The sequence below is a fragment of the Gemmatimonadaceae bacterium genome (assembly GCA_020846935.1).
In the GTDB taxonomy this organism is placed as follows: Bacteria; Gemmatimonadota; Gemmatimonadetes; order Gemmatimonadales; family Gemmatimonadaceae; genus RBC101.
Map to the genome: position 1 here is coordinate 1 of JADLCY010000005.1, position 57671 is coordinate 57671.

40 protein-coding genes (1 of these 40 running past the window's edge) are annotated in these 57671 nt (G+C 67.3%); 28 read left to right on the plus strand and 12 right to left on the minus strand.

Annotated elements, in window-relative coordinates; all coding sequences use genetic code 11:
* Together IT361_06825 and IT361_06830 are read left to right on the plus strand one after the other, a co-directional pair.
* Nucleotides 1-6306, plus strand: a 6306-nt coding sequence (locus IT361_06825; protein ID MCC6317393.1) for a DUF11 domain-containing protein, incomplete at its 5' end; no start/stop codon positions are given.
* A complete protein-coding gene (locus IT361_06830) occupies nt 6303-7418 on the plus strand; it encodes an OmpA family protein (protein MCC6317394.1) in 1116 nt (371 codons plus the stop codon). The genes IT361_06825 and IT361_06830, both read left to right, overlap by 4 nt.
* A 171-nt stretch (nt 7419-7589) precedes the next feature.
* Here IT361_06830 and IT361_06835 read toward each other — a convergent pair whose 3' ends face one another.
* From IT361_06835 to IT361_06850, 4 genes are all read right to left on the minus strand, one after another.
* On the minus strand, nt 7590-8432 hold the full coding sequence (locus IT361_06835; protein MCC6317395.1) for a methylated-DNA--[protein]-cysteine S-methyltransferase: 843 nt from the start codon (nt 8430-8432) through the stop codon (nt 7590-7592).
* Between the two features lie 127 nt (nt 8433-8559).
* Entirely contained in the window at nt 8560-8958 is a 399-nt protein-coding gene (locus IT361_06840; protein MCC6317396.1) for a hypothetical protein, read from the minus strand.
* A 131-nt stretch (nt 8959-9089) separates the two neighbouring features.
* The gene (locus tag IT361_06845; protein MCC6317397.1) at nt 9090-9434 is read right to left on the minus strand and encodes a hypothetical protein; all 345 of its coding nucleotides are present in this window, start codon (nt 9432-9434) and stop codon (nt 9090-9092) included.
* Between the two features lie 4 nt (nt 9435-9438).
* A complete protein-coding gene (locus IT361_06850) occupies nt 9439-11307 on the minus strand; it encodes an NAD+ synthase (protein MCC6317398.1) in 1869 nt (622 codons plus the stop codon).
* A 96-nt stretch (nt 11308-11403) separates the two neighbouring features.
* On the opposite strand from IT361_06850, the gene IT361_06855 reads away from it, so the two are divergent.
* Nucleotides 11404-13488: a PBP1A family penicillin-binding protein gene (locus IT361_06855; GenBank protein ID MCC6317399.1), complete on the plus strand. Its 2085-nt coding sequence runs from the start codon at nt 11404-11406 to the stop codon at nt 13486-13488.
* Between the two features lie 30 nt (nt 13489-13518).
* On the opposite strand, the gene lon is transcribed toward IT361_06855, so the two are convergent.
* Entirely contained in the window at nt 13519-16062 is a 2544-nt protein-coding gene (gene lon, locus IT361_06860; protein MCC6317400.1) for an endopeptidase La, read from the minus strand.
* Between the two features lie 219 nt (nt 16063-16281).
* Here lon and IT361_06865 point away from each other — a divergent pair, with 219 nt between their 5' ends.
* Complete coding sequence (locus IT361_06865; GenBank protein ID MCC6317401.1) at nt 16282-18231, plus strand: protein kinase; 1950 nt, start codon at nt 16282-16284, stop codon at nt 18229-18231.
* A 25-nt stretch (nt 18232-18256) separates the two neighbouring features.
* On the plus strand, nt 18257-20296 hold the full coding sequence (locus IT361_06870) for a protein kinase (protein ID MCC6317402.1): 2040 nt from the start codon (nt 18257-18259) through the stop codon (nt 20294-20296).
* 175 nt (nt 20297-20471) lie between these two features.
* Here IT361_06870 and IT361_06875 read toward each other — a convergent pair whose 3' ends face one another.
* The 4 genes from IT361_06875 to IT361_06890 form a co-directional block, all read right to left on the minus strand.
* Nucleotides 20472-21638 carry a Fic family protein gene (locus IT361_06875; protein MCC6317403.1) on the minus strand — a complete coding sequence of 389 codons (1167 nt, stop codon included), beginning with the start codon at nt 21636-21638 and terminating at the stop codon, nt 20472-20474.
* 167 nt (nt 21639-21805) lie between these two features.
* A complete protein-coding gene (locus tag IT361_06880) occupies nt 21806-22333 on the minus strand; it encodes a hypothetical protein (GenBank protein MCC6317404.1) in 528 nt (175 codons plus the stop codon).
* The gene (locus tag IT361_06885; GenBank protein MCC6317405.1) at nt 22330-22653 is read right to left on the minus strand and encodes a hypothetical protein; all 324 of its coding nucleotides are present in this window, start codon (nt 22651-22653) and stop codon (nt 22330-22332) included. Before IT361_06885 ends, IT361_06880 begins: the two co-directional genes overlap by 4 nt.
* Complete coding sequence (locus tag IT361_06890; protein ID MCC6317406.1) at nt 22650-23474, minus strand: alpha/beta hydrolase; 825 nt, start codon at nt 23472-23474, stop codon at nt 22650-22652. Before IT361_06890 ends, IT361_06885 begins: the two co-directional genes overlap by 4 nt.
* A 495-nt stretch (nt 23475-23969) precedes the next feature.
* Between IT361_06890 and IT361_06895 the strand changes: the two genes are divergently transcribed.
* Together IT361_06895 and IT361_06900 are read left to right on the plus strand one after the other, a co-directional pair.
* Nucleotides 23970-24782, plus strand: coding sequence for a hypothetical protein (locus IT361_06895; protein ID MCC6317407.1), 813 nt, complete (start codon nt 23970-23972; stop codon nt 24780-24782).
* Nucleotides 24783-24935: 153 nt separating this feature from the next.
* Nucleotides 24936-26222: a DEAD/DEAH box helicase gene (locus tag IT361_06900; protein ID MCC6317408.1), complete on the plus strand. Its 1287-nt coding sequence runs from the start codon at nt 24936-24938 to the stop codon at nt 26220-26222.
* 6 nt (nt 26223-26228) lie between these two features.
* Here IT361_06900 and IT361_06905 read toward each other — a convergent pair whose 3' ends face one another.
* Complete coding sequence (locus IT361_06905; protein MCC6317409.1) at nt 26229-26672, minus strand: prepilin-type N-terminal cleavage/methylation domain-containing protein; 444 nt, start codon at nt 26670-26672, stop codon at nt 26229-26231.
* 121 nt (nt 26673-26793) lie between these two features.
* Between IT361_06905 and IT361_06910 the strand changes: the two genes are divergently transcribed.
* The 5 genes from IT361_06910 to IT361_06930 all read left to right on the plus strand — a co-directional run bounded on the left by IT361_06910 (nt 26794) and on the right by IT361_06930 (nt 30950).
* On the plus strand, nt 26794-27057 hold the full coding sequence (locus tag IT361_06910) for a hypothetical protein (GenBank protein MCC6317410.1): 264 nt from the start codon (nt 26794-26796) through the stop codon (nt 27055-27057).
* Nucleotides 27058-27121: 64 nt separating this feature from the next.
* Entirely contained in the window at nt 27122-27625 is a 504-nt protein-coding gene (locus tag IT361_06915) for a DUF1801 domain-containing protein (protein ID MCC6317411.1), read from the plus strand.
* A gap of 46 nt (nt 27626-27671) precedes the next feature.
* Nucleotides 27672-28460, plus strand: coding sequence for a dienelactone hydrolase family protein (locus IT361_06920; GenBank protein ID MCC6317412.1), 789 nt, complete (start codon nt 27672-27674; stop codon nt 28458-28460).
* 457 nt (nt 28461-28917) lie between these two features.
* Complete coding sequence (locus IT361_06925; GenBank protein ID MCC6317413.1) at nt 28918-29163, plus strand: carboxymuconolactone decarboxylase family protein; 246 nt, start codon at nt 28918-28920, stop codon at nt 29161-29163.
* A complete protein-coding gene (locus tag IT361_06930; GenBank protein MCC6317414.1) occupies nt 29160-30950 on the plus strand; it encodes a GAF domain-containing protein in 1791 nt (596 codons plus the stop codon). The genes IT361_06925 and IT361_06930 overlap by 4 nt, the downstream gene beginning before the upstream one ends.
* 75 nt (nt 30951-31025) lie before the next feature.
* Here the strand turns inward: IT361_06930 and IT361_06935 are convergent, their stop codons facing one another.
* Nucleotides 31026-34169, minus strand: coding sequence for a glycoside hydrolase (locus tag IT361_06935; protein ID MCC6317415.1), 3144 nt, complete (start codon nt 34167-34169; stop codon nt 31026-31028).
* 798 nt (nt 34170-34967) lie between these two features.
* Between IT361_06935 and IT361_06940 the strand changes: the two genes are divergently transcribed.
* The 16 genes from IT361_06940 (at nt 34968) to IT361_07015 (ending at nt 57106) form a co-directional block, all read left to right on the plus strand.
* Nucleotides 34968-38033 (plus strand): SusC/RagA family TonB-linked outer membrane protein, encoded by a 3066-nt coding sequence (locus IT361_06940; protein ID MCC6317416.1) that lies wholly within the window; start codon nt 34968-34970, stop codon nt 38031-38033.
* Between the two features lie 7 nt (nt 38034-38040).
* Entirely contained in the window at nt 38041-39372 is a 1332-nt protein-coding gene (locus tag IT361_06945; protein MCC6317417.1) for a RagB/SusD family nutrient uptake outer membrane protein, read from the plus strand.
* Between the two features lie 375 nt (nt 39373-39747).
* On the plus strand, nt 39748-40254 hold the full coding sequence (locus IT361_06950) for a cytochrome c (protein ID MCC6317418.1): 507 nt from the start codon (nt 39748-39750) through the stop codon (nt 40252-40254).
* Entirely contained in the window at nt 40251-44006 is a 3756-nt protein-coding gene (locus IT361_06955) for a nitrate reductase subunit alpha (GenBank protein MCC6317419.1), read from the plus strand. The genes IT361_06950 and IT361_06955 overlap by 4 nt, the downstream gene beginning before the upstream one ends.
* An 11-nt stretch (nt 44007-44017) precedes the next feature.
* Complete coding sequence (gene narH / locus IT361_06960; GenBank protein MCC6317420.1) at nt 44018-45580, plus strand: nitrate reductase subunit beta; 1563 nt, start codon at nt 44018-44020, stop codon at nt 45578-45580.
* Nucleotides 45573-46157: a nitrate reductase molybdenum cofactor assembly chaperone gene (gene narJ, locus IT361_06965; protein MCC6317421.1), complete on the plus strand. Its 585-nt coding sequence runs from the start codon at nt 45573-45575 to the stop codon at nt 46155-46157. The genes narH and narJ overlap by 8 nt, the downstream gene beginning before the upstream one ends.
* Nucleotides 46150-46848 carry a respiratory nitrate reductase subunit gamma gene (locus IT361_06970; GenBank protein MCC6317422.1) on the plus strand — a complete coding sequence of 233 codons (699 nt, stop codon included), beginning with the start codon at nt 46150-46152 and terminating at the stop codon, nt 46846-46848. The genes narJ and IT361_06970 overlap by 8 nt, the downstream gene beginning before the upstream one ends.
* A gap of 142 nt (nt 46849-46990) precedes the next feature.
* The gene (locus IT361_06975) at nt 46991-48073 is read left to right on the plus strand and encodes a tellurite resistance/C4-dicarboxylate transporter family protein (GenBank protein MCC6317423.1); all 1083 of its coding nucleotides are present in this window, start codon (nt 46991-46993) and stop codon (nt 48071-48073) included.
* 215 nt (nt 48074-48288) lie between these two features.
* The gene (locus IT361_06980; protein ID MCC6317424.1) at nt 48289-48468 is read left to right on the plus strand and encodes an Rdx family protein; all 180 of its coding nucleotides are present in this window, start codon (nt 48289-48291) and stop codon (nt 48466-48468) included.
* A 98-nt stretch (nt 48469-48566) separates the two neighbouring features.
* A complete protein-coding gene (locus tag IT361_06985) occupies nt 48567-49646 on the plus strand; it encodes a 6-phosphofructokinase (GenBank protein MCC6317425.1) in 1080 nt (359 codons plus the stop codon).
* 231 nt (nt 49647-49877) lie between these two features.
* The gene (locus IT361_06990; protein ID MCC6317426.1) at nt 49878-50216 is read left to right on the plus strand and encodes a hypothetical protein; all 339 of its coding nucleotides are present in this window, start codon (nt 49878-49880) and stop codon (nt 50214-50216) included.
* 49 nt (nt 50217-50265) lie between these two features.
* A complete protein-coding gene (locus tag IT361_06995; protein ID MCC6317427.1) occupies nt 50266-52947 on the plus strand; it encodes a DEAD/DEAH box helicase in 2682 nt (893 codons plus the stop codon).
* Between the two features lie 328 nt (nt 52948-53275).
* On the plus strand, nt 53276-54373 hold the full coding sequence (locus tag IT361_07000) for a hypothetical protein (protein MCC6317428.1): 1098 nt from the start codon (nt 53276-53278) through the stop codon (nt 54371-54373).
* 17 nt (nt 54374-54390) lie between these two features.
* Nucleotides 54391-55023: a redoxin domain-containing protein gene (locus IT361_07005; GenBank protein ID MCC6317429.1), complete on the plus strand. Its 633-nt coding sequence runs from the start codon at nt 54391-54393 to the stop codon at nt 55021-55023.
* A gap of 233 nt (nt 55024-55256) precedes the next feature.
* Entirely contained in the window at nt 55257-56423 is a 1167-nt protein-coding gene (locus IT361_07010; GenBank protein ID MCC6317430.1) for an ATP-binding protein, read from the plus strand.
* Between the two features lie 212 nt (nt 56424-56635).
* Entirely contained in the window at nt 56636-57106 is a 471-nt protein-coding gene (locus IT361_07015; protein MCC6317431.1) for an SRPBCC family protein, read from the plus strand.
* Between the two features lie 543 nt (nt 57107-57649).
* Here IT361_07015 and IT361_07020 read toward each other — a convergent pair.
* Nucleotides 57650-57671: the end of a GNAT family N-acetyltransferase gene (locus IT361_07020; GenBank protein MCC6317432.1), read on the minus strand. The gene runs 503 nt beyond the window's last position; 22 of the gene's 525 nt are visible here — the last part of the coding sequence; its start codon lies off the right edge, out of view; it ends in the stop codon at nt 57650-57652.

Genomic DNA, 57671 nt, shown 5'->3' on the forward strand with positions numbered 1-57671 from the left:
GCGAACCCGACCACCGGGCCCACCACGGTCACCGACCTGCTGCCCGCGGGTCTGGCGTTCGTGTCCGCGACGGGGCCGGGCTGGTCGTGCAGCGCGGCGGGGCAGCAAGTGACGTGTACCCACGCGGGCGTCATCGCGCCCGCCACGAGCACGGCGATCACGCTGACGGTCGCGGTCAGCGCGCCCGCCGCGCCCGCAGTCACCAACTCGGCAAGCGTAACGACGCCCGGCGACGGCAACGCCGGCAACAACACGTCCACCGTTACCACGAACGTCAACAGTTCCCCGCTCGACCTCGCCGTCACCAAGACACCGGCGTCGGCGTTCACCGCGGGTCGCAATGCCTCATACCAGATCGCGATCGCGAACCTCTCATCGAGGCCGACCACGTCGACGGTCAGCGTGAACGACGTGCTGCCGGCTGGCCTCACGTTCGTGTCGGCAGCCGGCACGGGATTCACGTGCAGCGCCACCGGGCAAACGGTCTCTTGCACCTACTCTCCGGTCCTCGCACCCGGCCAGGTCGTGTCGCTCACGCTCACGGTGGCCGTGGACCCCAACCTTGCCGGGACCGTCTCGAACACGGCGACGATCAGCACGGCGGGCGACAGCAATCCGTCCAACAACAGCTCGACAACGTCCGTCAACGTCGGCAGCGCCCTCGACCTCGCGCTGACCAAGGCCGCCGGGCCACTGGTCATCGGCAGCAACGGCACGTTCACGCTCACCGTGCGCAACGTCGGCGCGTCCACCACGCGCGGCACGATCACCATCACGGACAACCTCGCGACCGGCCTGACCTTCGTCTCCGGCGGCGGCAGCGGCTTCACCTGTACGGCGTCCGGAGCGCTCGTCACGTGCGTGCGCACCACCCCTATGGTGGCCGGTGACGTCGCCACGGTGACGCTGGTGGTGGCCGTCGGCACCGGTGCCGCGCCGTCCGTGGTCAACACGGCGACGGTATCCACGCCGGGCGACGTGAACCCGGTCAACGATACGAGCACGACGGGATCGATCCCGGTGTCGACGCCGGTCACGGTACCGCCGCCAGACCTCAGCGTCACGAAGGCGCTCATCACGCCGGCGGTCAGCGGATCCAACGTCACGTTCCGCGTCACCGTGAAGAACGTCGGTGCGGGAGCCACGACAGGCCCGATCACCATCGTCGACCAGTTGCAGCCGGGCCTCACCTACATCGGCAGTGCTGGCGCAGGCTGGTCATGTACGGTGGCGGGCACCGTGGTCACGTGTGTGTATCCGGCGCCGCTGGCGCCCGGGGCGACCACCACGCTCGACCTGACGCTTGCCCTCGCCTCGAACGTCACGCTCCTCGGCAACACCGCGGTCGGCTCGACGCCCGGTGACGACGACGACGACAACAACACCGGGACGGTCCTGCCGGTGCCCACGGTCGAGCCGCCCGATCTGGCGCTCACCAAGACCGCCAGCGGCCCGTTTGTCGTCGGCAAGCCGTCGACGTATTCCATCGTGGTTCGCAACGTGGGCAACGGTGCGACCGTCGGCGCCATCACGGTCACGGACACCGTTCCCGCGGGTCTGACGATCACCGGCGCCAGTGGATCGGGCTGGACGTGCACCGTGACCGGACGAGTCGTCACGTGTACGCATCCGGGCCCGCTGGCCGGCGGCGCCTCGCTTCCGCCGATCACCGTCAACGTGATCCCCACGGCGAGCGCGATGCCGTCCGTCACCAACACGGCGCGTGTGACCACGCCAGGCGATGGGAACGGCACCAACGACGGCGACACCGTAACCACGCCGGTCAGCGGCCAGCCGGATCTGGCGCTCGACAAGCAGGGACCGGATTCGCTGACGGTGGGCGGTACCGCGCCGTGGACCCTCACCGTGCGCAACACGGGCACGACCGCCACCACGGGACCGATCATCGTCACCGACACCCTCCCGGCCGGCCTCACGTTCGTCAGCGGTTCGGGCCCCGGCTTCACCTGCACCGCGAGCGGTCAGGTGGTGACGTGTACGCGGACGGCGCCCCCGTTAGGCGCCGGCGAGTCGGTCGTCATCGACCTGGTGACGCAGGTGGCCACCACGCTCAGCGGACCGGTGCGCAACGTCGCGTGTGTGCGCACGACCGGCGACACGAACGCCGCCAACGATTGCGATACGCATACGGCGACGCCCGCCGGGCTGGTGGATCTCGTCGCGTTCAAGGATCTGACCGGTCCGCTCGTGGTGGGCCAGCAGGCCACCTTTACGCTCGCGGCGCGCAACGTGGGCGCGGGGCCGGCGCTGCCGCCAATCGTCCTCGTCGACACGCTCCCGCCGGGCCTCACGTTCGTTTCCGCCTCGGGCCCCGGCACCACCTGCGCAGTGCTCGGCGCCATCGTGACGTGTACCCGTACGACGCCGCTTGCGCCGGGTGAGACGGTAACGGTCACACTCGTGGTGAACGTGGGCGCGGCGGCCGGTCCGCGCGTGACCAACTGCGTCGACGTGCGCGCGGCCAACGAGCAGGGCTCGAAGGCCAACAACCGCGCGTGCGCCGAGGCACCGGTCGAAGGCACGGGCCGCCTCGAGATCAGCAAGGTCGTCTCGCGCGCCGAGGTGCAGGTCGGCGATGTGGTTGACTACACGATCGAAGTGCGCAACACCGGCACCGGTGCCGTCACCGGGGTCGTCGTGCGCGACGTGCTTCCGCTCGGCTTCCTCCTCGAAAGCCAGAGCGTCCGCCTCGACGGCGTTGCCGGCACTCCCGTGACGGGCGCGCCCGGCCCGGAGCTCGTCTTTGATGTGGGAAGCATTCCGGCGGGTGGTCGACGCGTCATCACGTATCGCGTACGCGTTGGCCCGGGAGCGCGTCTGGGGCAGAACGTGAACGTGGCGGTGGCACGCGCCCGCGGTACCGAGACTCCTCCGGCGCGCGCCCGCGTGCAGGTGAGTGGCGGCGTGTTCGACGAACGCGGCGCCATCGTCGGCAAGGTCTACGTGCAGTGCGACTGCGAGCGCAACGCCATGCAGGACGCCGGTGAAGTCGGTATCCCGGGCGTTCGCGTCTACCTCGAGGACGGCACGAGCGCGATCACCGACGTCGAGGGCAAGTACAGCTTCTACGATGTGGCCTCGCGGCTGCACGTCGTGAAGGTGGATCGGACGACGCTGCCGGTTGGCGCGGTGCTGGTCCCACTCGTGAACCGCAACGCCGGTGACGGCTACTCCCGCCTGGCCGACGTGAAGGCCGGCGAGCTGCATCGCGCCGACTTCGCCGACGGATCGCGGAGTGCCGAGGTCCTCGAGCGCGTACTGGAGCGCCGCCGTGCCGGAGAGGTGAGTGCGGCGGGTGAGCCGACCGCATCGTCACTCACGGGACTGCCCCTGTCGGCGCGCGCCGACCGTCAGCCCCCAACGAGCGCCTACGTACCGCCGCCGATCGCTCCGCTGACCGAGTCCAACTCGCAACTGCCGGTGACGCCACTGCGCGCCGCCGCACAGCAGGCGCGCGCCACGCCGTCCGTGGGGAGCATGGTGAGTCTGGAAGCCCTGCTCGACGGTGCGGCGACCCACCAGGCGCCGGCGGACGGTCGCACGCAGGTCCGCGTCCGCGTGCGCGCGCTCGATCCGGGAGGAAGCCCGCGCGCGGGTACGCTCCGGGTCACCCTGGAGTCGTCGCTCGGGCGCTGGCTTGACGCCGACCGCAATGCCACGCAGGAGGGCACACAGGTGGACCTGGTGGATGGCGAGGGCACCTTCACGCTCGTGACCGCGGCGAGGCCGGGTCACGGCGAGGTGCGCGTGACCACCGACGACGCGTCGACGACGATCCCCATGACGTTCGTGCCGGTCAACCGGCCGATGCTGGTGAGCGGACTCCTCAACGCTCGCGTCGACTTCCTTGATCTCGTGCGCGGCGGACTTGCCGTGGGTGCGAGCGAGCGCTTCGAAGACGAACTGCGCGACGGACGACTGACCGACGACAGCGCGAGGACGCGCGCCGGTGCGCGTGCTGCGCTCCTGATGAAGGGCACCGTGCTCGACGATCGGCTGCTCACGCTCTCCTATGACAGCGAACGCGACCGTGGCCGCACCTTCTTCCGCGACATCCGGCCCGACGACGCGTACCCGATCCACGGTGACGCCTCGATGCGCGAATACGATGCCCAGTCGCGCCGCCGCTTCTACGCACGGCTCGACAAGGGCACCAGCTACACGATGTACGGTGACTTCCAGACGACGCGCGCGGATGATCGCCGAATCCTGTCGGCGTACGACCGCAGCCTGACCGGCGCCGTCCAACACCTCGAAGGCCGTGCCGGCAGCGCCACGCTGTTCGCCAGCCGAGGTCGCATCCGCCAATCGGTCGTCGAACTGCCAGGGCGGGGCATCTCCGGCCCCTACGCGATCGACGCGACCGGCCTCGTGAACAGCGAGCGCGTGGAGATCATCGTGCGCGATCGCAACCAGCCATCGCTCATCCTCCGTCGGACGCCGATGGTGCGCTTTGCCGACTACACACTCGAAACCGGCACCGGGCGCATCATCTTCCGCGCGCCGGTGCCGAGCGCTGACGCGAACCTCAACCCGACGTCGGTCCGTGTCACGTTCGAGACCGAAGACGGCGCCAGTGAGGCCTTCTGGGTCTACGGGTTCGATGCATCGGTCCGCGCCGGAACGCGCGCAGAGATCGGTGGCACGTTCGCGCGGGACGAGGGCCCGGCCACGAGTCACGACATCCTCGGGCTGAACGCGTCGGCGCGGCTGGGCGCCGGCACCACGCTCCTCGGCGAGTATGCACGTACGAAGGACGCCGTCGGAGCGACCGGTGACGCTCAGCGGGTGGAGTTGCGCCACCAGTCGGCGAGTCTCGAAGCCAGGGTGTTTGCCGTGCGCAGTGACGCCGGGTTTGCCAACCGGTCGTCGGTATTCGCCGGCGGTCGCACCGAAATCGGCGGGCGATTCACCAGGCAACTGACCGAGGGAACCCGGCTTGTCGGCGAAGCGCTGCGATCCGAGACCTCGGCGCTGGCCGATGCGCGTCGCGAAGGCGCGCTCCTGGCCATCGAGCGGCAGTTCACACCGGCGGTGCGAGGTGAACTGGGCTACCGTTACGCCCGGGACGACACACCGTCCGCCGGATCCGGAATGATTACGGATGCCACCGATCGCGACGTGAGCGCGGTGCGGGCGCGTGTGCATGTGGCGCTGCCCCGCGAGACCAGAACCTCGCTCTTTGGCGAAATCGAACAGGACGTGCGCGAGTCGGATCAGCGGCGAGTGGCACTGGGCGGCGAGTACATCCTGGCCAATCGCGCGCGCCTCTATGGGCGCCACGAGATCCTCTCCGGCCTCACCGATCCCTATGCGCCGAATGCTGGCGCCGATCGCAACGTGACGGTCTTCGGCATCGACGCCGACTACCTGCGCAACACGCACATGTTCAGCGAGTACCGGGCGCGTGACGCATTCGCCGGTCGCGATGCCGAGGCCTCGATCGGCCTCCGGAATCGCGCGACGCTTGCGCCGGGCCTCGTGCTCAACACGTCCTTCGAACGCGTGTCGCCGCTCGCAACCACCGGCACCGAACGCGACAAGGCGCTGGCCGTCACGGGCGCCATCGAGTGGACGCGGCCCGATCTCTGGAAGACCACCGCTCGCCTCGAGCGTCGCGACGCGTCCACGGGTGACAACACCCTGGCCTCGTTCGGCTACGCGAGAAAGCTGTCGCGTGACTGGACGCTGATCGCCCGCACGCTCTGGGACGACTTCGATGCCACCGTCGATCAGACGCGCAGCTTCTCGCAGTTCGGGCTCGCGTGGCGCGAGACGGACCGCAATCGCTGGAACGCGCTTGCACGCTACGAGCAGCGTTTCGAGCGGTACTCGGAAGCCCTCGGTGCAAGCCGACGCGACCTGGCGCACATCGTCGCCGCGGCCGTCAACTACCAGCCGGTCCAGCGGTTCACGCTTTCCGGTCGCTACGCCGCAAAGGCGGCGACCAACAGCATCAACGGCGTGGGGACGCACAGCACCGCGCAGCTGTTCATGGGCCGCGGCGTGCTCGACCTCTCCAGCCGGTTCGACCTCGGCGCCATCGGGAGCCTCCTCACGAGCGATGGATTCGCTGACCGTCGCTACGGCCTTGGCGGGGAACTCGGCCTGATCCTCATGAAGAACCTCCGCGTCGCCGGCGGCTACAACCTGTTCGGCTTCACGGACCGTGACCTGAACTCATTCGGCACGACGCGCCGCGGTCCGTACGTGGAGCTCGGATTCAAGTTCGACGAGGCGCTCTTTGGTGCGGGTGCAACCAGGGATGGAGGATCAAGGCAATGATGACGCTGCCTGTTCGGGCACTTTCGCTCGGCCTGCTCGCTGTGCTCGTGGGCTGTGCCAGCGGTGCGCCGCCCTCGGGCGCACGACTGACACCGGTGTCGCGACGGATCACGGACGCCGCGATCGCGCGGGACCTCGCGGTGTTTGGTGAGCTGCGACAGCGTGCGGTGCGCGCTGCGGATGGCGCGTCCGGGGGGCGCCGTTATCTGGCGGCGCGCGCGGCGGCCTGGCTCGCCCTCGCGCAGCACGCATACGAACGCAACGATCGCTCGGCGTTTCCCGAGGACATGATCGTGCTCGCGGAGCGTGACCTCATTGCGCTCGAATCGCGCACGGACTCGGCGGTCACCGCCGTCGGGACCGCCGTGCTCTTTCCGAACGACGTGCGGCTGTTTGACGACGATGCCTGGGGACGCGCGCTCGCACTGCGGAGCGCGGCCGGAGAGGTCGGCGCGCCGGACGAGATCGCTCGTGCCGAGGCGCTGCTCGTCCGGCAGGGGAATCGCATCCTTGCTGGCCCCGCCTGCCTCGGTGACGCGGAGGCGTCGCGGCACGCGGCGGCCATTCTTGCGGCGGTCGAGCGCACGCGCGTAGCGCCGACGCCCGTCCTGCCGGATCCTCCCCGCGTGGTGGAAGAGCGCCCGGCGCCGGTGCCGCAACCCGATAGCGCACGGCTCCCCCGCCTCTGCGCCGCACCTGAGCGACTCACCGGCGTGCCGGCCGCGGTGCACTTCGCCCTCGATCGGAACAATCTGACGGATGCCAGCCGCACGGTGCTCGATCGGACGGTTGCTGCTTTGCGCGAGTTCCCCGGCGTGCGCATCCGGCTCTCGGGACACACCGATCCGCGGCACAACGACGCCTACAACGACGCGCTTTCGCAGCGCCGAGTGGATGCGGTGACGGACTATCTGCGCCAGCAGGGTGTCGATCCGTCGCGCGTCATCCGCGCCGAAGCGCTTGGCGAGCGACAACTGCTGACCCGGGGGACCACCGCACGCGAGCAGGCACGCAATCGTCGTGTAGACATCGTGTACGTGCGCTGCGACGGTTCCGAGCTCGTGCCCGAGGAGACCCTGGACGACCTGCAACTCGAGCGGCGCGATCGCTGAGCGGACCGGGATGGTCCCGATCCACGCGAGGTGTTCCAGGGCTTTTTCGACGAGCCTGGCTGGTGCCTCCGGGGCTTCCGGGCTATCGAGCGTCCTGAGCAGAGTGGAACCTCGGCGGCCTGGGCGACACCCGGCGCTGGGGCGTCGCCTGCGTGGGTGCCGGTGCGCTGCTTACGACGCCCGGCGACCAGCCTCCCACGCGATCATCGCTCGCTTGCGTGGCAGGCCCCAGCGGTAGCCGCCGATAGCGCCGCTGGCCCGGATCACCCGATGGCACGGGATGAGAAAGGCCACCGGGTTGCGGCCGACGGCCGTGCCCACGGCCCGAACGGCTCGCGGCGCGCTGATCGCGTGGGCGATGTCCTCGTACGCGGCAAACCGTCCCGGCGGAATGCGCAGCAGCGCACTCCACACCTGCACCTGAAAGTTTGTTCCTCGGACCAGCAGGGCCAGCGGACGTCTCGCGCGGCCGCGCAGCGGTTCGAAGATCGCGGAGACGAGGCCCGACGTCCGGGCCCGCGACTCCGTGACGACCGCCGCCGGCCATCGCTGCTCGAGATCGGCCCAGCCCGCGTCGCGGTCGCCCTCCACGAAGCTCAGGCCGCAGATCCCGCGCTCCGTCACGGCCACCAGGCACTCGCCGAACGGCGTGTCGTGGAATCCGGCGTCGATGCGCACGCCCTGACCCCCGCTGCGGTACTCGCCCGGCGTGACGGCCTCGAGGTTCACGAACAGGTCGTGCAGCCGGCCGGCGCTCGAGAGGCCCGCCGTGTAGGTGCCATCGAGCACGCTGCGTGCACCGTCAAGCGCTTCCTTGGCGTGGTGCAGGGTCTGCACCTGCATGAAGCGCTTTGGGCTGATGCCCGCCCACCGCGTGAACAGGCGCTGCACGTGGAATTCGCTCAGGCCCACGTGCGCCGCCAGCTCGTGGAGACTCGGCTGATGCGGCGACGCGCCCTCCAGGTACCGGATGGCCGCCGTCACGCGCTCGTAGTCCTGAGTTGCACGACTCATGAAATCACCTCGCTTGCCCGAGTCTACCCCAGCGAGGCGCCGCCACCAACCCGAAACTTGCCTTCAGCGACACACGGAGGGCGGCCGACGCGGGCGCGTCTCCCCCGGTGTCGCATTCCGGCGAGTCTCAGCCGCGCTTCACCAAAGTCACCTGGGCCAGGACGGCCGACCGCTCGGCGCACGGGTCCTCGACCGGGGTGAAGCGCACGCCCTTGGCGCTGATGGCAACCTTGTATGTCGCGGGCGAAGGGCACGTCAGCTGGCCCTCGACGTCGGTGAGGGTGATCACGTCGCCGTTCATCTTCGTCGTGCTCTTCACCAGCACCGTACCGGCCTGGATCGCCGTCATCGTCGACTCGGTGAACTCGACCACGATGCCCGAGACGTCAAAGCCCGCCGCGTAGTTCGCGTCGGGCACCAGTTCGTAGTTGCCTGCCGGAATCTTCACCTGAGCGGCCGCGCTCGACGGAGCGACGACGGCCAACAGCGCGAGTGTGACGAACAGGGCACGCAGGAGGTTCTTCATCGTGGGTCCTCGTCCGTGGAAGCGTTTGGGTGTGCGCGGGCCCTCAGGCCCGCGTGTGCGGATTGTACCCGCGCCGGGCGCGAAGTGGCAGTGCGCCGGGGCGAGCGGTGCGCGGCTGTCTGTTTCGTCAACTACACCTGACGCCAGAACGCGCGATCGACGATCGAGACCTCGAGCGTGAGGCCGGTCGTGCTCTGGTCGTCTCCGACGATGTCGATGCGGGCCGTGTCGACCTCGGCGCCATCGCTGCCGTGCAGCGACAGGTCGAGCGTGTCCCGCGCACGACGGTAGCGCGATTCGCGCTCGAGCGCATCGGGGCTGGCCGGGTCCGGGGGGCGCAAGACAAAGATCGGCTCGACCAGCTCGTAGCCGAGTCCGCGTCGGAACTCGCCGCGCGCGAGGCGCGTCGACGGGTCGCGCGATTCGAGGTCGCACCAGCCGATGGTGATGTCCTTGAGCCGGAGCGTGTACGTCATGTGCTCAGTAGTCCACGGGCCGCAGGTACGATTCGCCGATGGCCGTGCCGGTGAGCATGGCCACGGTCGGCAATTTTCGCTTCCAGTGGGTGCCGTCGAGTCGGCGCCTGACGAGCTCGATCTCGTGGCGTGCGAAGCCGCGGTCCTCGAGTTCGCGTGCAGTGTAGCCGGCGACGAGCCAACTCAGGATAGCATCCGCCGTCGCGTAGCTCACGCCAAAGTCCCCTTCGTCGGTCTGCCCGGTGATCAGGTCCGCGGAAGCGGGCTTGTCAACGATCACGTCAGGGACGCCGAGGTGGCGGGCCAGCGACCAGACCTGCGTCTTGAAGAGGTCGCCGAGCGGATTGATCGGCGGCGAATCGTCGGCGTGCCAGGTGAAGTACCCGAGGAGTCGTTCCGACTTGTTTCCGGTGCCGAGCGGCACGCCTCGGAGTCGAGCCGACTGATCGAAGAGGGCGATCATTCGCGTCCGCGCCATCACGTTGCCGCGGCGCGCGGGATCGGCGTCGGCGGCGTGCGCCAGATACCCATCCACCGCCGCCGAGATGTCGATGGTTTGCGCGGGGAGGCCGAGCGCATCGATGACGAGTTGCGCGTGGGCCAGGCTCTCGGGGTTCGAGGTGCGGTATGGGAGTCGAATGGCGTGAACGTGCTGAGGGCCGATGGCTCGGGCGGCGAGGTACGCGGTGACCGCCGAGTCGACGCCACCGGAGAGGCCGACGACGACGTCGGTCATGTGGCGGCGTGCGAGTTCGTCAGCGAGGAAGCCGGTGAGCCAGCGTTCGACGAGCGGGGCGTCGATTTCGAGGGGCGCTGGGCCGCCGCCGCTGAGTCCCTGCGGGGAAACGATGCGAACGGGGACGTGATGGTTGTGGTTGGGGGCGGCAGGAGTGTTACCGTGGTTTTCGGGGGGGGCCCCCCGCGTCGCGTCCACAACCCGCACGGCCCCGTCAAACGCGAGCCCCGGTCGCTCGCCGCCGCGCTCCGCGGTGTCAAGGCACCGACGCAAATGCGGGAGCGCCGTGCGAAGGTCCGCCAGCAACGGCGTGTCCGCCCGCGCGCGACCCACATCGCCGAAGTCCACGGGCACCATCAACACGGCCTCTTCCCACGCCGGCGAGCGCCCTCGCAGGTCGCCCCGCGGTCCAAACACGCACGAGCTTCCGGCGAACACCTTCCCCCCTTCACTCCCCACCAGGTTCGCCAGCGACACGAACACCCCATGCTCCTCGGCGAGTTCGCGCACCAGCCGTTCCCAGCGCGACACGCTCCCCGGTCCCGGGATCTCGTCATGCCGCGGGTGAATGCCACGCGCCGGTGCCGCGGACGAGACGAAGATCAGATCCGCGTCGTCGAGTGCCACGATCGTGCCCGACAGCGAGTGCCACGCGTCTTCGCAGATCAACATGCCAGCGCGTCCCCACGCCGTGTCGAATGCGCGCAGGTCGTGACCTCTCTCCACAAACCGCTCTTCGTCGAACAAACCGTACGTCGGCAGGAACGCCTTGCGGTGGACGTGGACGACGTGAGCCGGCCCATCACCGAGGCGAAGGTAGGCCACGCTGTTGTGGAGCGTCTCGCGCCAGCGCTCGTAGAAGCCAATCACCACGTCGATCGGGCGCAACGGGCCACCGTGCGCTCGCAGGGCGTGGTCCAGGTCGGCGGCCAGCATTCCCGCCGTGACCGCCACCTCACGAACGCCGCCCTCCACGAAGTAGCCCGACAGGACGGTCTCCGCGAAGTGCACGACGTCGGGACGAGGGTCGGCGGCCGCGAGCTGGGCCAGGACGGCGCCAACCCGGTCGACGTTGGCGGCGTAGTCCCCCTTTCGCGGCCGCAGCTGGGCGACGGCGAGCGTGATCGGCTGAGGCATGCCGAAAGCTGCTGCCCCAGCCCGCCGACCAGCAACGCCCTCCGCCACCGTGTGAACTCTCCGGGCGCAGGGACGGTATCAGAGGGAGGGTTAGCTTTGATCACCCCACAGCCGTCCTGCGGCGAGGATTCCCTTTTCCAGATGCTGTTAGGCACGCCCGCGTTTCGTCGGTACGCTGCGCGCCAGCTCCTCCCGGTGCTGGGCGTGCTGGGGTTCGCGATCCCCACCGCGGGCGCCCAGGACTCGGCGAAGACCACGACGGGCGAGGCCTGGCGCATCGTGACGCCGTCCCAGTCGTCGGTGGTCCTCGCCCGCGACGGCTCCGTCATCGGGGAAATCGGCCGCGAGTGGCGCACGCTCGTCTCCCTGCGCAGCCTGCCTCGCTACGTGCCACAGGCCTTCATCGCCGTCGAGGACCAGCGGTTCTACCAGCACGACGGCGTCGATCTTGTGGGCGTCGCCGGCGCCCTCAAAGACGCGCTGCGGGGTCGCGTGCGCGGCGCGAGCACCATCACGCAGCTCCTCGTCGGCAACATGCACCCCGACATCATCGATCGCACTGATCGCACGCTGGGCCGCAAGCTGCGTGAGCAACAGGCGGCGCGCGAGATGGAGCGCCACTACACCAAGGAGCAGATCCTCGAGGCGTTTCTCAACCAGATCCACTTTGGGCGCCGCTACTACGGCATCGAAAGCGCCGCCCGTCACTATTTCGGCAAACCGGCGTCTCGACTCACCATCGCCGAGGCCGCATCGCTCGCCGCCATGCCCAAGGGACCGGCGATCTACGATCCGGTTCGCAATCCCGCGCGCAATACCACGCGTCGCAACACCGTGCTGGCCCTCATGGCCCAGCAGGGCTTCATCACGGAGGCGCAGGCCCGCGCGGCTCAGGCAGAACCCCTGGTCACCGTGGCCGACGAAGGCTTCGCCGCGCCCGCCCCATGGTTCATCGACGTGGTTCGCGTCCAGGCTGCCCGCAACAATCACGTCATCGGCGACCAACCGTACCGAATCCACACCACGCTCGATCCGCAGGTACAGCGCGCGGCCGTCGAGGCTCTCAACGAAGGCATCGCCGAGGTGGAGGCCCGACCCGGATACCGTCCTCGGCGCGGCGCCAAGGGTGACACCGCGCGACTGCAAGGCGCTGTCGTCGCGCTCGATCCGTTCACCGGCGACGTGCGCGCGCTCGTCGGAGGGCGCGACTACGCGCGTTCGTCGTTCAATCGGGCGGTGAACGGCATGCGACAGCCCGGGTCCGCCTTCAAGCCGATCGTCTACGCGACCGCGGTCGCCGATTCGCTGCCCGCCAACGAGATGGTGGCCGATACGGCGATTGCCATCGCGATGTCGCGCAATGTCACCTACCGACCCAGGAATTCTGACGGTGAGTTTCTCGGCAACATCACGCTGCGCGAGGCGCTCACGCGTTCGCGAAACCCGGTCGCCGTGCAACTCGCCGAGCGTTTCACGATGGACAGCGTGATCGCGACGGCCCGCGCGCTCGGCATCACATCACCGATCTCGCCGTATCCGTCCAGCGCGATTGGTGCCTCGGTGGTGCAGCCGCTCGACCTCGTGGTGGCCTACGCCGCCTTCGATAACCTGGGCGCGCGCGTCGAGGCGCGGTTCATCACGCGGATCGAAGACGCGAGCGGCAAACTCGTGTGGCAGAACCCGATCACGCCACCCGTGCCCGCGATCGACCCCAGGGTCGCGTTCATCGTGCGCGACATGATGCGTGATGTCGTGGATCGCGGAACAGCAACCGCCATCCGACGCTACCTGCCATCGACGATTCCGGTCGCCGGAAAGACCGGCACTACCGACGACAATTCGGACGTCTGGTTCGTGGGCATGACCCCCGACCTCGTCGCCGGTGTGTGGCTCGGTTTCGATCAACCCGCGCCCATCGCGCCCGGCGCAGCGGGAGGCGTGCTCGCCGCGCCGATCTTTGCGCGCATGCTGCAGCATTCCGGTACTCTGCGCGCGGGTCTCCCCTGGCGAGCTCCGTCGGGCCTCGTGGTGGCCGAGCTCGATCGCGCGACGGGGCAGGTCGCAACAGACGCCACGCCGCCGGAGCGGCGCTACACCGAGTATTTCCTCGACGGTACCGAGCCCGCCGTCCTTCGCATGGATGTCTGGCGACTGCTCAAGGGCGGGACGCTGATCTACTGAGTCACCGCCCGTTGGACGCGGGCCGCCGCGCTAGGCGGCCCGCTGTCCTGCTTTGGGCTCCGATCCCACGAGTGCGATCTTCAGCACGTCGGCGAGCGTTTCCACCGGGTGGAACGAGAGATCCTTGCGCACCTCGCTCGGTACGTCTTCGAGGTCGGCTTCGTTCTGCTTCGGGATGATGATGGTCTTGATCCCCGCGCGATGGGCACCGAGCACCTTCTCCTTCACTCCACCGATCGGCAGCACTCGGCCGCGGAGCGTGATCTCGCCAGTCATCGACACGTCGCGCCGCACGGGAATGCCCGAAAGCTCGGACACAATCGCGGTGGCGATGGCGATGCCGGCGGACGGGCCGTCCTTGGGGATCGCGCCCGCGGGCACGTGGATGTGCGCCTCGGTCGCCCCCGCCAGCTGTTCCGGCAGGATGCCGAGCGCTGCGGCATTGTTGGTGGCGTAGGTGAGCGCGGCACGTGCGCTCTCCTTCATGACGTCGCCCAGCTGACCGGTGAGGATCAGCGACATCGGTGCGGTGCGGCCGCGGCCTTCGTCGTCCTCTCGCCGCACGCCCGCATCGCGTCGGATCGACGCTTCGACGAACATGATGTCGCCGCCCATCGGCGTGTAGTACATGCCGGTGGCAATGCCCACCTCGTGCGCCTGCTGCGCGCGTTCAGGGTGCACCTTGGGCCGACCCAGCAGCTCCCGGACCTCCTTGTCGTCGATCACGGTGTCGGCCAGGTCGCTCTCATCTCCACCGGCGATCTTGCGCGCAACCTTGCGCGCGGCGCGTCCGATCTCGCGCTCGAGCTGACGCACGCCGCTCTCGCGCGTGTACTGCGACACGACCGACATCACCGCGTCGTCGCTGAACGTCACCTGCTTGTCCGCGAGCCCCGACTCCTCGAGCTGGCGCGGAATGAGGTACTTCTTCGCGATCTCCGCCTTCTCGCGTTCCGTGTACCCACTGAACTCCACGACCTCCATGCGGTCGAGCAGCGGACCAGGGATGTTCTGGATAAAGTTCGCGGTCGCGATGAACAACACCTCGCTCAGATCGAACGGAACGCCGAGGTAGTGGTCGGTGAACGAGTCGTTCTGTGCGGGGTCGAGGACTTCGAGCAACGCCGATGCCGGGTCGCCCTGGAACGACTGGCCGAGCTTGTCGACCTCGTCGAGCAGAAAGACCGGGTTCTTTGTGCCAGCCTGCTTCATGCCCTGGATGATGCGCCCTGGCATCGCACCCACGTAGGTGCGCCGGTGCCCCCGAATGTCGGCCTCGTCGCGCGCCCCGCCGAGTGCGACGCGCACATATTGGCGATCGAGCGAGCGGGCGATGGACTTGGCGATCGATGTCTTGCCCACGCCTGGCGGGCCCGCGAACAGCAGGATCGGCCCGCGCGCCATGGCGCGCGCCTTGGCCTCGACTGCGTCCGTGATGCGATCGTCGTCGCTGCCCTGCTTGCCAAGCGTCGGCGTCGCGTCCTCCCGGGCCGCCTTCAGCCGCGACGCCGGAAACTCGCCCGTCTTTGAGACCTCCTCGGCGACCTGCTTGGCCCGCAGCTGGCGCACGGCCAGGAACTCCAGCACGCGATCCTTCACGTCCTGCAGCCCATAGTGGTCCTCGTCCAGGATGTCGCCCGCGCGATTGAGGTCGAGATGATCGTCCGAACGCTTGCCCCACGGCAACTCGGCGATCCACTCGAGATACGTGCGGATCACCTGCGCCTCCATCGACTCACGGCCCGAACGCTCCAACCGGCCCAGCTCGCGCTCCACTTCCGCCCGCGCCTCCTTGGGCAGTTCGAGCTTCGTCAGGCGGTCGCGGAGCTCCTGGACCTCCTTCGACTGGTCATCGTCGCCCAGCTCCTTCTGGATCGCCTTCATCTGCTCGCGAAGGAACATCTCACGCTGCCGCTCGCCCAGCTCTTCCTGGACCTGCGACTTGATCTCTTCCTGCGCCTCGAGCATGCCGATCTGACGCTGCACGTGGACGAGTACGCGACGCAGCCGCTCCTCGACGCTCAGCGTCTCGAGGAGTCCCTGCTTCTCCGGGACCGTGAGCTCGATGTAGCCAGCGACGAGGTCGGCGAACTTGCCTGGGTCATCCACGGAGTCCAGCACCTGGTGCACGACCTCCTCCGGGAGCCCCCGCTTTTCCCCCAGCTCCTGGGCGCGCTCGCGGGTCTCCTTGTGCAAGGCCTCGAACGCCGCGTCCTGCTGGTCCAGCGGGTTCATCTCCTCCGTCGGCAGGATCACGGCCGTCAGGTAGCCGTCACCCTGGGTGTACTGCAGCGCCGTCGCGCGCTGCTCGCCCTGCAGGAGCAGCTGCACCCCGCCAAGGCCGCGCTGGATCTGCCCAATGCGGGCGATGACGCCCATCGAATAGAGGATTTCGGGCGCCGGCTCGTCGGTGTTGTCGCGCTGCGCCACCGCAAAGACCAGGCGGTCACCCTTGAGCGCGGCTTCGATGGCGCGCAGGGTGCCCGGTCGTCCCGCCGCAATCGGGTTCGTGACGCCGGGGAAGATGACGGTGCCTCGCAGGGGCAGGACTGGAAGGGTCTGACGCTGTGACATATCGGCTGGGCGCGCTGGATTGCGGTGACGAGGGGAAGCCCCCAAGGGTGCTTACCCCAGAGCACATCCTGCGCTTCTGTTTTACGCCACCCTGACGGGGATTGCAACTTTCGACCGCCAGACTGACGTAGGGGCTGCTGCCATGCCGCCTACCCGGACAACTCGGCCAATGCTACACTTCGCGTCGCCTATGTCCGCGCCGACTCCACACACCTGACGGTGGCCGAACCCCTCTTCCCGGCGTCCGACTCCGAGCTGCGCGCGCACGTCGAGCGCGTCCTGAGCGACGGATACGAGCTGGACCGCGAGATTGGCCGGGGCGGCATGGGGATCGTCTATCTGGCGCGCGATCGACGGCTCAAGCGGCAGGTCGCCGTCAAGCTGCTGCCGCCGGAGCTCGCATTCCGCGCCGAGATCCGGTCTCGCTTCCTCCGCGAAGCCGAGACCGCCGCTCAGCTCGGGCACCCCAACATCGTGCCGATCTATTCGGTCGATGAACGGGAAGGCCTCGTGTTCTTCGTCATGGCGTACGTCGATGGCGAGAACCTCGCCATGCGCCTCCATCGCGACGGAGCCATGCCCGGCCCGGAGGTGCGCCGCATCCTCATCGATGTGGCCAGGGCGCTGTCATACGCACATGAACGCGGCGTCGTCCACCGCGACATCAAGCCGGACAACATCCTGATCGACTCGGGTGGGCGCGTGATGGTGACCGACTTCGGCATCGCGCGCGCCGTGACCGAAGGGGCCGATGCCCGCCTCACCGCGACCGGCATGGCGATCGGTACGCCGGCCTACATGTCCCCCGAGCAATCCATGGGGGAGCGCGAAGTGGACGGGCGCAGCGACCTGTATTCGTTAGGCATCGTTGGCTACCAGATGCTGAGCGGCGAGCTTCCGTTCAACGCATCGAGCACGCCGGCCCTGCTGGTCAAGCACCTGTCCGAGGTCCCGCCGCCCATCGAGGAGCGCTGCCCCGGCGTCGAGCCCGACCTCGGGCGCGCCATCATGCTGCTCCTCGAGAAGGAGCCCGCCAACCGACTCCCGAGCGCGAGCGCGCTCGCGGCCGCGCTCGAGTCGGGCAACGTTCCCGATGCGCGCGGCAACCTGGTCGCGCGACCCGTCACCACGCCGTCGTCCGCACGTGCACCCGCAGCGAATCAGGTTCCGCGTCCGCTCGCCGACGTCGGCTTCGGTGCCATCTCGGCCGAAGAAGCACGCCGGTGGAGCGACGCCAAGGTCATCGCGTTCCGCAAAGGCGCCACGCCATGGGCGTTCTTCGGTGTGGCCGCCATCATCCTCTCGGCGTTCGGCGTCATCGACGTCGTCGGACTCTGGGGGATGTGGACCATCTTCATCGCCTGGAAATACGCCAAGCTCTGGACCGACGGCTTCGACTGGCGCGACGTCATGAAGGAGCCGCGGGACCGCATGTTCTTCGACGTCGTCGCGGACTGGGTCGACTCTGTTCGAGCCATCTGGGATCCGCGCAAGCGCGCCGAAGTGCGGGAGCGCGAACGCCTCAAGAACGAACGCACCAGCGCGCTCGCCGCCGGAGACGTGGCACCAATCGCCCTGCCCGGTGGCGCGTCACCCGCAAGCCTCTCGTCCGTCGTGGGGAGATACGCCCGCGCCGTGCAGGACGCGGCGCGCAACCGCGAGGAGATTCTTCGCCTGATGCAAACGCTGCCAAAGAAGGACCAGCAGCTGCTGCGCGAGGTACCTTCCGGAGCGGCGGCGCTGTACCAGAAGATCGAGGCGCTGGCCGTCGCCCTCGGCGAGGCCGAGCGCGCGCTCCCCGACACGCCCGGCTCCGAGATCGACAACGAAATCGCGCGCCTCGAGTCGGAGGCCAATCCCCTCGATACGCAGGGCAGCGATGAACGTGTGCGACGGCTCGCGTACCTCAAGCGGCAACGCCGCGCCGTAGCCGAGATCGAGGGTCGTACCAAAACGCAGCGCGAGAAGCTCGAGTCGTGCGCCATCGCGCTGCAGAACATGCGGCTCGACATCGTCCGGCTGAAGGCAGGTTCCCAGACGTTCGAGCACATTACCTCGGTCGCCGAGCAGGCCGTGGCGCTCGCGCGTGAGGTCGACACCGCCATGTACGTAAAGGACGAGATGTCGAAACTGTCGGCGCGTCGCGCGGGTAGTGTCAGACGGCAGTAGTCCTCCCCCGGCGCCCTCGGTCAGCATGTCCGACACCCTCAGGGATCGTGTCACCATCGCCCTCGGCGACGCCTACGACGTCGGCATCGAGATCGGGCGCGGTGGCATGGGCGTCGTCTATCGCGCCACGGACCGCAAGCTCCGGCGCCAGGTCGCGATCAAGGTGCTGCCTCCGGAACTCGCGTACCGCGATGACGTGCGGCAGCGCTTCCTGCGTGAGGCGCAGACCGCCGCGCAGCTGAGTCACCCCAACATCGTCCCGATCTTCGCCGTCGAGGAGCGCGAAGGGCTCGTCTGCTTCGTGATGAGTCTCGTCGAGGGTGAGAGCCTCGCGACGCGCATTTCACGCGACCGTCGGCTTCCGTTCGAAGACGTCCGCTCCATCCTCATGGCGGTCGCCGATGCGCTCGGGTACGCGCACAGCCGCGGCATCGTGCATCGCGATGTAAAGCCCGACAACATCCTGATCGATCGCAGCGGTCGACCGATGGTGACGGACTTCGGCATCGCTCGCGCCGCCGAGGGCGATGCGAGGCTGACGCTGACCGGCATCGCGGTCGGGACGCCGGCGTACATGTCGCCCGAGCAGGGCATGGGTGACCGCGAGATCGACGGTCGCTCCGACCTCTACTCGCTGGCCGTCGTCGGCTACCAGATGTTGTCCGGCGAGTTACCGTTCCAGGCCGGAAATACGCCGGCGATGCTGATGAAGCACATCAGCGAGGCGCCACGGCCGCTCCTCGAGCTGCGCGCCGATGTGCCGTCGTGGCTGCTGCACGTGCTGGAGAAGTCGCTGGCAAAAAAGCCGGATGATCGCTTCGCGACCGCGGCAGAGTTCTGCCGCGCCCTTGCTGATCGACAGGATGCGGGCCGCGGTCGACAGGCACCGGTGGCGGACGGGCAACCCGGAGTCGCGTCGGATCGTTTGTCATCGGCATGGAAGCATTCCGTGGCGCCGCGATCCGCGGTTGATGCGGCCCGTGCCGGCCGCCACGAAGAACGCGCCATCGATCGACTGCAGCGCTCGGCGCGTGAGCGCGGCGGCGCACGCGACGCGGTTGACGCCGCGAACGCTGGCTGGCGACCGGGTCTGCAAGGCAACCCGCAGGCGCTCAGGAAATACGGTCCGGAAGGCTCGGCCCGACGCGACCTCGCGCCCGTGCCGCCCTGGATGCCTCCGTCGTGGCGCGATGCCCGGAGTCAGTGGCGGCACGTGGGCCGTGGCGGAGAGCCGTACGCGCCGCTTGCCGGACTGCCAGTTTCGGAAAAGATCCGACGGTTCCGCCGGCAGAGCGCGAGTGCCGCCATCACCGTTGGAATGCTCGCGGCCATCAACATCGCGTTTTCACCCGACTTTCTCTGGTTCCTCTTCCCGATGGCCGGGCTGTCGATCGGGTTGTTGCATCGCGCCGGATCGTTGTGGGCCGAAGGCATTCGCCTGAAGGACGTATTCGGACGCGAGGCGCGCGATCGCCTGCAGGAACGTTCGGAGCAGGAGCAGTTGCTGGCCGGGCCGTCGCCGGCGGTCTACGCGGAGAAGCTGGCCCCGCGGGACGTGCTGGCCGGGCCCCACGGTGCCGTCGTCCGGCGCGCAGCCACCGATCGACAGACCATCCACGAAGCGGTGTCCAAACTCACGAAAGCCGACCGCGACCTCATCCCCGACGTCCTGCCAACGGTGGACGCCCTCGCCGAGCGCGTCGGGTCGGTCGCGCAGTCGCTGCACCGGCTGGACGAAGATGTGCAACCGGGGGTGGTTGAGGAACTCGGCCAGCGCATCGAGGCGGCCAGGGCTCTGCCCGAATCGCGCGATCGCGACCACAAGGTGCAGCTGCTGGAACGGCAACTCAGCACCATCAAGGATCTCGCGTCGCGGCGCGACACGCTGGTCTCGCAGCTCGAAAGCGCCTCGCTCATGCTCCAGAGCATGCGCATCGACCTGATTGCGCTGCGATCAGCCGGCGTGCAGTCGGTGCTGAACGACGTGGGCTCGGCGACGCAGGAGGCGCGGGCGCTCTCGCGCGAGATCGCCAACGCACTCGACGCCGCGCGGCAGGTTCGTTAGGCGCTGAGGATCTGCGACAAGCGTTCGCTGCCCCTTGCGCCACGGAGAGGGCGATGTCGAGCGCGTCGAGGCGGCAACGCTGCATGAACCAGCTGGCCATCGTGGAATGCCAGTCCTGATTTGCAGGGCTGACTTCGGGCTCCCGCTTCATCGTGACGCTGGGGTGTCCCGGTGCTCACCGTGCCCCGTCCGGTTCGGCTGCCAGTTCATCCACGTAGCGCCGGTAGCTGAACACGCGCCCGCGCCGCCGGTTCGTCAGTTCCATAACGATTCGCAGGCGCTCCAGGTGCGCCAGCGACTTGTTGACGGTGGCGGCCGTGAGCCCGGTGATCTTCACCAGCGCTGCCGAGGTGGCGATGGGCTGGCGCTGCAGCGCCTGGTGTACGTCGAGCGCCGAGGGCGCCGCGCGCCCCAGCCCGGCGATGCGGTCGCGGTCCGCGTTGACCAGCGCGAGCAGGGCGTTGGCTGTGGCGGCCGCTTGTGTTGCACTTGTCTCAACCCCCTCCGCGAAGAACTCCAGCCACCGTTCCCAGTCGCCGTGCAGCCGCACTTCGTTCAACAGCTCGTAGTAGAGCGCGCGGTGGGTCTTGAAATAGAGGCTTGGGTACAGCATTGGCTCGCGCAGCACGCCGTCGGCCACCAGTTGCAGGACGATGAGCAATCGCCCGAGGCGGCCGTTGCCGTCGAGGAACGGGTGGATCGTTTCGAACTGCACGTGTGCAAGCGCCGCCTTGATCAGCGGCGGTGTCGGCTCCGGCTCGTCGTTCAGAAACCGCTCGAAGGGTTTCAGGCACCCGCTCAGCGCGCTGGCGGGCGGCGGCACGAACGCGGCGTTCCCGGGGCGGGTGCCGCCGATCCACACCTGCGAACGGCGGATCTCCCCCGGCGTCCTGGCACGTCCCCCGGGATGTGCCATCAACACCTCGTGCATGCCACGCAGCAGGCGCATCGACAGCGGCAGCCCGCCGCGCAACTTCGCGCGACCGTGCTCCAGTGCGGCGACGCAGCGACTCACCTCGCTCGCGTCAGCCACCGGCACGCCCGGTTGCTCGTCGATCTCGTAGAGCAGCAGGTCAGCGAGCGAGGACTGCGTGCCTTCGATCTGCGATGAAAGCACGGCCTCTTTGCGCACGAAGCTGTAGAGCACGAGCGCCGCGTTAGGCAGGTGCGCGGTGAGCGCGTCGAGTCTGCCAAGCGCGAGGAGCGCTTCGTCGAAGCGCCGGCGCAGCGTGCCGGACCACGCAAGCGGCGGATCTGGCGGCAGCGGTGCGGGAAGGAAGGCCCGGAATCGCTCTCCCGCCGTGGCGATCTCGACGTAGCTCCCGGGCGGCGGTCGGTGCATGCCACGGAACCTGAAATAAGGACCGACCTTATTTTAGGATGCTACGCCATTGTGAATCAAGGCCCGGCCCTGCAATACCCTCGGTGGCCGCGCCCGGCCCCTGTGAATCCCCGGATCCCCGCGATCCCCAAGGTACCTCATCGGGGGTCGGTCGTGTGCCCGAAACGCTATTTCGGCACGTCGGCCGGTAGCCACTTCTCGCCGCCAAGCGCGTAGCCGACGCCGCCGCCCACCACCGCGCCGATCGCCAGGCCAACCGGCGCGCTCTTGAGGAAGTCCTTGAACGTGGGGTTCACTTCGGGCGCCTGACCAAAGCCGATCAGCGCCGCGCCGATCACGCCGCCGATCAGGATGCCCTTGATCGTTGCCGATCGCGTCGTGCGACCGCCGCTCACCTCGATGGCGTCGATCGCGCCCGTCCGGATGCGCACGCGGCGGAACGACTCCACGAGCACCGGCCCCATCTCGAAGCCAAGGCGTCGTCGCACGCCCGCGGTGTCGAGCACCATCTCGCCCGTGTCGAGGGAGTCGATGCGCCCGACGAACCGATCACGCCGAAGCGAAGGCGCCAGGACCCGCACGCGCGCACCAATGCTCACCGGCTGCCGTGCGGGCCCGATGGCTCCCTGGGCTTCAACAAGCGCGACGGGGCTGAGGAGCAACGCGGCAAGGATGAAGAGACGGGTCGTGCTCACTCGGAATCCTCCAGGACATCGAGTCGTTCACGGAGTTCATTGGCCATGCTCGGATGCCCGAACCGATGTGCCGCTGCGATGCCGCGGCGCAAGGCCTCGGCGGCTTCGGTGCGACGGCCCAGGGCTTCGAGCGCCTCGGCGTGGCGACCATGGCCGTTGCCTTCGTCGTCGTACCCTTCGAGGTAAGCCCGCAGATGTTCTTCTGCCTCGCCCCAGAGTTGCGCCTTGAGCAGTTCGTTTGCGAGGCCGAAGCGCGCCAGGACATTCGAGGGGCTTTTCGCCACCATCGCGCGAAACGTGTCGAGCCGAGTGCCGGTCATCGGGAGAGCAGGGAGGAGACCACGTCGCCCACGCGTTCGGGCGATTCCTCGGGAAGGAAGTGACGACCGCCCGGGACGAGATCGATCGTCGACCCCGGTATCGCGTCGTGAAGCCGCCGCGCAAGGTTCACCGGAAGGAAAGGGTCGTCCGCCCCCCACACAATGGCGGTGGGTACCACGACGTGCTGCAGGCGAACGGCGTGTGCGATCGTCTCTGTGGCGTCCAGCGATTCCAGGTGCCGCACCAACGTCTGCACTCCCTCGCCATCGGCGAACGGCTTGATGAACTGGTCCACACTGTGGGCACCTTCCTCGGACGAGGCATAGCCGCGGAGCAGGTCGGCCCTGAGGATCGAGCCAATCCAGCTTCCCGGGAGGTGGCGCGTGAGCGGGAGCGTGGCACGTGCGAGCCGCACTTCGCGACCCGGCCACTCGCCAAAGGCTACGCTATCGACAAGACAGAGCCGCGATACCCTCGCTGGCGCTCGCAGCGCCAACTCGATGGCGATGCCACCGCCCAGGTCATGCCCAACAAGCGCCGCGTAGTTGATCCCGAGGGCGTCCATGAGCTTGAGGACGCGGTCCGCGTGGCCACGGATGGAGAGATCGACGGAAGCTCCGGGTCGATCGCTGCGACCGTACCCAAGCAGGTCGAGCACCACGACCCGGTGGCCCGGCGGGAGCAATGGCACGACGCGACTCCAGACGTGCGACGAGGTGGGGAAGCCGTGGAGCAGGACGATCGGCTCACCGGCGCCGCGAGTACCGGCGGCGTAGTAGTAGAGCCGAGCATCGCCGACATCGACGAATTCACCTCGCACGCGTGCGGCCGTTGAGTGTCATAGCGGCCAACCTACACGCACGGGGCCACTAGCGCCGCGAACATAAAAGGATATCGTTACGCCGCCCGCCGGGCTGTCGTGATGTGCGTGCCCGTATCTTCATGTGGCGTAGTGGCTTACCTCGAAAGCGACGCGATGATGCTTCCACTGGATGACGATTCGGAGTTACCGCTCCCGCCGCCGCCTCCTCCTGCGCCGCCGCCTCCACCCCCGCCGCCGCCACCCATCGACGTTCCGGTCGATTGGCTGCTCAGCAATGGCTCACATTCAGTACAGTATCGAGCCATCAAGGCGTTCTTGCCAGAAGAAGGACAGCCAAGGCAACTCGATGCACTGACCCTCACCAAGGAAGCGGCCAGGCTCGTCGTACACCAGTCGGTCGAAGGAACCTGGGGTGGATCCATTCTTCAGGTCCCCGTGCCGGGCGGCCGAAGCCCTGCGACGCACATTGGGACCGCGAGCGCCGTCCACCGTTTGCTCGAACTTGGGTGGCATCAGGAGTCCCCACCGCTTCATCACGCGCGTCGGCCGCTTTTCCGGCTCCTCGCCGAAGATGGCGACCCACAGTTTCTCTATGAGCTCGCGGGCAACGGCAAAGACCCGGAAACCGTGGCGTGGGGGCGCGGCGTGCTGCGGGCCGCCGCCGCGGCTGCGCTCGCGCACGCGGGGTACGAACGCGACCCCAGGCTGCGCGGGGCCGCGACCCGGGCCGTCGAGCGCGTCGACGACTTCATCTCGTCTGCGCTCGCTGAGGATCCATGGGTCAAGGTGTCGGGTGCGCACGCGATCTCGGCCGACGCCTCGCCGCCGACGCTGCATTTCCTGCTCATGCTGGCCTTCATGCCGGGGTTTCGGAACGAGCGTGACGACTTCGTCGAGCGGCTGATGGCGTATCTCTCGCGACCGGCGTCGAAGCACGCGCCGGCACAGGTCGTGGCGGGCAGCGTGCTCCCGCATCCGTATCTCGTGCTGGGAGATCCGCTCGGCACGCGGGCGGGCGTGGACGGCGACGTGCCGTTTACGCTGTTCTGGTTCGAGTTGATGGCGCGACTGACCATCCTGCAGCGGCACGAGGGCTGGATGAGGCTCTTCGAGCGGTTCATTGACGACCGCGACCGCGACCTGGTGTGGCGGCCATCCAAATCCCACGGCGCCGTCACTGCCAACACGGTCGCGTGGCCCTTTGCCGACCTTCAGGGTGCTGGGGCATCCGGTCTCCCGGTCGACGCGACGTTTCGCCTTGGCCTCATCGCGTCGTTGCTTGGGCGACCGGTGGAGTGCGCGTAGCGTGCGTGGAATTGCAGCGTCATAGGGTGGATATGGACCCTCAATCGGCCGCGTGAAGACCGAGATGATAGGCGTTGGGAGGTTCGCACCGGTCGGAGCGTCGAGTGTCGCACCTCGCTGTTAGCTTCAGCAGTCAACGGCACTCCCTCAGGCATGACATCCAGGAAGCGATCCACTCGGCGCCACGAGGCGCCGTCAGGCGACGCGGCGATCGCGCCGGCCGTCGTTGCATCGGCCGTCGAGGAGGCGACCTCCGTGGAGGAGGCGCCGCCGTCGGATAGCGGGGCTCTCACCAGGGAACATCAGAAGGAGGCCTCGCCAGCGTGGACGGCCCTGGGCCTGATCCCCGAAGTGCTGCGCGCGGTGGCGTCCGCCGGCTACGCGTCTCCGACGCCGATCCAGGAGCAGGCGATTCCCGTCGCGCTGCGCGGCCGGGACGTGATGGGCCTGGCGCAGACTGGCACGGGCAAGACCGCCGCGTTCACCCTGCCGATCGTGAATCGGCTGAGTGGTGGCCCGCGGCGGTTGCGCGCGTTGATCCTGACGCCAACGCGTGAACTCTGCCAGCAGGTGGAGACCTCGTTCCGGAAGTACGGCAAGTACGCGGCGGTGGACGTGGCGCCGATCTATGGCGGGGTTGCCTATGAACCGCAGGAGCGTGCCCTCTCCACCGGCGTCGACGTGCTCGTGGCCACGCCGGGTCGGCTCATCGACCACATGGAGCGCGCGAACGTCTCGCTCGATCTCGTCGAGATTCTCGTGCTCGACGAAGCCGATCGCATGCTCGACATGGGGTTCGCGCCGCAGATCAGCCGCATCGTGGGTGGCATCTCGCCGTATCGGCAGACCTTGCTCTTCAGTGCGACCATGCCGCCCGAAGTGGAGGCGCTTGCACGCAAGTACCTGCGTCGGCCCACGGTGGTGCAGGTCGGTCGGCGGTCGCAGGCGGCGCATACGGTGCGTCACGCCGTGTATCCGGTGCCGGGGTCGAGGAAGACCTCGCTGCTGGTGGCGCTGCTCAAGCAGCCGTCGATGGACTCGGTGCTGGTGTTCACGCGCACCAAGCATGGTGCTGACCGGGTGGTGCGCGGCCTGCAGGAGGCTGGGATCGAGGCGACCGCGATGCACGCCGACAAGACGCAGGCGCAGCGCAACGCCGCACTGGAGGGATTTCGCGCCGGCACGACGAAGGTGCTCGTGGCGACCGACATCGCGCAGCGCGGGCTGGACATCTCCGGCATTTCGCACGTCGTCAACTACGATGTGCCGGGGCAAGCGGAGGACTACATCCATCGCATCGGGCGGACGGGGCGGGCGGCGCAGACGGGGGATGCGTTCACGTTCATGGCGCCCGACGAGATCGCGATGGTGCGCACGATCGAGCGCGTGCTTGGTCAGCCGATCGACCGCGTTTCGATGCCGGGGTTTGATTTCGGCTGATCGCGCCTATCGCCGTACGCGCCCTACACGGCTGACCGTAACGGTTTCGGCAGCCGCCCCGCGCGCCACGATGAACCGCGCGTTGGAAGCGCCGTAGGCGAGTCCGTCCGGGAGGTACGCCAGCGAATCGCGCGTGGCCTCCAAAGTCACTCCGAAGACCGTGCGCAGGTCGTGCAGCGCCAGCGGCCCGCTCATGGTCCCGATGGTGGCTCGGCCCAGAGCCGTATCCACACGTACCGCCACCCGCGTGCCGAGCCTCCATGCGGCGTGCCGCGCATCGAAGAGCGCGCGGGTGAGCAGACCCGCGGCGCCGCGGGCTGCCAGGCGATCGTGCAGGCCCGCGATGCGTGTCAGCGACATTGCAGCGACGATTGCGAGCAGCGCGATCACGAGCAGCAGCTCAGGCAGCGTGACGCCGAGTCGTGCGGGAGGAGGGAGGGGTCGAGGCATGATCGGTCTCAGGTCGGGACTGCATGATCGTCGATCGCCGCCCGTCGCCTGGCACCGATTTCGCGCCGCTTGAATCGTTTCGCTGCTTTCGCGGATGTGGTGGCGGGCGTAAGGTTTGGGCATGGCACACCAATCCTCAGGGTGGAAGGTCCAGGTGAGCTGCGTGGCGCTCGTCGCGGTGGTCGCGGGCTGCGGGCTCCCCACGCGTCAGGACGTGGACATGGCGCAGACGGTGTTCGAACTCGGGACGGCGGTGCAGGACATGCGCGAAGGGCAGCTCGACCTGCAGGAGCGTGTGGACTCGCTGACGGTGCTCGTGGGTCGGCAGGATTCGACCATCCGTGCACTCGCCAATCTGTTGGGCGCGCCGCTGCCGCCTCGATAGGCAGGAGAGCGCTACACGTTGCACGACCGTTAGGCGGACACCCAGACAGCGTACGGGGGACACGATGACTGCCCGGAAGGCCGAGACGAAGCCAAGACCCGCAGCTCCCGGACCCGGGAAGGCCAGGGCGCCGCAAGGCAAGACGGCCACGGCGCTGCCAGTATCCATGCTCGCCGGCAAGGCCAGTCCGGCGAAGGCAGCCGTTGGAGACAAGGCGGTCTTTGCCTACATCGCGAGTCTGCCTGAGCCGCAGCGCACCATCGCGGAGACGGTCGATGCGCTGGCGGCGAAGACACTGCCGGGCCTGCAGCGCTCCGTGAAGTGGGGCATGGCGTATTATGGCGTCGGCGACGGCTGGTGCTTCTCGTGCGGCGGTTTCGCCGGCCACGTCAAGCTCATGTTCATCAGCGGCGCGGCGCTTGAGCCTGTCCCGCCGGTGACGCCAGTGGCGATGGGCAAGGCGACGCGCGGCGTGGATCTCCGATCCGTCGAGGACCTCGATGTGCAACAGGTCCAGTCGTGGATGAAGCAGGTTGTGCGCGTTCCCGGCGTTGGGAAGAAGCGGTAGGCCGCGCGTGGCCTCCGGTGGATCTCACGTTCTCGAAGGCGTGTCGATGTTCACGCGTGTGGCTTCTTCTCTGCGCCTGATCCTTCTGGCGCTGGCCTTGCCCGGGTACGCCGCGGCCGCGCAGCGCACGACCTCGGGAGCGGCCGAGGCTGCATACCGGCAGGAAGGGTCGCTCGCCGGGTTCCCATATCTCGCGTTCGTCACCGGAGGGGCCAGGCCGACCGATCGGCTGCCGATGATCGTCGGGCTCCACTACTCGGGCGCGACGCTCGACGAGATGGCTGCGTACTTCGCCGACCTGGGATTCAGGGCCAGGGTCGTCCTTCCCCAGGGGAGCTACCCGCGACCGGGTGCCGGACGCTCGTGGTTCCCGTCCGGATTCACGGCATTGCCGCTCGCTGAACAGGAGGAACTGACGAATGCCGTCGTCGAAGAGGTCTCGGGATTCATTGCCGCGGCCACCGCGACCTTTCCCACACGCGGCAAACCAGTGGTTGCCGGCGTGTCGTACGGTGGCGATCTGAGTTTTCTCATTGCCCTCCGCCATCCCGAACGACTCGCGGCGGCGTTTCCGGTCGCCGCGCGCTTCAGGCCGGATTGGATGCCACGGGAGAACCACTGCACGCCGCAGTGTCCCTTGATCATGGCGATGCACGGTGAGGCGGATACGACGGTACCGCCCGAACCCACACGGCGTGCGGCGCAACAGTTGGCGCGTATGGGGTTCCGTGTCGAGTTTCGTCCATACGCCGGCGTCGCACACGACTTCGCCCCGCAGATGCGGAGAGATTTCGCCACCGCGGTTCGCCAGCTGGTCTCGCTCGACCGTCCGTGATCCGTGGCTCGGGCGTTCGGTGCGCGACGAGAGCCGACCAATGGATGGGTGGCGGAACGGGACCAGCCGAGGTTCATCAGGCCTTGCTGCGCCGCGCGGTGTTCGACCAGCCGTGGCGTCATTCGCCGCGGTGCGGAGAAGGGCACTTCCTGACACAGTGAGTAGGCGATCCTCGGACGCCAGTCGTGGAGGGTCTCTGACAGTGGGATCGACCGAAAGCGACAGGTTCAACCTGTGGCGGTGCCTTCGAGCGTCGGCGTTGGCTCGCCAATGAAGGTGTCCTGCCGTCGCGCCCAGGGCCTGCTGTCGGATAGCGAACGACTGGGCCGGAAGATCAGTTACAGCGTCATGACCGGAGGCGCTCGTGGATGGATTGACGCCAGGACTCCCCAAACCACCAACATCGTACCGCCATTTCGCTGAGCAGTACCCGGATGTCGCGAAGGCCTACGAAGAGATGACCGGACTGATCGCCCGGGCGGGCCCGCTCACGCTCCGGGAAGTGGCGCTGGTCAAGTTGGCGATCTCGATCGGCGCCCGAATGGAGGGGTCGGCACACGCCCATGCGCGCAAAGCGCTGTATGCCGGGGTCGAGCCCGAAGCGCTGGAGCACGTCGTGCTGTTGTCATGTCCCACGATCGGCTTTCCCAACATGATGGCTGCCCGTGGGTGGGTGCGCGACGTCCTGAAGGAGTCTCCGTGAGGCGAATGCGCCGGCCGAACGAACGCACCGTTCTGGGTGCGCTCACCGAGCGGCTGGTGCCCGGCGACCTCGGACGTACACTCGACGAAGCCGCCGACCTGCTTCTCAAGGCCACGGGTGCCGTGGATTGCGAGATCGCGCTTCGCGAGCCCGAGGGAGAGGACATGCTGTTGGCGTGTTGCCGGGGTGTGCATCGTCGCGTGCTTCAGGAGCAGCTTCGCTTCAGGACAGGCGACGGGTTCCCGGGCATCGTGGCGTCGACCGGACAGCCGGTGTCCACACGAAGCCTGCAGGACGACGCGCGCTTCCTCCGGCCGGGACTCACCCGCTTCGGTGTGACATCGTTCCTGTCGGTGCCGCTGGTGTCGGGACCCGGGCACACGCTCGGGTGCGTGAGTCTCGCCTGGCGGAGCCGCCGTGCCCCGCTGCAGACGGCAACGACATTGGTCCAACGTGCGGGCCTGACGCTGGCCGCGTTTGTTCGTGCCGAACTGCTGGCCGCTCGCGAGAAGATGGAGCAGGCGGTCTTTGACGCCGGCCCGGGAACGGACGTGCGCGCTTCCGCGTGCCTGGCGACGCTGATCGCGTCGGCCAGAGCCAGGCATGGCTCGCTGGTCCTCTATGGAGCTCCGGGCCGTGAGTCGTCCCTCTTCAGCTGCGAAGGCACGGCCAGTATCTGTGCGGACGCGCTCGACGGCATGGTGCGGTGCCGCCAGGTTCAGTCGGGCCACGGAGTGATCGTCGCCGGCGCTCGCGAGGAATGGCCGCTCGCGTGTCGCTGCCTCCCGCCGGGCACGCAGTCACCGCTCTGCCTGCCGCTGCGGGTGGACCGCCGCCTGGTTGGCGTGGCCGTCCTCGATCGACCGGAGCCCCCGGAACCGGCGAGCAGGGATCTGATTCCCCTGCTCGCGATGGCTGCCGAAGCCGCGGTCAGACTCGACCCCGGTCCCGGCGTGGCGAAACGGAAGTCCGTACCCAGGCCGCGCGCCGACCGGATGCTCGACATCCGGTGCCTGGGTGGTCTCGAGGTCCACGCGTCGGGGACGCCCGTGCCGTTATCGCGCTTTGCCAGACGCAAGGCGCTGACGCTGCTCCGGATCCTCGTGCTCGAGCCCGGGACGCCGATGAGTCGCGATGCACTGGTCGAACGACTGTGGCCGGGCGTGGACGGCGCGAGCGGCGCCAACAGGCTTCACGGCGTCATCCACGCGCTGCGCTCGGTCATCGAGCCGTATCGACATCAGCGCAAGTGGCTGTTCCTCTGCAACACCGGCGATGTGTACTACTTCAACGCCCAGTCGCCACACTGGATCGATCTGCAGCACTTCCGGCGGGGAGTCGCGGCGGGAGAAGCCGCGATCCGGCAGGGCCGGCGAGACGAAGCCATGGCAAGCCTTGAAGGCGCGCTCGAACTGTATCGTGGCGACCTCTTTGCCGATGATCCCTACGCGGACTGGTGCGAGGTCGAACGAACTGAAGCGCGCAAGGTGTTCGTGGCAGCGTCCGCACGCCTGGCGGACTTGTGCTGTGCGCAGGGCGCGATGGACCGTGGCATCGCCTGCCTGCACCGCGCTCTGCGTGTGGACCCCTTGCGCGAGGATCTGCATCAGCGGGTCATCCGGGCGCTGATCCGGAGTGGTCGGCGCGAGGACGCGCTCCTGCAGTACCGCCTCTGCTCACAACTCCTCCGCGACGAACTCGGAACCGCACCGCAGGCCGAGACGAGACGACTCGAGCGGGCCGCCCTGTCGGGGCAGGATCCGGTATCCTTGCCGATCCTCGTGTGACCCGCGTGCGCTGATGAGACCGGGCGTTGGTTCGATCGCCCGATCCCCCGATCGCGTGAGCGCGGCGCGTTGTGCCTAACGTCCCACGCCCAGCGCAGCGGCCCGTGCCTGGGCGGTCCTCCACCGGGCCATCACTGCGGCCAGCTGTCTTCGCGCCGCCTCGCACGCGCCCACCTGCACGGCCGTCGGCCGAGCTTCCGTCGCCTGGAGAGCCATGCCCGCCGATTGCAGCGCGTTGCTCACCTGTTCGAGCGACGGCGTCGCCACCGGGGCCCCACGTCGCCGAAAGCCGCCGGGCATGGTGCGCCGCTGTCCCGTCGGGGCGAGCGATTCCAGCTCACTCTTCAGCGCCTCGGCCGCGGTGCCACTCAGGGATGCAACCTTCGAGGCCAGGGCCTTGGCGTCGTTGAACGCCCGGTGCGCCGACACCGCGCCCTGGTACATCTCGACGCTGAGTGCGTTGATCTGCGCCAGGACGGCCGGCGCGATCTTCACGCGCGGGTCGAGCTTCACCTCGATCGGCTGTGTGTACGTCTTTCCCTCGACCGTGAGGCGGACCGTGTAACTTCCCGCCGGAACCCACGGCACGTTGTAGTTGGGGTACGTTCGACCGGGCACGGCGCCGGTGGCCTCCTCATCGCCGGCCGGTATCAGATCCTGCGGCGAGACGGGGTCGAAGCGGAGGTCCCAGCTGAAGCGGTGCATCCCGGCCTTCGTCGAGATGATGTACTGTGGCGCGGGCCAGTAGAGCGGCAGTCCGCAATACGCCGCCGTGGGGTTCTTCTGACACACCGCGTCGTACGCCGCCATGTCCTTGCCCGGATCCGGATCAAAGACCGGTTCGGTGCTCGAGAACGAACGCACGACCGTTCCCTTCGTGTCGAGCACCTCGAGCTTCACCTCGCCGCTCGCGTCACGCGGGAGGTAGTAGTCGATGAGTCCTCCCGGTGGCGGGTTCTCTCCGGCCGGAAGCTCGGGTGGCCACGGTGTCGGCTCGTTGGTGGCGAAGCGCACGCGCACGGCAGTCCCTGGCTTGAACAGGTAGGGACTGCCTGACGAGAGCGCCTGGCGCGCCGCCGCCGCCTGGCGCAGCGGCGTCACGTTGTCGAGGATCCAGAAACCGCGACCGTGCGTTCCGGCGATGAGGTCGGCGCAGAGGCAGGTGGAGTCATCCTTGATCTGCAGGTCGCGAACCGAAATCGCCGGCATGCCGTTTCGGAGCGACTGCCAGTGATCGCCGTCGTCGAACGAGACCCAGACCTGCGCGTCGGTCGCCGCGTACAGCAGGCCGCGCTGCCGCGGGTCTTCGCGGATGGAATTGGCCACCGCACCACCCGGAATCCCGGTGTTGATCTCGGTCCACGACTTCCCGCCATCGTGTGTGCGATAGAAGTGCGGATTGATGTCGTCGAGCCGGAGCGTATTGGCGGCGGCGTATGCCGTGAGATTGTCGAAGTGTCCGGCCTCGATGTTGAAGATCCGGGTCCATGGCCTGATCGATGGCGGCGTGACGTTGCGCCACGAGGTGCCCCCGTCGGTCGTGACCTGGATGAAGCCGTCGTCGGTCCCGACCCAGATCGTCGACAGCGACCGAGGCGAGGGTGAGAGGGCGGTGATGCTTCCCCACGGGCCGGGCGTGACGGTGGAGGCGTACTTGCCGGCGTTGGCCGGCACCGCCCACGTCTGGCGGGTGAGGTCCGGGGAGATGCGGGTCCAGGAGTGCGCCTTGTCGGTGCTCTTCCATACCACGTTCGACGCGTAGTACAGCGTCCGCTGGTCGACCGGTGAAAAGTGCAACGGCATGGTGCGCACGTTGCGGTTCATCGCCCCGCCGCCTGGGAGCGTTCCCGAGACGTCAGGCCCCACCTGCTGCGTCTGGCGCGTGCGACGATCGTAGCGCGACACTCCGGACCGCTGGCTCCCGAACACCACGTCGGGATCGGTCGGATCCGGCGCCGCCATGCCGTACTCCTGGATGTTGACGGGATGCCAGTCGTGGAACGTGATGCGTCCGTCGTCCGAGCGGCTCTGCACACACGCCGACCCCGAGTCCTGCTGACCGCTGCAGACGCGGTACGGGAAGGAGAAGTCGGTGGTGACGTGGTACATCGCCGCGGTGTTCTGGTTGTACCAGTTGCTCCATGACACGCCGCGATTGGCTGACACCACCGCGCCCTGGTCCGCGACGGCGACGATGATCTTCGGATCGTTGGGGTTGATCCAGATCCGCTGGTAGTCGTCGCCGCCGGGGGCGCCACGCACCGCGCTCCAGGTCAGGCCGCCGTTCTCGGTGCGCCACATCACGACCGAGGCGCTGTACACCACGTCCGGGTTGCGTGGGTCGACGGCGAGAGTGGGGAGATCGCCTCCGCCAATGCGCGAGAGCGGGCGCATGTCCTGCTTCGCCTCCGGCGTCTCGTTGCGCGCGCCGAGGATCGGCTGATACCAGGTGGCCCCGCCGTCCGTCGACTTGTAGAAGCGGATCGGCCCCTCGCCCGGCGCGACGACGGCGTAGAGGACGTTGGTGGCGCTGGGTGCGACCGCGATATTCGCCTGAAGCGTCGAGGGCAGGCCCATCGAGAGCTGGGTCCACGTGGTGCCGCCGTCCGTCGACTTGAAAATCCCCATTCCCGCGCCGTTGAAGGCACGCCCTTCGATGAAGCTCTCCTGCTGCTGCCAGAGCGTGGCGTAGACGATGTTCGGGTTGCCGGGGTCGATCACCACCTCGTTGGCGCTGGTGTATTCATCCTTGAACAGCACCTTCTCGAAGGTCCGCCCACCGTCCATCGACCGAAACACCCCACGCTCGGCGTTAGGCGCGTACGGGTGGCCAAGGACTGCGACGAAGAGACGGTTCTCGTTGCCCGGATCGACGGCGATCGCGGCGATCATCTGGCTCTCGCGCAGTCCCAGGTGCGTCCACGTCGCGCCACCATCGATCGACTTGTACACCCCGTCGCCGATCGAGAGGTCGGGGCGGATGATCCCGGCCCCGCTTCCTACATAGATGACGCGGGGATTGGACGGCGCCACGGCGATCGCGCCGATGGATCCCGTGGACTCCCGGTCAAAGAGCGGCACCCAGTTGGCGCCGAAGTCCGTCGAGCGCCACACACCGCCGTTGTCGAAACCGGCGTAAAAGGTGTTGGGCTGACTGGCGACGCCGGAGACGGCGCGCGCGCGCCCGGCACGTGTGGGGCCGATGTCGCGCCAGCGCATCTGCGAAAAGTCCAGATCCTGCGCGTCGAGGCGCGCCACGGGGACGACCGAGGCAAGGGAGACGACGGCACCGAGCACGGAGCCAGCCACGGCATGGCGAATGATCGAACGCATGGCACACATGGCACGCATGGTATGGATGAATGGCAGGTGGAGGAGCGGCCGACACCCGAACATGTCGTCGCGCACACGAAGCCGACAGGATGAAGTTCCTGATGCCCGGCCCGGGCTGCGCTGCCGTCGACGGTGGTGCGGATTCACTCGCCGCGCGTGCGATGCGGGTTCTGACGCGCCGTCCCGGGTGCTGTGCCGGTGGCACGTCGCGCTCGAACGGCGCGAATGCGCCTGCGAATCCGGTGAATGCTGGCGAGCCCAGCCGCCCCATGAGCCGTTCGCGAGGTCCGGAATCTCCCTACGTCGATCGGGGATCAACCGGGATGCAGCTTAATCGTCGCTTCGTCGACGTTCGACGCGCGGCCTCGCTGAGTCGCAACGGATGCGCGTTGGTGCACGTACGGGCGCGCAGGAGACCTTGGTCATGGCGGCTGTCGCCCCGGCGACAGCACGGCGAGTCACGTGCGCCGCGCTGGAGCCGCGGGCGCTGAGGTGCGTACGGTGCACCGCCGACTGAAGAGTATCGATGGTGGTGGTGGCAATCTCAGCAATGGCGCGAGGCGGGGTTCCACTTCGAATGTGCGCTTCTGCGTGCTCTTTCGCAGCGCTGCGCCGGTTCTTATAGTCGGCCCGATCGCCAGGGATTCTGAATCAGTCTCCGAATGCGCAGACAGGAGGTAGGTGATGTACGCAATGCCGCGACGGTGGGCGAGCGCGTGGCTCGCGATTACGACTCTGTTCGTGCTCTTCACCTCGGCGGGTGCGCGTCATGCCGGCGCCCAGGGCGGAACGGTCACTGGCACCGTCACTGATGCGGCGAGCAAGCAGCCGCTTGCCGCGGTGCAGGTCTTCGTGACCGGGACGACGCTTGGTGCAACCAGCCGCGCGGACGGCAAGTACTCCATCAGTGGTGTGCAGCCGGGGGAAGTTGCGCTGACGGTTCGGCGCATCGGCTATGCGTCCATGTCGCGACAGGTACAGGTGACCGCCGGCCAGACGATCACCGTCGACTTCGAGCTGACGAGCGCGGCGGTGTCGTTGAGTGAGGTGGTCGTCACGGCCACCGGAGAGCAGCGGAAGCGTGAGATCGGCAACGCGGTCAGCACGATCGACGTCGTCCGGCAGGCGGAACTCAAGGCGCCGACCAACGTGGCGACGCTCATCCAGGGGAACGCGACCGGCGTGGACATCACCACGGCGAGCGGCTCGGTGGGCAACGCAGTGAACATCAGGATCCGCGGGAACACCAGCATCAACCTGAGCAACACGCCCATCGTGTACGTGGACGGGGCACGCATCAACACCGACGCGCGCGGCCGCGGCGTTGGCGGGGCCATGTCGGACCGGATGCTGGATATCGACCCCAACAACATCGCGTCGATCGAGATCGTGAAGGGACCCGCCGCGGCAACGCTCTACGGCACAGAGGCGGCCGCCGGGGTCATTCGCATCACCACGAAGACCGGTGGCAGCAGCACGAGCGCGCAGTTCTCCGCGCACGCGGAGTACGGCACCATGTGGGATCCGAATGAGTATCCGGTGCGGGCCTGGAACCCATCGATGGATCTGGGGCCCGGCTACAAGGACACCACGTACTACATCAACACGCTCAAGGGCTCGGTCGACATGCCCAACGCGCGTGCCTACTACAATCCCTTCCGCCAGGGTCCCACGTCCAAGGCCGGAGTGTCGCTGCAGGGGGGAAATGCGGGGCTCAAGTACTACACGTCGCTGGAGTACAAGGATCAGGATGGCGTGTTCCGGACCAATGGACAGCGCGCCTACAACGTCCGCGGCAACTTCACGCTCATGCCCCGCGACAACGTGAGCGTGATCATCTCCAACGGGTATACGACCAGTTCCACGGCCTACAACTACAATGACGGCGAGAGCTGGGGCTACATCGGAGCGGTGATGCTCGGACAGCCGATGTGGGCGCCGATCCGCGCCACGGATCCGAACGGCGCAGGCGCGTCGATGCTCACCTGCCCGCGCGCGCTCGAAGAGGCGCGCAAGTCGGGCGGCGCCCTCGCCACCGTGACTGCCTCCACGTGCGACTACGATCGGACCTTCGTCGGAAACAACAACTTCGCACGGCTGGAAACGATGGACAATCAGGTCAAGCTGGAGCGCTACACCGGTTCAGCGACCCTGACGCACACCCAGAGCGATCGCTGGACGAATCGCTTTACCCTCGGGTACGACGCCTACTCGGAGTATGGGTGGAACATGATCCCCAACGTCCCGCTCAAGATCCTCGACAACGATCCGCAGCGTACGGTGAACGATGTGCAGAACCGCGCGGTGACCATGGAAGGGACGAGTGCACTGACACTCCCGCTGCCTGGCGGTTGGACATCACAGACCACGATCGGAGGTCAGTACCACACGACGCTGCTGCGCGCGGCCGAGGCCACCGGCTTCGGATTTCCGCCGGGAGCGGGTACGGTGGGCAACGGCGCGGCCACCGAGGCCGGCGAAGCATTCAACGAAGTCCGCACGGTCGGCTTCTTCGTCCAGCAGCAACTGAGCTACGCCGATCGCGTCTTCGTCACGCCGGCGGTGAGGTTCGACCGCAACAGCGCCTTTGGCAGCAACCTCGGTTCGGTGGCCTATCCCAAGATCGCCGCCTCGTGGGTCATCAGCGATGCGCCGTGGTTCCCCGGGCTTCCGGTGGACGAACTGCGGCTGCGCGCCGCGTGGGGAACGTCGGGCAAGCAGCCCGGCACGTTCGACGCCAGCACGCTGCTCCAGGTGACGAGCGTGACGATGCCGAACGGTTCGGCAGCGTCGGGGTTCAGCACGCTGCGTCAGGGCAATCCTCAGCTCAAGCCTGAACGCGGACAGGAGCTCGAGATCGGCTTCGATGGTTCGTTCTTCTCGCACCGGATCGGGCTGGAACTCACCTACTACGACAAGCTCACCAAGGACGCGCTGGTCCTGCGGCCCCTCCCGCCGTCCAACGGCTTTCCCCAGGGGATCTGGAGCAACGTGGGCGGCGTCAAGAACACCGGTTTCGAGGCCGCCCTCGACGCCACGCTCATGAGCCGCGAGTCGGTGCGCTGGATGTCACGCCTGGCGGTCTCCCACGTGAACAGCGAAATCACCCGGCTCACCGCACCGATCCCCGTGGGCGGTCGTGGGCTGCAGCAGCATCGCGAAGGCTATGCCTACGGTGCGTATTTCATGCGACCCGTGAGCCTCGATGCCTCCGGCAAGGTGGTCATCGGCCCGGAGGCCCTCTACCTGGGTCAGCCAACGCCCACGTACACCGGGAGCCTCTCGTCCACGCTCACGCTCCTCAAGGACCGGCTTACGCTCCACGGGCAGCTCGCGGCGTCGGGCGGAAACAAGCAGGTGAACTACACGGAGGTCTATCAGTGTCGGCAGGCGTTCGGCACATGTGCGGCGAAGTATGAACGCGGCCCCGATGGGAAGCCCACGAAGACGGCGATCCTCAAGGCCAACCCGGCCGCCAACTTCCAGCCGTACATGTTCCTCTACGACGGCGGGTTCGTGAAGCTCCGCACACTGTCAGCAAACTACCGACTGCCTGCCTCGTGGGTGCGCGGGATCGGCGCCTCCGGCGCGACGGTGAGTCTCACGGGAACCAATCTCGGCACGTGGACCGACTACCCCGGCACCGACCCGGAGATCAACAGCCAGGGCCGCCAGAACGCCTCGCAGCGCGACTTCTTCAGCGCGGGGCAGACGCGTGCCATCGTCGTTGGCCTCTCCCTCAACTACTGAGCCCGCGATGACCATGACCACACATTCGGGGAAATCCTCGCCGCGCACTGGTCAGTCGCCCGCGGCGGCACGCCCGCTGCGTGCCTGGCGCCGCCTCGGTCGCACGCTCCTCATGACCGGCGTGCTCCTCGCCGGCGTGTCCTGTACCGACTTCCTCCAGGTCGAGGATCCGGTCAACCTCACACCGGATGATCTCAAGGCCGGTTCCATCGCGCTGACCGTGAATGGCGTCCGGGGCTCGTTCCAGTCGATGTTCGACTACTACGTGCTGCATACGGCGCTCCTCACCGACGAGATGGTGCTTGCCGGTACGTTCCCGTATCGCGCCGAGATCGATGCCCGCACCATCGATGCCGCCAACGAAGGGATGCTCGGCGACTTCTACACGCCACTCTCGACGGCACGCTTCATGGCGGATACGGCCGTTGCGATCCTGCAGGCGGCAAAAGGCCAGGCCGCCGTCGCCGAAGCCGAGCGCCTGAGCGGGATCGCGCTGTCGTCGTACTATGGCGCGTACACCCGCATGCTTCTCGCGGAGTCGTTCTGCAAGAGCGCGATCAACGGAGGGAAGGGACTCACGTCCGACGAGCGAATGGCTGACGCCCTCGCGTCCTTCGCGAGCGCGCGAGCCGCTGCCCAGGCCGCCGGAATGGCGGAGCTGGTCAACGCATCCAGGCTCGGTGAGGCTCGGGCACAGCTGTGGCTCGGCAAGTATTCCGAAGCATCGCAGGCAGCTGGCGCCGTGCCGAACGACCTGCGCGTGCTGTCGTACTACTCCACCGCCAGCGTTGCACAGAAGAACAAGGCGGTCCGTCTCACCTACGCCATCGACGAGGCTCGTCGATTCACCATCGGCGATGGGACGCTGGCCTCCACGGGGAACGAGGTCTGGCCGTACCTCGCGGAGTGGGAGGCGCTCGGACTCCTCGAGAAGCGTCCGGATCTCATTTCCTTCAACCCGGTCGTGCCGGTCGTGCTCCAACTGAAATACCCCACGGCGGGTGCTCCGATCGTGATTGCTTCGGGGAGCGAAGCACGCCTCATCGTGGCCGAAGCCAGGCTTCGTACGGGTGATCGAACGGGCGCGGCCGCCATCGTCGACAGTCTACGCAGCAAGAACTGGGGCCTGCCGGCCATCGCGTTCAGCGGCAGCCTGACGAGTGATCTGCGGACGATGGCGCGCGAGCGCGCGCGAGAACTCTGGCTCACGGGCGAGCGCCTGCCCACGTTGCGCCGATATCTGAAGGACGGCGTAGACCTCTTCCCGGGCGGCAAGCAGGGAACGAACACCTGCTTCCCCGTGCCGCAGCGAGAGCTGGACACGAATCGGGGATTCTGAGGCGTTTGCGACGGCGCACGTCCGCCGGAGCCTCCGTCACCGCCTGAGCGCCACCTGCGCGCGAGGGCGGTTGGTCGGCGCATCACTGCGCGTCGTCGCTGGTGCTGGGCGCCTCGAGACGCGTCCGTATCGCATCGTCGCCAATCTGGACATTCCCGCCGCTGAGGTGCGTCGCGGCGGGCGCTCCGATCGTGATGGCTTCCCCGATCCGGGCGTCGCCCGCCTCGTAAGCCGGCTGTAAGTACCAATCACTACCCTGGTCGAGAAGCGGGCACCGGGACTCCGCGACGACCAGCACAGGCCAGAGGAAGGTCGTCGAGGTCCATCCCACTCTTCGTGCCCCGTTCGACGGACGGCGCGACCAGGAGGACCTGAATGACGCGACGAGCGTGGCGAGCGTTGTACCGGATGACCGGCCGAGCGGTATTCACGGCCGTGGGGGCGGCAACGATCCAGTCGGCAGTGTCGACGGTGGCGCGAGGGCAGGATGCTACCGAAGGAAAGCGTGTCTTCGAAACACTCTGCCTCGCCTGTCACACCGTTGGCGGCGGCGTCAAGATCGGCCCGGACCTGCAGGGCGTCACGGAACGACGCGATGCCGCCTGGCTCAGGAAGCAGATCACGGACCCTGCCGGGCTCAAGCGGTCAGGCGATTCCGTGGCGCTTGCCAACCAGGCGAAATACGGCGTCCCGATGCCTCCTCTCGGTCTCAAGGAGGCGCAGGTCGATGCAGTGCTGGCGCACCTCGGCGTCGCCGAGTCGGCGCCCGCGTCCCGGCCGGCCCTGTTCGTGCCCTCGCTGGCGCTCGCCGCCATTCTGGCGACAGGCATCACCATCCTCGCCCTGGGCGTGGCCACCAGGAACTCGGAGATCCGCGCATGAAGAGCCGATGGTTCCGCATCAGCGATGAGTCCCGGTCGTGGGAAGACTTCTACCGCAGCCGCTGGTCGTACGACTACAGCGTGCGCACGGGGCACGGCGTGAACTGCTCCATGGCCTGCAGCTGGGAGGTGTTTGTCAAGGACGGGATGATCTGCTGGGAACTGCAGAAGACCGACTATCCGCAGATCGATCCGGACATACCCAACGTGGAACCGCGCGGTTGCCAGCGCGGCACGACGGCCTCGTGGTATCCGTACAGCCCGCTCCGCCCGAAGTACCCCTACATCCGCAAGGTGCTCTGGGACTTCTACCAGGAGGAGAAGCGCGCGGGCAAGGATGCCGTCGAGGCCTGGGCCGCCGTGGCCGAGGACGAGGCGCGCAGCAAGGCGTACAAGGTTGCCCGCGGAAAGGCGGGGTGGAAACGCGTGACGTGGGACGAGGCCGCCGAACTCGTTGCGGCGGCCCAGATCCACACGATTCGGCGCTATGGTCCCGACCACATCGCCAACTTCTCGCCCATCCCGGCGATGAGCCTGGCCAGCTTCATCTCCGGAAGCCGATACAACAACCTGCTGGGCGGTATCTACTGCAGCTACTACGAGTGGTACCACGATCTCCCGCACTGCAGCCCGTCCATGTGGGGCGACCAAACCGAGAACTGCGAGAGCTCCGACTGGTACCAGGGCACCTACTGGGTCGTTGCCGGCACCAACATCAACATGACGCGGACGGCCGACGCGCACTTTCTGCCGGAAGCCAAGTACCGGGGCACGAAGATCGTGGTGGTCTCGCCCAACTACTCGGACGTGGCCAAGTACTCCGATCTCTGGGTGCCAGTGGTCCCTGGCAGCGACGGCGCGTACTTCATGGCCTGCATCCACGTCATTCTCAAGGAGTTCTACGCGGACCGGGAGACGCCGTACTTCACGGACTACGTGAAGCGGTTCACGAACCTTCCCTTCCTCGTCGCGCTGGACAAGGACGGTGCGAAGTACCAGATGGGCCGATTCGTACGCGCATCGGACATCGCGGAATATGCCGGCGAGGAGAACGCCGACTGGAAGCTCATCATGCGCGACGCCGCGGGAAGGCTGCACGTTCCGACGGGGTCGATCGGGTTCCGCTGGGAGAAGGAGCCGACCGGCAACTGGAACCTGCAGCTGAAGAACGCGGTCACGAAGGAGGACTTCGATCCGCTCCTCACCGTGCTGAGCGCTGGCGGGGAGCGGGCCATGGTGTCGTTCAGCGACTTCACGGACACGTTCAACATCCAGACGGGCAAGACACCGGGAAAGGGCGGCAACGCCAGCGAGATCCTGCGCGAGGTGCCCACGGTCCGCATCCGAACGGCGGGTGGAGAGGAGTTGCTGGTGACCACGGCGTTCGACCTGCTGATGGCGCAGGCCGGCGTGTCCCGCGGACTCGGCGGCGACTACCCGGTCGACTACGACGATCCGAGGCCGTACACGCCCGCGTGGCAGGAGAAGATGACCGGGGTGAGCCGGAACCTGGCCATCCAGGTGGGGCGCGAGTTCGCGGAGAACGCCGAGAAGACGAAGGGCAAGTCGCTGGTGATCACCGGGCCCGGCATCCAGCACTTCTACCACGGCGCGTCACTGTACTACCGGAACGAAGCAGTGATGCTGGCCCTGTGCGGCTGCAACGGCGTCAACGGCGGCAACTTCAACCACTACGTGGGCACGCAGCACACCCGCCTGCACGCCGCGTTTGTCAACCTGAGCGGCGCCCTCGACTGGCATCGCCCGCCGCGGCTCATGAACTCCACGTCGCTCTGGTACTTCCAGACCGGCCAGTGGCGCTACGATGGAATGCAGCTCGATACGCAGTGGGCCCCCGGGGCGACGAAACTCAAGCCGTTCAACCACGCGGCCGACGTGAATGCCCTGGCCGTGCGGCTGGGATGGCTGCCGTTCTTCCCGCAGATGGACAAGAAGAACCCCATTCGGCTGTACGAAGAGGCGGTGGCCGCGGGCTGCACGACGGACGACGAGGTGAAGGCCTGGGTGCTGCGCCAGTTCAGGGAGGGAAAACTCGACTTCGCGGTGCGCGATGTGGATGCGCCGGAGAACCGCCTGAAGGTGCTGACGGTGTACCGCGGCAACCTGATCGGTACGAGCATGCGTGGCCACGAGCTGGCGTTGAAGCACTTCCTCGGCACGCATGACAACTCACTGTGGGAGAAGGAGCCGGCCAAGGGGCTGGTGAATGAGGTGGAGTGGCGGGAGCCGTCGCCGATCGGCAAGCTCGACCTCCTGGTGAACCTCAACTTCCGCATGGACTCGACGGCCAACTACTCGGACGTCGTGCTCCCCGCAGCGTTCTGGTACGAAAAGCATGACGTGACCTTTGGCGACATGCACACCTTTGTGCATCCGCTCACGCCGGCCACCGATCCGCCCTGGGAGGCGAAGCACGACTGGATCGCCTTCCAGTTGATCGCGAAGAAGTTCTCGGAACTTGCCGGGAAGTACTTCCCGAAGCCGGTCAGGGAAGTCGTCCTCAAGGCGCTCTGGATGGACAGCCCCGAGATGCTGGCCCAGCCGAACGGCGAGGTGAAGGACTGGCGCGCGGGGGACGTGGAGCCCATTCCGGGCAAGACGTTCCCCAGCATCGAGATCGTGGAGCGCGACTACACGCAGACCTTCGACAAGCTGGTCTCGCTCGGTCCGTTGGTGAGCAGGCCCAAGGGGTATGGGTCGAAGGGGCAGTACACGGACCTGACGCCGATCGTCGAGGAGCACCTCAAGCAGAACGAGGCGCTCTCGGTTCGGGATGGCCGCGTCAGGTTCGAGAGGCCCGAGCAGCTCTGTGAGCTCATCTGTCAGATCTCGCCGGAGCTGAATGGGCGGCTGGCGCACATGTTCTTCAGGGAGATGGAGAAGAAGGTCGGGCTGCCGCTGGCGGATCTGGTGGACGCCGTCCGCGAGCGCCGAGTGTCGTTCAGGGACCTCGTGGCCCAGCCGCGACGCATCCACACGACGCCGCAGTGGAGTTGTATCCTGTCCGACCCCGACACGGGGAAGCAACGCACGTTCGCGCCGTTCACGATGAACGTGGAGCGACTCAAGCCGTGGCACACGCTGTCGGGCCGGCAGGAGATCTACTACGACCACCAGGGGATTCGTGAGCTGGGCGAGGGACTGCCGACGAACAAGCCACCGCTGGACATGGTGGCGATCGGCGATGTGCGGCTGGACACGGCCGAAACGAAGTCGAAGGTCTTCCGTTTCATCACGCCGCACGGGAAGTGGCAGATCCACAGTTCGTTCCGCGACCACTGGCCCATGATGCAGCTCTCCCGCGGCGGCCCGACGGTCTGGATTCATCCGGACGACGCCGCCGAGATCGAGGTGCAGGACAACGACTGGGTGGAGATGTACTGCGAGAACGGCATCGAGGTGGTGCGTGCCGTCGTCAGCCACCAGGTGCCGCGCAACATGGCCATCACCTACCACCAGGTGGAGCGGCACGTGAACGTCCCGTTCTCGCCGCTGGCGAAGAAGCGTCGCCGTGCGGACCTGCGCGGCGGCAACAACAACGCGACCACGCGCATTCTGATGAATCCGGCGACCATGATCGGCGGGTACGCCCAGTTCAGCTACTACATCAATTACTGGGGGCCAAGCCCGTCGGAGCGTGACCACGCCGTGCTCATCCGGAAGATGCCGTTGGGCGCGCGCGGCCGTCCGGTCTACGGGGAAGAGCAGCTCGCCATCCTGCCATCCGTCTAGGAGGAGCGATCATGAGGGTCAGGGCCCAGCACAGCATGACGTTCAACCTGGAGAAGTGCATCGGCTGCAACACGTGCACGGTGGCCTGCAAGAACGTCTGGACGAACCGCGAAGGTGCGGAATACATGTGGTGGAACAACGTCGAGACGAAACCGGGAATCGGGTACCCCAGGAAGTGGGAGCACCAGGAGATCTGGAAGGGTGGCTGGGTGAAGCAGGGGGACTCGCTGACCCTGCGCTACGGCGGCAAGGGGTATCAGCTGGCCAACCTGTTCTTCAACCCGCGCGTGCCGGAGATGCGCGACTACTACGGCGACGACGTCTACACCTACACCTACGACGACCTGCACAACCCGGAGCAGCAGACGCAGCAGCCGATGGCCAGGCCGAAGTCGATGGTCACCGAGGAGAAGGACATCCCCATCACGTGGGGCGTGAACTGGGAGGACAATGCCGGAGGGACGCACGTCACCGGCAGGGAGGATGCGAACTTCAAGGGCATGCCGGCGGCCCAGCGTGATGCCCTGCTCAGGTTCCGGGACGTCTTCTATTTCTACCTGCCGCGCATCTGCAACCACTGCGTCAATCCCGCCTGTGTGGGAGCGTGCCCTTCGGGAGCAGCCTACAAGCGCGAAGAAGACGGAGTCGTGCTGATCGACCAGACGCGGTGTCGCAGCTGGCGGTACTGCGTGTCCGCCTGCCCGTACAAGAAGACGTACTACAACTGGGTGTCTGGCAAGATGGAGAAGTGCATTCTGTGCTTCCCGCGTCTGGAGTCGGGGCTCCCACCGGTCTGCTTCCACACCTGTGTCGGCAAGATCCGCTCGTTCGGGCAGATCTTCTACGATATGGACAAGGTGCCGGGTGCAGCCACCGTGCCCGAGCATGACCTCGTGCGCTCGCACCGGGACGTGATCCTGGATCCGCACGATCCGGCGGTGGTGGCCGCCGCGCGCCGTGAAGGCATCAGCGACGACTGGATCAGCGCCGCGCAGCGTTCGCCCGTGTACCAGCTGTTCAAGCGCTGGGAGCTGGCGCTGCCGCTGCATCCGGAGTTCAGGACGCTGCCGAGCCTCTTCTACATTCCGCCGCTGAGCCCGATCACGACGAGCGCCGGGAACGTGTCGCCCGACGAGAAGGACATCTTCGACATGGAGCAGTCGAAGGGGCCGCTCATCGATCCCGACGAACTGGACAAGTTCCGTGTGCCGATGCAGTACCTGGCATCGCTGTTCGGGGCCGGGAACGAGGAGCCGGTGCGGGTGTCCCTGCGCCGCCAGCTTGCCGTCCGCATCTACGAGCGAAGCCTGCGTGTGGAGAAGACGCCGAACACCGATGTGCTCACGCGCGTGGGGCTGACCGTCGAGGATGCCAACGGCATCGTCAGGGCACTGTCCCTGGCCTTCTACAACGAGCGCTTCGTGGTCCCGACCACCAGGCGCGAGAACGCGGACATCAGCCCGTACACCGAACGCGGCACCGCCGGCTTCCACGCGTTGGGCCCGCTCACCCAGCTCAAGCGCCGGAAGAGCTACCACAAGGCCCCACACGATCCGGACAAGGACTATGAGTGACGCGACGGCTGTCAGGGGAGATGCCTACTCCGTCCTGAGTGAACTCTGGTGCAGCCCGCAGGACACCGACGCCGCGGAGTTGCGGCGGAGGGCCAGTGAGGTCGCCGACGAGCTGGAACTGCGCGACCGCGAGGCTGCGGTCGCTCTGCGGACGTTCCTTGCCGGCGAGATCGCCGATGAGGACTACATCGCGCTGTTCGAGCTGGCCCCGCAGTGCGCGCTCTACCTCGGCAGCCATTCGTTCGACGAGCCGATGACGTGCGCCCAGGCCGGCGTGTCCGACCGCAACGGCTACATGATCGAGTTGCGTGGTGTGTATGGCCACCTCGGTCTTGCCCCGGACCGGTCCGAGCTCCCCGACTATCTGCCGCTCATGATCGAGTTCCTGGCGCTGACCGCGGAGTCCGACGATCCGGTCAGGAGGAAGCTGATCACCGAGTACATGCTGCCGTACCTCCCGCCAATGCGATCACGGTTGGTGGAGCTGCAGAGCCACTACGTGCACCTCCTCGACGCACTGGAGCGCATCCTGCGCAGTGAGACGGGATCAGATACGACGGAGGGCAACCATGTCTGAGAACTTCTTCTTCGTCGGCCTCCCGTACGTGACGATCCTGATCCTGGTTGGCGGGACGGCCTATCGAGCGTTCACGGGGGGAAAGACCCAGTTCCGGGGCAGGCTGGCCTGGAGTGCTCGCGGTGACTACCTGTGGACCACGAGGTCCACGGGCTTTTTCGGGAGGGCATCCATCGGTCCGGCGGCTTTGAGTCTGCACTGGGGCATGCTCGCCGTCGTCGTGGGCCACATCGCCGGATTCATTGGCGGTGCCTACGGGCTGGCTTCCTGGGTGGAGTTCTTCCGATGGACGGCACTCGCTGGCGGTGTGCTGCTTCTCTACGGACTGATCTGGGCCCTCGTGCGCCGCCTCATGTCGCCACAACTGCGTGCGATGAGCACGTTCGATGACTACGCCGTGCTGGTGCTGCTCATCCTGGTCGCCGGGCTCGGGCTCTACAATCCCGCCATCAAGCTCGCCTTTGGAGTCTCCTACTCGGTCGGGCCGTGGTTCGCCGGGATCTTCAAGCTTCGCCCCGATGCGTCGCTGATGACCGGTGCGCCCTTCATCGTGCAGCTCCACATGGTTGTGGCCATGTTGTTCCTCTGCTACCTGCCGTTCACCAAACTGGTACATGCCTTCAGCTATCCGCTCGGATACGCCCGCCGTCCCTACATCTCGATGCGCAGCTACCAGGGCCTGAAGAAGTGACGTCCGCGGCGGGGTCTCACCTCGCTGCCTGCATCCCCCGAACGCCGGGCGAGACAGGTGGCCAGGCGTGGAGACACGTCGCCGCGGGACAGGCGCGCGCCGGGTTGCCGGAATCCACGTGCAGGACCGGGCGCGTCACCACATGAGCTGGCTGGCGGAGGGGGTACGGCGGCTATCGCCGGCCTACTTCGCCCTGGTGATGGCCACCGGCATCGTCTCTCTGGCCTCGATGCGCGCGGGCTTCCGGCTGATCGCCGTTGCCCTCTTGTGGCTGAACGTCGCGCAGTACGTCATCCTGGTCGTGCTGTTTGCCGTTCGTGCGGCGCAGTACACGCGCGCGTTCACCGCTGACCTCCGCGATCACCGCGCCGCACCAGGATTCCTCACCGCGGTTGCCGGAACCTGTGTGCTGGGGAATCAGTTCATCCTGATCGTTGGCTGGTCCGGCGTGGCGCAGGGTCTGTGGGTGGCCGGCATGCTGCTCTGGATCATCCTGACGTACGTCATCTTCACCAATCTCACCATCAAGGAGCACAAGCCATCCATTCAGGACGGCATAACGGGCGGTTGGCTCCTTGCCGTCGTCGCATCCCAGGCCATCGCGGTACTCAGTGCGCTGCTGTCACGGCAGTTCGAGCAGCCCGACCGCTTGTACGTCAACTTCCTCGCCCTCTCCATGTGGCTCTGGGGCGGGATGATGTACATCTGGATGATCTCGCTGATTTTCTACCGATACACGTTCTTTCCGTTCTCGCCGGGCGATCTGTCGCCGCCGTACTGGATCAACATGGGCGCCATGGCGATTTCCACGCTGGCGGGATCTCTGCTCGTGGAGAACGCGGATGACGCCTGGTTCCTCCGGTCGCTGCTCCCGTTCCTCAAGGGGTTCACCGTGTTCTTCTGGGCGACCGGTACCTGGTGGATCCCGATGCTCGCGATCCTGGCGGTCTGGCGTCACTGGTGGAAGCGGTTTCCCCTCACCTACGATCCGCTCTACTGGGGCGCCGTCTTTCCCCTGGGCATGTACGCGGTGGCCACCTTCCAGATGGCTCGATCAATGAACCTGGACTTCCTGTTGCCAGTGCCGCGCGTGTTTGTCTTTGTCGCACTGATGGCCTGGGCCGCGACATTCTGGGGCATGATCAGGCATATGCTCGTGACGGCACGGCGTGATGGTCGATCGCCGACAGCCGGGATCGCCGCATCTCAGGAGGGCCACGCCTGAGCGGGTCGCTTCGACGAGGTCACGGCCCGGCGACGAGACCGCGTGACTTCCGGACTCATGGGCCGTGCTGCCCGAACCGCGGTCTCTATCCGCTAGATTGGCACGATGACCCCGCCGCGGTGCTGCCCGTCGGCCCCGCCCCCCGCCCCAAAGCAACGATGCGCATAACGATCGAATACTGCACAATGTGAAACTACGAACCCCGGGCGGTCAGTCTGGCTGCCGAGGTTCGTCAGGCCTTTCCAGACGCCGAGGTGGATCTGGTTGCGTCGGGAGGAGGTCGCTTCGAGGTCCTTCGCGACGGCCAACCAGTCTTCGAAAAGTCCCGGCTGCGCCGGCACGCCACGCCTGGGGAGGTGGTGCGCTTGCTCCGGGCAGCCGACACTCCTCCCTGAGCGTCTGCGGCCCGATGCCGGCGCAATGGTCGCCTGACCAGGATGCTGAATCCGCCGAAAGAGCCTCTCGCAACGCGCCTCCCTTCGAATACCTGACGATGAAGATTGCGATCTCCACCGGTGGCGGTGACGCGCCGGGTCTGAATGCCGTCATCCGCGCCGCCGTGCTCTCGGCCACGAGTCGGGGCTGGGACGTCCTCGGCATCTGTCGCGGGTACTTCGGGCTCCTTGGCGAAGACGAGATTCTCACGCTCACGCGCGATTCGGTGCGGGGCATCGGGCACCTCGGCGGCACCATTCTGCGCACCACGAATCGCGGCAACCCGTTCGCCTTTCCGGTTGCTCAGCCGGATGGGACGTTTCGGGAGGTCGATCGGTCGCACGAGATCCTGGCCAACATCAAACGACTTGGCATCGACGCCATCGTCACGATCGGGGGCGACGGTTCGCTCAGGATCGCGCAGCAGCTGCACGACCTGGGCGTGAAGATCGTGGGCGTGCCCAAGACGATCGACAACGACGTGAGCGGCACCATCACCACGTTTGGTTTTGATACGGCCGTGAGCACGGCGATCGAGGCGCTGGACAAGCTGCACACGACCGCGGAGAGCCATGAGCGCGTGCTCGTGATGGAGGTGATGGGTCGCCACGCGGGCTTCATCGCGCTGCACGCCGGCGTTGCGGCATCCGCGGACGTGATCCTCATCCCGGAGATTCCCTACGACATCGAGGCCGTGTGCGAAAAGGTGCGTGCGCGGGATCGCGCGGGCCGGCATTTCTCGATCGTGGTGGTGGCCGAGGGCGCGACGCAGGCCGGCGGAGAGCAGTCGGTGATCGGCGAATCACTGCCGGGCCAGGACAAACGTGTGGGTGGCATTGCCGGTCGACTGGCCTGGGAGATCCAGGCACGCACGGGCAAGGAGGCGCGCTCGCTCGTGCTGGGGCACCTCCAGCGCGGCGGCTCGCCGACGGGCTACGATCGGTTGCTCGCGACGAGGTTCGGCGGGGCGGCGATCGAGGCGGTGGAACAGGGGAAGTGGGGCGAAATGGTCGCGCTGCAATCACCACATATCGTCACGGTCCCTATCAGCGAGGCGCTGCGCGAGCCCAAGCGCGTGGATCCATCGCACGACGTCGTTCGCACGGCGAGGGCGGCGGGGATCTCCTTCGGCGACTAGTCGGGAGGGCACTCCGCGGCGCGGCGAGGGTACCTTGCCAGCGAGCCGTCGTTCGATGTCCTCGTGTCTTGCGGGGCTGTCCCGCTCCGGGGACGCATCCAAACGACGACGGTTGCCATGTTCTCAACACGTTGTGTGCTCTATGTTTAGCCCCCGTGCCCGGCTGAGGATCTCTGGCACCCGTCGTGCAAGGCAGGCGGTTGACGCATCGCGCAGGCCGCAGGAGAAGGCATGACTCGTACCGGGATAACGATCGCGATTGGCGGAGTTGCGGCCGCGCTGGTGCTGCCCGTCGGGGCATCGGCGCAGGTCGTTCGATCGTTCACTCCGCCCTCCCGCGACACCGATCAAAAGAGCGAAATCCCGCGCGAATACAGACCGCCCCGGGGCATGTGTCGCATCTGGATCGACAGCGTGCCACCGCGTCAGCAGCCTGCACCGACGGACTGTGCCACCGCGGTACGCAACAAGCCTCGCAACGGACGCGTGATCTGGGGCGAAGACGCCAAGGGCAGCGACAAGAAGGACGAAAAGCGCAAGAAGCCCGAGGACGACACGGGCACGCCGTAGCGCTCGGGCCGGATTGAGACGGTTCGCGTCGGTCGCTTAGGTTGTGGGCGTGCTGACCGACATTCGCGACCGCGCGCTCCCGCTGGACCACGCGGCATTCGTCGCCGCCGAGCCGCCGACGGGTCGCATCATCGTCATCGCTCCCACGCGCGCGGCGTGCGAAACGATCGAGATCGCACTCGGTCTGCATGTCGACACCGTGCTCGAGCGGCGACACGGCCAGGAGATTCGCGACCTGGCCGCGAGCGGGGCCGGGTTCGGCATCGTGGCCGGCACGGGGACGGGAAAGACGCTCGCGGTGCGACCCATCGCCGAGTCGATCCTCGGCACGACGGACCTTCGGATCGGCGTCGTGAATCGCGAGCGCGAGGCAACACCGGAGACGCCCACCTGGAACGTCATCATCGTGACCACCGGCATCGCACGCCGGTGGTTCCAGGACGGCGACATCCTCCAGCGCGACACGCTCATTGTCGACGAGATCCATCAGACGTCGGCGGAACTCGAACTGTGCCTCGCGTTAGGCAAGCGCGTGGGCTGCCGCTTCATCTGGTTGTCGGCCACGGTGGATCCGGGGTTCTACGCGCGCTACCTCGGCTCAGCATCGGTCATCCAGACGACGGCCTTCGATCCGGCAAAGGCGGCCGACGTCCGTGTGGTGCGCAAGGATCCCGCCGAGTTTCTGGATGACCGGTTCCTGCAACAGGTGACGCGGCAGCGGCGTGGTGTCGGGATGTTCTTGCCGACGCGGGCGGCCGTGGAGCAGGTCGCCGTGGCAGTCGGCGACCGGTTTCAGCGCATCACCTCGGCATTTTATCACGGTGGCGAGCCCATTCGCGTGATCCGGCCGTTTCTGGAGGAAGGGGCGCCACGGCCGTTCTTTCTTGCGATGACGGCGGCGGGCCAGAGCGCGCTGAACATCAAGGGCCTCGACACGGTCGTCATCGACGACACGCGCTTCGCCAACGTAGTGGAGCGGGGAAAGAACGTGCTCACACGATTGCACCTTGGGACCAACGAGATCCTGCAGATGGCCGGACGCGTGCACGGGCGCGTGGAAGAGGGGAAGGTGTTCATCCTGTCGGACCGCGACATCGACTTTGCCTCGCTCCGTCCGACAGCGCCTGAGTTCCAGCTCGCCGGCGATTCGGAGCGGGTGGCGCTCACGTGCGCCGATCTCGGAGTACGCGCCGACGAGCTGGACCTTCCGGTGGAACTCGATCGCGAGGCGTATCGTCGCGCGCTGGCACACCTCGAGTCACGCGGCGTGGTGGAGCACGGGCGGCTGTCGCGCTACGGGCGCATGGTGGAATCGATGCCCGTCGACCGCGCGTGGGCCGAGCTGATCGTGCATGCCGACGCGGATCTGCTGCCCGCGCTGTCGGTGATGGCGAGTATCGAGTCGCTCCACCGCATGACACGCGACCAACGGGAGCTGAGCGGCCTCGTGATCGCCGGCAGCGATCACCTCACGGCCTACAACGTCTATGCCGAAGCCTTCGGCAAGGCCGGGTACCTGGGCGAGGTATACGGGCTGCCGCGTCACCTGTTCGATGAGGCGATCATCGAACGCTGGGCCGAGCGCCGTGGCGTGCTCGTGAAGGCCATCGAGGACACCGCGCTGGCGATGGCCAGCGTGTGCCGCACGGTGGGCGTGACGCTCCCCGACCGTCTCCCGCTCGTCAACGATGATCTGCGGCGACGCTATGCCGACCTCGTTGCTCGCATCATGCCGTTCGATCTGGTGATCGATGAGGAAACGGTCGATGGGCAGGAGGCGCGCGTGTCCCGCAGCAGCGTGTGCGGATCGTGGGGCGCCGTGGCCGGCACGTTGCGCTACTTCGCCGATCGGTTTGGCGTGCCTCGCGCGTCGATCGAGGGCACGCAGATCCCGGGTGACCTGGTGCGTCGATACGCACAGCGCGGCGACCCGGAAATCGTGTACGAGGGGAGCGAGCGGCGCGACGCGCTGCTGCGCCGGAGCCGCCTCACCTACTTTGGCTTCGATCTCGAGCGCGACGAGGAGTACCTCGACCGCTTCGCTGGCGAAGACGCACCGGCCGCACGCCGGGCCCTGGCCGATGCGCTCGCGCGCGAAGAGGCGCGCCATCCAGCGGTCAAGCGCAATCGAGCAACGATCGCGGACATCCGCGAACTGTATCGGCGATCGGGCGGCGCCACGCGTCGACTCGGCCAGGCAGAGTTGCGCGAGGTCTACCTCACGGCGCTGGCGGACGTGTCAACCATCGCGGAGTACCGTGCGGCTTCGCTGCGACTCGATCTGTCCGCGTCCGTGTCGCGGGACGATCGCGAGCGGCTGCTGGCGCTCCCCGACATGGTGGAGGTGCGAGGCCTGCCGGTGGGGATCGACTACGATGTGGAGGAGGCAAACGGCCAGGTGCAAGGCATCGCGCGCCTCGTCGTGCCGGAGAAGCTCGCGCGTACGCTGTCGGCGGTTGAGCTGCCGACCCTGGATCGGCCGGTGCGGTTCATCGTGCACCGCGGCAAGCGGGGGTCGGTGCGTGCAGCGACCCTCGATGAGTTGCAGGAGCTGCTCGATCGCCCGTGGATGCCGGACGAACGGCCGAGTCGTCGGCAGGAGCGCGAAGACGATGCGCGCCGGCGCCATCGTCGGCGTGGGGGCGATCAGCGTACGAGCGGGGAACGGGAGCGGTTCGAGCGGGCGCGGGACGGGCGCCGGGTGAACCCTCGGCGGCGTCGCGGTCGTTAGGCGCGCACGCGGCGCCCTGGATGAGGGTCCGGCGACGGCTGTCCTGCGCGTCATGACGGAGACACGGGTGCTCGTGGCGCCGGCCCCGTTGAGGCGGGCTGCCTGGCCAAGCCGTCGCCGAGCCCATCCGATCGCGGCTATCCGCTCAACGCTCGCCATGCCATACGCCGCTCTGGCGCCCCCTGGCCTGGCAGGCTAGCGTACGCCGAAGGACGAACGACCGAAGGTTGACACCAACCAGTGGATGGAGGGCTGCATGGCCCCTGCCCCTGAGTGAATCGACCGTGTCTCGGTGATCGACCGGTATCAACTTCGAAGAGGGCAGCGAATGACCAGTTGCTGGCCAGCCGTCCTTGCGGCTGTTGGGATGCTGGCTCCGGCGATCGACCACCCGCACGCGCAGGGCTCCCTGCGCGTGTCGGGCCCGACGCGGGTGCTCGAGTCGTTGGCTCCGGGATCGGACTCCGTCGCATTTGCCTCGGCGATCGCGGCCACACGACTCAGCGACGGCACCATCGCCGTGGCCGTTCCCCTGACACCCCGCATTGCCTTCTTTGACCAGGCCGGAAGGCTGACCCGCGTGGCCTTACGCAAGGGAACCGGACCGGGTGAGTTCCTCACCTTGCGCTGGATCGGCCAGTGCGCACGCGACACGCTGTTCGCGTTTGAGCAGGCGCGCGTCCAGGTTCTGTCTCGCCAGGGCGCGTACATCCGCACGATCGACGCGGGCGGACGGCTGCCGGGGCAGCTCTTCTGCAATCGCTCCGGTCTGATTGCCGCGGTGGGAGCCGGCAACTGGGAAGCACCAGCCGGAAAGGGTCTCCGGCGCGTGTCAGCTGACGCCTGGCTGTTCGATACCGATGGAAAGGAGCGCGCTCGACTGGGCACGGTACCGGTCACCGACGCCGCATGGAACGGGAGCTACTGGGCACCCGTGCCCCTCGGCAACCAGATGTTCATGACGCTCGATGGAGCGGATGCCATCATGTCGACCGGTGAGTCCGGCATCCTGTCGACGTGGCGCGGGACCCAATGGAGCGTCGGGCCGGATCTTGGGCGCATCGAACGGCGTCCGGCGACGGCCGACGATCTCGAGGCCGGCATTTCATCGTTGCTCGCGCTTGCCCCCAACCGAAATGCGCGTGGGCTGCGTGACCAGTTCGCGGCGCTCCCAAGGCATGAGACGATCCCGGCCGTATCGCGGGTCGTCAGTGATGGGCAAGGACGCGTGTGGAGTCAGCTGAGCCCGCCGGGGTCTGCGCCCACTCGCTTGCGCTGGTTTGACCGACCCTCGGGCCGATCCGGCGACCTCGTAGTTCCCGCAGCCCTGATCCTGCAGGAAGTCGGCCGCGATTACCTGCTCGCCATCGAAGAGATGCCGACCGGTGAGCAGCGAGTGGTGGAGTACGCCGTGGTGGCGCGCTAGGCGCCCGGCCAGGCCGGATGCGCCTCCCTTCGCGGGCGTTGGCCCGGCAGGCCGCGACGGCGCTGCGGGCGAGCCGCGCCGGGCGACGGCTCATCGTGCTGTCGTTAGGTTGTGCGCTCTGGGCAACCCGCGAGGTCGAGGCGTGGTCGCGAACCGGGACCGATCCGCGCACCCCGGATGCCGTGGTCGACGCGCTGGCCCGCTCGTTCGTCGGCCGGCCGATCGACAGCAGGCATACCGGCGTGTTCCGCGCGGAACGCGACTTCCCGGGCCCCGCGGTGATCTTTGCGTACTACTCGATAGAGGACGAATACTCGCACATCATGCTGCGGGATCTGTCCTGGCTCTCGGAACGGTTTGCGGAACGGGGCCTTCGCGTGGTGGCGATCGCGCTGGATGATACGAGCCACCTGCCCGCCATTCGCCGCGAGCGGAAGGTACGCGGATATCCCTTCGAGTGGCTCCTGGATACCGAGGGGCATGCGTCCGCGCTCCAACTGGCTCGACCCGTTCCCATGGCATTCCTGTTTGTCGGCGACACGTTGGTGCGTCGCTCGTTCAGCATCGTTCAGGAACAGGGGCGCACGATCTGGGGCAGCATGCGTGTGCAGATGCAGCTCCACGAGCTACTGCCCTCGGCGACCCCCTGAGCAGCGCGGTTGTGCGGGTGGGCGGGACCAGAGGGCGCGCGTAAGAGCGCAGCCCGCGCCGCGCGCGCGATCCGATCGGTCGCGGGGTTGCCGGGGCGGACGAAGTCCCCGCTCAGCCCCGGCCAGCTCAAACCGGCGATTCCTTCGCGTCCTCGATGGAAGGTGACGGGCAGACCAGAACGGGCGAGGGGCTGGATTTTCCTTGCATTTCTAACTGTCGACGTTACAAATTCATGGAAATGAACAGCCGGCGCACCGCCTATCTCGGGGTCATCCGAGCCCGTCTACGGGACAACCCCATCGTGTGTCTGACCGGGCCGCGCCAGGCCGGAAAGACCACCCTTGCTCGTATGCTGGCGGCGGAGTCCACCGAAGCCGTGCACTTGTTTGATCTCGAGTCGCCGGCCGACCTCGCCCGACTCGCCAACCCCGAACTGGTCCTCTCCCCGCTGTCCGGGTTGGTGGTGCTCGACGAGGTCCAGCGCCGTCCCGACCTCTTCCCCGTGCTGCGCGTGCTGGCCGATCGACCCGGTACCCCGGCCCGCTTCCTCCTTCTTGGTAGCGCTTCGCCCGATCTCATCAAGGGGAACAGCGAAAGCCTCGCCGGCCGCGTGTCGTTCGTTGACATCACCGGATTCTCGCTGGCCGAGTTGCATGCCGACGATCTGTCCAAGCTCTGGTGGCGCGGGGGATTTCCTCGTGCGTACCTGGCGCCGGACGACGCGACAGCGCGGCAGTGGCTCGAAGACTTTCGCCGGACCTTTCTGGAGCGCGACATCCCCCAACTGGGCATCCAGATTCCCGCCGCCACGCTTGGCCGCTTCTGGACGATGATCGCCCACTTCCACGCGCAGGTGCTCAACCAGGCAGAATTGGCACGCGCGCTGGGCAGCTCCGAACCGACCGCACGGCGCTATCTCGACATCCTCGCCGGTACCTACATGGTGCGACTCCTCCCGCCGTGGTTCGAAAACCTCGGCAAGCGGCAGGTGAGGTCGCCCAAGGTCTACATAAGGGACTCAGGCGTTCTGCATGGACTGCTCGGCATCCCCGACGGCGCGGCGCTGCAGTCGCACCCAAAGCTGGGCGCCTCGTGGGAGGGGTACTGCCTGGAGCAGATCCTCGCCGTGTGCGGCGATCGCGCCGCGTACTTCTGGGGCACGCACAGCGGCGCCGAGCTCGATCTGCTGCTGTTTCACGAGGGGCGCCGGCTGGGTGTCGAGTTCAAGTTCTCGGAGCAGCCGACCACCACCAAGTCGATGCGCATCGCCCAGCACGATCTCTCGCTCGCCCATCTCTATGTCGTACACCCGGGCGAGCACGAGTACCTGCTCGACGAGGGGATCACGGCCATCCCGCTCCCGCGCTTGCTCGACGTGCTCCAGTCGGCGCCCACCTAACGGTGAGCGAGCCGGTTCCGACAGTCGAACGCAGCGCGGCGTGGGATCCATCGTCGGGATCCCGGACGCGTCCTGCGTTCGCGCCATGGTGCGCCAGCACGCGCATTGCCGGTGGCTCTCGCGCCTCCACGCCCGAAGAGCCGTAGCACGCCCCCGCGACGACCGCAGCTTCTCGATGTTCGCAGCGCGGATGCACCATCAACGGGACAGTCATGATCCGCTCGCACATCGAGATCGATCGTACACCCACGGAAGTCTTTGCGTACGTCGCAGACCTTGACCGGCACTGCGAATGGCAAGACGCGATCATCTCGGCCCGGAAAGTGCCAGCAGGTCCGACACGGCTTGGCACGCACAACTTTGAAACGCGGCGCCTCCCGGGTGGGCCTCGCGAAGTCGAGTCCGAAATCTACGAGTACGAGCCGCCTCGGCGCATCGCCGCGAAGGGCGTGAACGGACCCGTCCGCGCAACCATTGTCATTTCCATCGAACCGCTCGACGGGGCCTCGCGGTCACGACTGACAACTGAACTCACGCTGGAAGGGCGCGGCATCGGGCGGCTCCTCCTTCCGCTGGCGCGGCGCGTTGCCCGCAAACAGGTGCCACGAGACCAGCTGCGTCTGAAACACATCCTGGAGAGCGGACAGGCTGTCCCAGCTTCAGCTCCGGCGGCTGCGGAATAGCGGAGCCGAGTTTGCACAATGGATCGACGAGCTTCCGCCTAATAGGCACCTGCGGGCGAATCGCGACTCACTATCTGCAACCAGGGAGATGTTGCACATGAAGGTTCCGAGTGGGACTTCGAGGGCCGCTGACGACAGGGCCTGCGAGCAGAAAACCGGGCGCTGGCGCGCTCACTGGATCGACGCGATCGACAAGTGGGGAGCTCAGGGGCGCGCAGCCGTCGGCAAGTACCTGCTATCCGAAAAGGTCAATCCCTGGTGGATTGCCACGCTCACCGTTGATCACGAGGCCGCCAAGGGCATTGTCGAGAAGGACGGGCAACCCAAGGGCTACTCGATCTGTTCCACCAAGTCACCGGCGGTGAGTGCGGAACGCGTCTTCGAAGCCCTGACGTCGCCGGAAGACCTGGCTCACTGGTTCGGACCGGGCGCGGTCTGCCGCACTTCCACTACGTGCCAACCTACCCGAGCCTGGCCGGGTGGCAAGCGTCACCGATGTTCCGCTCGCGCCGGCCATCCGGGCCCGAGTCGTCGCTGAGTGCGTTAGGCGTCGGCGTCTGGCATC

Excerpts from the sequence above, each read along its gene's own strand:
- IT361_06850 (MCC6317398.1), bottom strand. The coding sequence starts at position 11,307 with ATGCCTCAGCCGATCACGCTCGCCGTCGCCCAGCTGCGGCCGCGAAAG.
- IT361_06970 (MCC6317422.1), top strand. The coding sequence starts at position 46,150 with ATGTCTGAGAACTTCTTCTTCGTCGGCCTCCCGTACGTGACGATCCTG.
- narH (MCC6317420.1), top strand. The coding sequence starts at position 44,018 with ATGAGGGTCAGGGCCCAGCACAGCATGACGTTCAACCTGGAGAAGTGC.
- IT361_07015 (MCC6317431.1), top strand. The coding sequence starts at position 56,636 with ATGATCCGCTCGCACATCGAGATCGATCGTACACCCACGGAAGTCTTT.
- IT361_06990 (MCC6317426.1), top strand. The coding sequence starts at position 49,878 with ATGACTCGTACCGGGATAACGATCGCGATTGGCGGAGTTGCGGCCGCG.
- IT361_06875 (MCC6317403.1), bottom strand. The coding sequence starts at position 21,638 with ATGCACCGACCGCCGCCCGGGAGCTACGTCGAGATCGCCACGGCGGGA.
- IT361_07000 (MCC6317428.1), top strand. The coding sequence starts at position 53,276 with ATGACCAGTTGCTGGCCAGCCGTCCTTGCGGCTGTTGGGATGCTGGCT.
- IT361_06835 (MCC6317395.1), bottom strand. The coding sequence starts at position 8,432 with ATGAGTCGTGCAACTCAGGACTACGAGCGCGTGACGGCGGCCATCCGG.
- IT361_06870 (MCC6317402.1), top strand. The coding sequence starts at position 18,257 with ATGTCCGACACCCTCAGGGATCGTGTCACCATCGCCCTCGGCGACGCC.
- IT361_06885 (MCC6317405.1), bottom strand. The coding sequence starts at position 22,653 with ATGACCGGCACTCGGCTCGACACGTTTCGCGCGATGGTGGCGAAAAGC.
- IT361_06975 (MCC6317423.1), top strand. The coding sequence starts at position 46,991 with ATGAGCTGGCTGGCGGAGGGGGTACGGCGGCTATCGCCGGCCTACTTC.
- IT361_06840 (MCC6317396.1), bottom strand. The coding sequence starts at position 8,958 with ATGAAGAACCTCCTGCGTGCCCTGTTCGTCACACTCGCGCTGTTGGCC.
- IT361_07005 (MCC6317429.1), top strand. The coding sequence starts at position 54,391 with ATGCGCCTCCCTTCGCGGGCGTTGGCCCGGCAGGCCGCGACGGCGCTG.
- IT361_06935 (MCC6317415.1), bottom strand. The coding sequence starts at position 34,169 with ATGCGCTGGCGCGACATCGGCCCCACACGTGCCGGGCGCGCGCGCGCC.
- IT361_07010 (MCC6317430.1), top strand. The coding sequence starts at position 55,257 with ATGGAAATGAACAGCCGGCGCACCGCCTATCTCGGGGTCATCCGAGCC.
- IT361_06950 (MCC6317418.1), top strand. The coding sequence starts at position 39,748 with ATGACGCGACGAGCGTGGCGAGCGTTGTACCGGATGACCGGCCGAGCG.
- lon (MCC6317400.1), bottom strand. The coding sequence starts at position 16,062 with ATGTCACAGCGTCAGACCCTTCCAGTCCTGCCCCTGCGAGGCACCGTC.
- IT361_06940 (MCC6317416.1), top strand. The coding sequence starts at position 34,968 with ATGTACGCAATGCCGCGACGGTGGGCGAGCGCGTGGCTCGCGATTACG.
- IT361_06915 (MCC6317411.1), top strand. The coding sequence starts at position 27,122 with ATGACTGCCCGGAAGGCCGAGACGAAGCCAAGACCCGCAGCTCCCGGA.
- IT361_06910 (MCC6317410.1), top strand. The coding sequence starts at position 26,794 with ATGGCACACCAATCCTCAGGGTGGAAGGTCCAGGTGAGCTGCGTGGCG.
- narJ (MCC6317421.1), top strand. The coding sequence starts at position 45,573 with ATGAGTGACGCGACGGCTGTCAGGGGAGATGCCTACTCCGTCCTGAGT.
- IT361_06830 (MCC6317394.1), top strand. The coding sequence starts at position 6,303 with ATGATGACGCTGCCTGTTCGGGCACTTTCGCTCGGCCTGCTCGCTGTG.
- IT361_06955 (MCC6317419.1), top strand. The coding sequence starts at position 40,251 with ATGAAGAGCCGATGGTTCCGCATCAGCGATGAGTCCCGGTCGTGGGAA.
- IT361_06925 (MCC6317413.1), top strand. The coding sequence starts at position 28,918 with ATGACCGGACTGATCGCCCGGGCGGGCCCGCTCACGCTCCGGGAAGTG.
- IT361_06945 (MCC6317417.1), top strand. The coding sequence starts at position 38,041 with ATGACCATGACCACACATTCGGGGAAATCCTCGCCGCGCACTGGTCAG.
- IT361_06985 (MCC6317425.1), top strand. The coding sequence starts at position 48,567 with ATGAAGATTGCGATCTCCACCGGTGGCGGTGACGCGCCGGGTCTGAAT.
- IT361_06900 (MCC6317408.1), top strand. The coding sequence starts at position 24,936 with ATGACATCCAGGAAGCGATCCACTCGGCGCCACGAGGCGCCGTCAGGC.
- IT361_06920 (MCC6317412.1), top strand. The coding sequence starts at position 27,672 with ATGTTCACGCGTGTGGCTTCTTCTCTGCGCCTGATCCTTCTGGCGCTG.
- IT361_06905 (MCC6317409.1), bottom strand. The coding sequence starts at position 26,672 with ATGCCTCGACCCCTCCCTCCTCCCGCACGACTCGGCGTCACGCTGCCT.
- IT361_06845 (MCC6317397.1), bottom strand. The coding sequence starts at position 9,434 with ATGACGTACACGCTCCGGCTCAAGGACATCACCATCGGCTGGTGCGAC.